This window comes from Rhodoferax ferrireducens (genome assembly GCF_049302455.1).
GTDB lineage: Bacteria > Pseudomonadota > Gammaproteobacteria > Burkholderiales > Burkholderiaceae_C > Rhodoferax > Rhodoferax ferrireducens_B.
The window spans coordinates 1-54,010 of record NZ_JBAQMD010000018.1; the positions used below are offsets into that span (position 1 = coordinate 1).

A 54,010-nucleotide genomic window follows, 5' to 3' on the forward strand; every position below is an offset into this window, starting at 1 on the left:
GGCGTGGTGATCGTGGGCGGCGGTCGCGCCGGCTGGCAAATGGCCGAGACCCTGCGCGCGCAGGGCCCGGCACTGCCCATCACGCTGGTGACGGCCTGCAATGGCGACGTCTACGACAAGCCCATGCTGTCGGTCGCCATGGCCCGGCAACTTGCGCCCGCCACACTGGCGTGCGAAACCGGCGAGCAGGCCGCGCGGCGCCTGAACGTGCATCTGCTGGCCCGCACCCATGCCCTGCGCATCTGCACCGCGACCCGCCAGTTGCGCACCACGCGCGGCACGCTGCGCTACCGCCAACTGGTGCTGGCGCACGGCGCGGCGCCCAGCCTGCCGCCCCAACTGCCACCGTCGATGTGCTGGCACGTCAACCATCTGGACACCTACCTCAAACTGCGCGCGGCGCTGGGCAGCCAGCCACGCCGCGTGCTGGTGGTGGGGGCCGGGCTGGTGGGCAGCGAGCTGGCCAATGATCTGGCACTGGGCGGCCATCAACTCACGCTGCTCGATGTTGCCGCGCGCCCGCTGGCCAGCTGCCTGGATGAGGCCGCTTCCAGCGCGCTGCTCAAGGCCTGGGAGACCTTGCCGCTGCAGTTTGTCGGTGGCGTGAAAGTGGCTGGCATCACGCGCGGCGCCGCGGGTTACCGCGTCAGTACCGAATGCGGCCAAGTGTTCGATGCCGACCAGGTGATCGCCGCCACCGGTTTGATCACGCCTAGCCGCCTGGCGCAAACCGCAGGTCTGGCCTGGCGCAACGGCATTGCCGTCAACGCCGCCACACTGGCGACCAGCCAGCAGGACATCCACGCTTTGGGCGACTGCATCACCATCAACGGGCAAAGCAGCCGCTTTATCGAACCGATTGCGCGCCAGGCCAAAACGATTGCGGCGCAGATCGTGTGCGGTGCGCCCGTGGCCTATGAACACAGGAGCCCGCTGCTGCGCGTCAAGACAACGTCCTTGCCCTTCACCCTGGCCTGACAGTTTTTTCAGGCAGTTTCGCGGGCCGGCAGTGCCCTGGTACAAGTCCAGTGCCATCTGCTCTGTCATGCACCCACCCTTGCCTGCGCTGATCCTGGCCCTGCTGGCGCCCGGACGTTATCCCGATCCGGCGCCGCGCGTCGAACTGGTCGAGACCCATATCTCCTGGGTGCTGCTCGCCGCGCCCTGAGCGTTCAATAGGCTTTGTAGGGCAAAAACTTGCCTGACAGCACCACGTTCACGCGGTCGCCCTTGGGGTCGGGCTGGCGCACGATGTCCATGGAGAAATCGATGGCGCTCATGATGCCGTCGCCGAACTCTTCATGAATCAGTTCCTTGATGGTGCTGCCGTAGACGTTGACGATTTCATACCAGCGGTAGATCAACGGGTCGGTCGGTACCGGTGTCGGCAGTGAACCTTTGTAAGGCGCCACCTGCAACCACTTTTGTTCTTCGGCATCCAGGCCGAAGATCTTGCCGACGATCTTGGCCTGAGCCGCGTCCAGCGTCATCTGGCCCAGGCAGGCGGCCGTGACCCACTCCTTGGAGAGGCCGACTTTCTTGGCCACGTCTTCCCACTTGATGCCCTTGGACACTTTGGTGGCGATGATTTTTTCGGTAACGTCGTTGCGGTTCATATTGACTCCTTGATTTGAGTTGATCGTTGAAAAGAGGGGGATCAGGCAGACTGGGTCGTGCGTGCAGCCAGCTCAATGGCATTGCGGGCCAAGCCATCGACCTCGGTGGAAATGCCGGACAAGACATTGGCCACCACGGCAAACTCGCGCCCGTGCTGGCCGGCCCGGGCAGCGATCACCTGGGCGTTGAAACTCACGATCTTGGCTTCGCGGGCGACGATCTGAATATCGGAGACGATGGCGGTCAGCTCTTTCATCAGCTGCACGGCCTTGCCCTTGCTGATGGTGTCGAAGGCAGTGGTGGCCGTGTTCAACGCGGCCAGCACGGTATCGTTGTCAGCCACCAGCGCATCCAGTTCCCGTGGATCGAGGTCGCCCTCGCCGATCACGCGCAAGACGCTGTGCATGCACCGCATGAATTCCTCGATGCGCGGCCCCACGCCGGCGATGCCGCTGTAGGTGGCGCGAATATGCTGGGCGCTCGCCTCATCAAGCGCATCGGCCGTTGCCACCAGGCAGGCCTGACTCTCGCAAAAAAGCTGTAGCGACACCAATGCAGCTTGCAGTTGGGTCGGGTCCCCACGTGCGGCGAGCAAGGTTTGCAGCAGCATGCGCTGCGAAAGCATGCGCTGCCGCGCTGACATGTTGACCAGCGAGATCGGATCGGCCGCTACCGCCGGCTTGTTGATAGGCAGTGGTCTGGCCGACACCGCAGGCGGATGCGCGGGCGTGGACGGACTCGGCACCGGCGCGGCCATCGGCGGCGGCGATGATCGATGACTGGCAACAGGAGATCTGGTCAGACTCATGTTTTTTCTCTTTCAATGTGCGGTAGCCCGTGTGACAAGGAAATCGACGATATGGTTGCGCAGGTCGTAGTAGCCGCCCAGATGGTGCAGGCCGGCGCGATTGCGGCTGCGCGGCAAGGGGTTGACCACCACCTCGGCCATGCCGCCGGGCTTGTAGCCGGTGTCGGTCTCGGCACCGTTGCTCATCAGCAAGATGCGGTCCGCCAGCAAAATGGCCTCATCCACATCGTGGGTGATCATGAACACGGTTTGCTGCGTCTGGCGCACGATGCTCATCAGCTCGTCCTGGATCGTGCCGCGCGTCAGTGCGTCCAGCGCGCCAAACGGCTCGTCCAGCAACAGCAGTTTCGGGCTGATGCAAAAGGCGCGCGCAATGCCCACCCGTTGCTTCATGCCGCCTGAGAGTTGCGACGGTTTCTTGTCGATGGCCGGGCTCAAACCCACCATGGCGACGAACTTTTCCACATGCGTGTTGACCTCGGCGCGGCCCCAGTCGGGCCAGCGCGATTTGACGGCAAAGGCAATGTTCTGGCGCACCGTGAGCCAGGGCATCAGCGCGTGGCTCTGGAACACCACACCACGCTCCAGGCTGGGGCCGGTGACTTCGCGGCCATCCATGAAGACGTTGCCGGTGCTGGCCGTGTCCAGCCCCGCCAGCACGTTCAGGATGGTGGTCTTGCCACAGCCCGAGTGGCCAATGATGCAGACAAACTCACCCCGTGTAAGTGAGAAGCTGACATCGGCAAACACCGGCTTGGCGGGCACAAAGGCTTTGCTGAGCCCTTCAATCTGGAGCAATGCGTTCACGTTGGGGGTCTTTTCTTGAGCAGGCGTAGCGGGGGTGAGCAACGCGCGGGTTGAGGTGTCACTCCACATAGGTCACCATCTTTTGGATTTGGCCAAACAGCAGGTCCAGCAGCATGCCCACCACACCGATCACACCAATGGCAAAGATCACGTTGGGCAGCGACAGGTTGTTCCACTCGTTCCAGACAAAGTAGCCAATACCGGTGCCGCCCACCAGCATCTCGGCGGCCACAATCACCAGCCAGGCAATGCCCATGCTGATGCGCATGCCGGTCAGGATGGTTGGTGCAGCAGCGGGCAAAATCACCTGGAACGCCGTGCGCACCGGGTTCACTTCCAGCGTGCGGGCCACGTTGAGCCATTCACGCTTGACGGCGGCCACACCAAAGGCGGTGTTCACCAGCATCGGCCAGATCGAGCAGATGAAGATCACAAAAATGCCGCTGGCCGACGAGTCCTTGATGGTGTAGAGCGCCAGCGGCATCCAGGCCAGCGGGCTGATCGGTTTGAGCACCTGGATGAACGGGTCAAAGGCCTTGCGCATCAGGGGTGACATGCCAATCACAAAGCCCAGCGGAATCGCCACCAGCATGGCCAGCAAGAAACCCAGGGCAACCCGGCCCAGCGAATGGGCCAGCTGGATGGCAATGCCTTTTTCATTCGGGCCGCGGTCAAAAAACGGGTCAGACAAGTGCCCCCAAATCGCCGTGCCCATCTGGCCCAGCGTGGGGAAACCCGTGGCCTTGGCGCTGCCGGGGTCTTTGCCCATCATCTTGGCGTACTCGATTTGCTCTGCGGTCATGCCCGCTGTGCTGTTGGCCGCTGCGCTGGAACTGGTGGCCACATACCAGATGCCCAGCACGACCAGCAGCATCAGCACCGATAGCAAAGCCGCCCGAAAGTTGAGGGAACGCTGGGCGTTCATCTCAGGCCGCCTTGCTGATGGCGAAGCTCTTGGCGTAGGCGGCGGCCTTGTCGGCATCGAACTCCTTGCCCATGATCTTGAACTTGGGGTAAGCGCCCTCGGGCACTTTTTGATCCAGCTCCTTCATGCGCTTTTTGGCATCGGTCAACAAGAACACTTTTTCAGCGATTTGTTTGTAGTTGACCTCGCCCTTGACGTAGCCCCAGCGCTGCATCTGCGTGAGCATCCACACCGCCATGCTTTGCCACGGAATCGGGTCAAAGTCGGCCCGGTCCGGCACGTTCTGGATCTTGCCCAGGCCGTCGGCAAACTTGCCGGTCAGCACCTGGGTCAGCACCGCCTCGGGCTGGTTGAGGTATTGCGCCGGGGCGATCACCTTGGCAATCAGCTCGCGGTTGCCAGGCTGGCGCGCCATGGCGGCGGCGGTGAGCACGGCGCGGTACAGCGCGGCAAAGGTGTTGGGGTTCTTCTGGATGAACTCGGTGCTGGTGCCAAAGGCGCAGCAGGGGTGGCCGTTCCACAGGTCTTTGGTCAACATGTGGATGAAACCGGCTTCTTCGTACACCGCGCGCTGGTTGAACGGGTCTGGGCCGAGGAAGCCGTCCAGGTTGCCGGCCTTCAGGTTGGCCACCATCTCGGCGGGCGACACCACACGGATTTGCACGTCGGTGTCGGGGTTGATACCGGCTTCGGCCAGGTAGTAGCGCAGCAAAAAGTTGTGCATGCTGTACTCGAAAGGCACGGCGAACTTGAAACCCTTCCAGTTCTTCGGATCGCGGTTGTTCTTGTGCTTGAGCGCCAGCGTGATGGCCTGGCCATTGACGTTCTGGATCGTGGCCACGTTCATCGGCGTGGGGTTGGAGCCCAGGCCCATCGAAATCGCCAGTGGCATGGGTGACAGGAAGTGCGTCGCGTCGTATTCCTTGTTGATCATCTTGTCGCGGATCAGCGCCCAGCCGGCGGTTTTGGTCACTGCAACATCCAGCCCCTGCTTGCTGTAAAAACCCAGCGGGTGTGCCATGATCAGCGGGGTGGCGCAGGTGATCGGGATGAAGCCGATCTTGAGCTTGGTTTTCTCCAGCACATTCTTGTCCTGTGCCATGGCTTGCAAGCTGGCCATGGGCAACACGCTGCCAATGGCTGCCATGGCCGTGCCCTTGCCCACCGCGCGCAAGAAACGGCGGCGCACCGCGTCTTGCGGGAACAGCGCCTTGACCAGCGTGGCTTCAATGAAGGCGTTGGAATAGGCCTCGAACTCACTACTCAGGCTGCGGCGCTTGAGTTCTGCGGTGGCACCTTCAGCAGACATTTCCTGCTGGTGTTCAGCCACCGTGTGGTCTTTGCCGCAGCTGCACTTGAGCATCAGCGGGCGGTCGGCGTTGTAGGGGTCAAAGTACTGAGTCATGGCATTACCTTTTGAAGTTGGACTCTGCTGGCTACGCAATGCCTGGGCCAACTTGTGCCACTGTTCAGGCTTTCGCTGCAATTCGTGCCCGCTGGCCCGACAGCTTGTAGTGCCAGCCCTACACCGGTGGACTCAAACCGGCATTTTTCAGCGCTCTGGTGTGCTGCGGCTGTGTTGCTGGGCGTACAGCGCCAGCTCCACATCGTTTTTGGTGCCGGTCTTTTCCAGAATCCGTGCCCGATAAGTGCTCACCGTGTTGGAGGCCAATTTGAGTTGTGCACCAATTTCGCTCACGGTATGCCCCATGCTGAGCAGGCGAAACACCTGGTATTCGCGGTGCGACAGGGCGTCCACCCCCGCCACCACCGCCTGTGCGGTTGCGCCGGATCGCCCTGCCGATGCCATGGCCGCAGCCAGCGCCTCCGCCGTGTCGGGGGTGACATACATGCCGCCAGCCGCCACCTTGCGCACGGCGGCCACCATGTCGTCCGGGTCGGCGCTCTTGTTCAGGTAGCCGCCCGCGCCCAGCTTGATGCAGCGCACGGCATATTGTTTTTCCGGGTAAGTGCTGAGCATCAGCACCGGCAGGGTCGGGTGTGTGCGGCGCAGGATTTGCAGTACCTCCAGCCCGTCCTGCTCCGGCATGGCAATGTCCAGCAGCACCAGGTCCAGCCCGGCTGAGCCGCCCAGTGCCTGAACCTGCGCCAGCACCTCCGGCCCGCTGGAGGCCTCGGCCAGCACGCTCACATCGGGCGCATCGGCCAGCACCTGTTTCAGGCCTTCGCGCACGATGCGGTGGTCATCACCAATCAAAACTTTGATCATGCTATATCTTTGATAGCGGCATGCGCAGGGTGAATGCCGACCCCAGGCCAATTTGGCTTGAAATCTCAAGCTGGCCACCAAAATGGCGCGCCCGTTCGCGCATGCCCATCACACCATAGGCCGTGGGGGCATCAAACGCCAGGGCGCTGGCACCACAGCCGTTGTCCCGCACCGCAATCGTCAGCATCGCCTGTGCAACCTGAATACGCAAGGTGAGTGCCGTGGCCTGGGCGTGGCGGGCCACGTTGCTGAGCATTTCCTGAAAAATGCGAAACACCGCCATGGCTTCGGGCTCGGGCAGCTCCACGCCGTCAGTGCCCTGCATGTCCCAGTCCAGTTCCAGTTCAGCCAACTGGGCAAACTCGTATGCCTGCCACTCCAGCGCCGCCCACAGGCCTTGATGGTCCAGGATGCTGGGGCGCAGGTCGGTGATGATGCGCCCCACGTTGTCCACCGCCCGCTCGATCAGGCCGCTCATGTTGCGGCACTTGCTGCGCAGCCGGGTGCGCATGGCATCGGCTTCGTGCGGTGTGCGCTGCTGCTGTTCACTCAGGCGCTTGTCCATCCAGTTCACGTCCATCTTCAGCGCCACCAGCAGGCTGCCCAGCTCGTCATGCACCTCGCGGGCAATGCGGGTGCGCTCATCTTCACGCACCTTCTCGGAATAGGCGGAGAGTTCACGCAGTTGCCCCAGTGCGACTGAGAGCTCTTGCGTGCGCTCGCCGACGCGTTGCTCCAGTTCGTTCTTGGCAAGCTGCAGCGCATCGGCTGCGCGTTTGCGCTCGGTGATGTCCACAAAGGTGATCACCGCGCCCAGCACCGTGTCACCGTCCATCAGCGGGTAGCTGGAGTATTCGACCGGGAAGCAATGATGGTCGCGGTGCCAGAACACCTCGGTGTCAATGCGGCACGGCAGGCCCTGGCGAAAGGCGTTGAAGATGGCGCAGTCGTGCGCCGCGTAGGGCTGACCGTCGGGGTGTGAGTGGTGCGTCAGCTCGTGCATGTTGCAGCCCAGCACCTTCTCGGGTTCACGCCCGATCATGTTGGCGCCGGCCCGGTTGATGAAGGTGCAGCGTCCCTCCATGTCAATGCCGTAAATGCCCTCGCCGGTGGACTCCAGCAACAAGGCCAGCTGTTTTTGCAGCACCGGTTCCACCGCTGCGTTGGGCGATGTCAGAACCTGTTGGGTGTCGATGTGCATGCCTGCACCGCAAGCAATGGCTGTGCCAGTTTGCGGCATTGCAGCCAAACCAGGTCGTCGCCGGCAGCAGCCTTGCCGCGTCGCACCCGCCAGGGCGGCCCTTCGCCACAGTCAACGCAACAAGATCAGCACCGTGCCCGCCACCGTCATGATTGCACCGAGCCAGGCGGCGGGCGCTGGGGCGCGCCCCAGATGCAGCCACAGCAAGGGCAGCACCAGCACCGGGGACACCGAGGACAATATCGCCACCATGCCGACGTCGCCCTTTTGCAACGCCAGCAAAATCAGCGTCATGCCCACACCCATGGCAATAAAACCATTGAGCCCGGTCTGCGCCAGCACCCGCAACGTAGGCGGCCGCTGCGCCCGCGCGGCCCGAAAGCCCGCGCCCAACAGCACAAAATGGGCGCAAGTCGCCACCGTCACACGCACGGCGGAGGCCATGACCGGATCCACATCGGTACTCATCACCGGCTTGGCAATCAGGGAGCCGACCGCCTGGCACAGCGCTGCCAGCAGGGCCAGCAGCACCCCGGCGCCGACATGGCCCTGATCCGCTTCCCAGGCGTGGCTTTCTTCTTTGTGCCGCCCCAACACAATCGCGCTCATCACGCCGACCAGCGTCAACAGCCCGCCCGCGAGCGCTTGCAGACTCATGCGCTCGTGCAACAGCCAGAAACCAAGCAACGCACTGAACACGGCGTGGGTCGCAAACAAGACCCCGGCGCGGCGCGGTCCGAGCCGATTCATGGCCGCGAACAGCGCAGTGTCGCCGACAAAGATGCCGATCAAACCGCTGATCGCCATGATGCCCCAGGCGCCTTGCGAAAACGTGCGCCAGCTGCCGGTGGCGAGCACCACCGCCCACAGCATCAACGCCACCATCAGCATGCGCCAGCGCGTGAACGCAAAGGCCCCCAGATGGCGCGACGGCGTGACCGATGTGACACTGCCCAGCGCCCAGCAGGCGGCGGCACCCAGGGCGAACAGATCGTAAGAAACCAGCATGAATTGAGCGAGGGCGCAGTCGAGGACGACGGGCAAGAACCGAATTCAGCGAGCGCCTGGCGTTGGCCCGGTCACCAGCGTGCTCAGCGGCAGTTGGTCAATTTCGGTCAGCAGCCGGGCCAGACTGAGCCCCGTCGCGGCCACCAGTGCGCGCCCCTTTTCTGCGCTGGCGGCGGCGGCATTGCCAACCGCACCGGCCGGGTTGTAGTCCTGCATTTGCCAACCGAGCTTGGCGCTTTTCCCATTGCCCAGGATGGCAAATTTCTGCGCCCGGTCTTGGGCGGTGGAATGAAAGTTTTGTGCCTGCGCCATGTTCACGCGCGCGGGGTCCAGCGCCAGCATCATGGAGGTCTCCATGTCACCGGCATGAATGCCAAAGCGGTGCTCGTCGGCGCTGAACAAGGCGTTGACATCCTGCCCTTGCGCATCCGTCAAAGGCAGGTTGAACCAGCTCGCGCTGTACACCAGCATACCAAGCCGCGCGCGCAGGTCGCGTGCGACCAGGTCCATGACGCTGACATTGCCGCCATGACTGTTGAAGAGCAGCAGTTTTTGGATGCCCGCTGCCGCCACCGACTCGCCTATGTCGGTCCACAGCCGCAAAATCGTTTCGTTTTTGAGTATCAGCGTGCCGGGAAAGCGGGCGTGTTCCGGGCTCAAACCGACCACCTGCGTCGGCAAGAAGAGTACGTTCAAGTCGGCGGCCAGATGCGGCAAGGCGGCCGTCACGATGCCGTCCACCAGCACCGTATCGACGCTCAGCGGCAGGTGCGGGCCATGCTGTTCGGTCGCCGCCACCGGCAGCACGGCGATGGTTTTCGCGGCTTGTCCACCTGCAATCAATTGGGCAAAGTCCGGCGTGGACAGGTCGGCCCAGTAACGCGAACAAGGGTTCATGGCCGCCATGGTCATCCGGCAGCAGGCTCAGGCCTTCTTCATGAAGGCCGCCTTGAGCATGAAGGCGCCCTGGTCGGTTTTGCAATCCACCTCGTGGTCGCCAGCGCCATCGGGCAGGCGGATGCCTTTGATTTTGGTGCCTTTTTTCAGCACGATGGACGAGCCCTTGACCTTCAGGTCTTTGATCAGAATCACCGTATCCCCGTCGGTCAGCGGGTTGCCGTTGGCGTCTTTGATGACACCACCGACTTCGTCGCCAGCTTCAGCCGCTGCGGTCATCGGCCATTCATGGCCGCAGTCAGGGCAGACGTAGTTGCTGCCATCCGGGTAAGTGTTTTCAAGGGTGCACTGGGGGCAAGCGGGCAGATTGGATGGATTGGACATGGTGAGGTCGTTTGACTGAGGGAGGGTGGCGCCACCACGACGCCCAAGGCCGCCAACGGGTGCGCATCGCAAGACTGCGAGTATATAAAACTCGCGCCACGCCTCCAAAATAGCCGATTTTTGGCGCTATTGCCTGTGGCTCAATGCCTTGCAATGCGATAATTTCACTTGATCAACTCCCGAAATACACGCCTTGAAACCCTGCCCCAGTCGGTAGCTTTCAACCCGCATTGACTGCATCGGGGTTGGAAGCAAAAACCCGCAAGCCCTGCCAGATGCAAACCATTACCCGGGAGTGAGCGATGCTCAACATTTTTACGCTGGCCAATGGCCGACTGTTCCAGGAAGAGATCGATTCGCTGGAAGAACTGTCTAAATTCCAACCGATCTGGGTCGATCTGGAATCGCCCACCCTGGAAGAAAAGCGCTGGATCAAGCAGCACTACGGCTTGTCGATCCCGGAAGACGCGATGGACGAGGACATTGAGGAATCGGCCCGCTTTTACAAGGAAGACAACGGGGACCTGCACATTCGCAGTGACTTTTTGGTGGCGGACGACGAAGAGCCCCACACGGTGCGAGTCGCCTTCATCCTCAACCTGGTCAACGATGAACTCAAAAGCATGGGCGTGCTGTTTTCGATTCACGACGAAGACGTACCGGTGTTTCGGCTGCTGCGCATGCGGGCGCGCCGGGCGCCGGGCCTGATTGAAGACGCCAAGGAAGTGCTGCTCAAGCTGTTCGATGCCGATGCCGAATACTCGGCCGATACGCTGGAGGGCATTTACGACAACCTGGAAATGGTCAGCAACAAAGTGCTTTCGGGCGATGTCACGGACGCCATGGCCGGCGAAGTGCTGGGCGCCATTGCGCGCCATGAAGATATGAGCGGGCGCATCCGCCGCAACGCGATGGACACGCGCCGTGCGGTGAGTTTCATGATGCGCAGCAAGATGCTCAATAGCGAGCAGTTTGAAGAGGCAAGGCAGATTCTGCGCGACATCGATTCGCTCGATTCGCACACCGCCTTCCTGTTCGACAAAATCAACTTTTTGATGGATGCCACGGTCGGTTTCATCAACATCAACCAGAACAAGATCATCAAGATATTCTCGGTCGCCAGTGTGGCGCTGCTGCCGCCGACGCTGATCGCCAGCATCTACGGTATGAACTTCAAATACCTGCCGGAGCTGGACTGGGCGCTGGGCTACCCGTATGCGCTGGTACTGATGGTGGCCAGTGCACTGGTGCCGATGTGGTATTTCAGGAAACGTGGCTGGCTGAAGTAATTCGGCGCAAGTCCTGCGGGCGGTGGTCGTGAGGGCAGAGATTGGGGCACGGGCCCCCGCCTCATACTGTCAAACGCCCAGAAATCGGCGGGGACCCATACCCCAATCTCCGCAGGTGACGTCTCTGGTTGGCTATACAAGTTTTGATGCTCGCGCTGGACGGGTCTGCAACGCAGGAAGTCGGTCACGCTGCATGAATGGTCTACAGGAATCAGCAAGACTGCCAAGGTCGTTGATACCTCGGTCCAGTTGGCCTGAAGCACCGGATCAATCCACTTCGTTTGCAGGTTACATTTGGCAGAGCCGAGGAAAAACCACCAAAACTTACTCGGACCTGCACCTACGTACCACTCAAATTCAAAGGGACGACACCATGGACTTCATTGATCACCTCCGTGTTCTGGCATCGCGTATCGCGAGCAACAAAGCCATTATCCAGACGGAGGAGGCAACGAAGAACGCGATGGTTATGCCATTTATCCAAATTCTGGGCTACAACGTATTTGATCCACTTGAGGTAACGCCCGAATTGATATCTGACGTGGGAACAAAGAAGGGTGAAAAAGTTGACTACGCGATCCTCAAGGACGGAAATCCTATTATTCTTTTTGAATGCAAAAAGGCTGGCGGGGACTTGAACATCAATCATGCTGGCCAGCTTTTTCGTTATTTTCACGTTACCTCGGCACGGTTTGGGGTACTTACCAACGGCCTCGTCTACAGGTTTTTTACAGATCTTGAGCAACCCAACAAGATGGATGAAAAACCATTTTTCGAGTTCAACATTCTCGACTTCAAAGAACGCGACGTTGAGGAATTGAAGAAGTTTGCGAAAGCCGTGTTCGATCTCGACACTATTCTCACCACTGCGAACGATCTTAAGTACACGCGTGCGATCCAGAATCGATTGTCAGAATGGATGGGGAGTCCATCAGAAGAATTTGTTCGGATGGTTTCGTCCGAGTTGCTGGGAAGCAAGCGGTTTACTCCAGCGATCAAAGATCAGTTCACGTTAATCACGAAACGTGCGTTCGAGCAACTTGTCGGCGAGCGCATCAATGAGCGACTAAAGGGCGCAATGACTCCTGAATCGGTGCCTGTGGCGGAATCCGCCAGCCCAGTAACGCCAGCAGAAAGCGTCTCAGAACCGAAAATCTCAACGTCCGCAGACGAAATTGAAGGCTTCCACGCCGTACGGGGCATTCTTCGGGGATTGGTAAGTGCGAAACGGATCGTGATGCGTGACGCCCAAAGTTACTGCGCAATTCTTCTTGATGACAATAATCGAAAGCCCATTTGTCGCCTGCGGTTCAACAACGCTCAGAAGCTCCGTCTAGGTGTGTTTAACGAGAAGAAGGAAGAGGTGCTGATGGCGCTGGAAAGCGTTGATGACATCTTTAACTACGCCGATGAATTGAAGGCAACACTCGCATCGCTCAATTCCGACCAGGGGCTGAATACGATCGCGTGAGCTTACTAGGCGCTCCTGATGGCGGTCATTCAGGTCGAGTTGAAGACGGCTACAGAGCCCCTTTGTGAGTTCGCAAAGGGCTGTCTGTACTGAGTTTGATGCGCAATCTCCGAACGTTGCCTTGCCGCCCAACAACCGTCATTCGCCAAAACCTCAGTCAGCGAAAAGCCCGGCAATACGGGTCTGATTGGGTCGCGTCACCACGCCTTTTTCGGTGATCAGCGCCGTGACCAACTCGGCTGGCGTCACATCAAAAGCGGGGTTGCGCACCTGGACGCCCTTGGCTGCCCATTGGCAATCCCGAAATCCCGTGACCTCCTCGGCCGCCCTTTCTTCAATGGGAATGGCAGCACCATCAGGGACCGCCAGGTCGATGGTGGACAGTGGGCACGCCACATAGAACGGGATGTTGTGGCGCTGCGCCAGCACAGCCACCATGTAGGTCCCAATCTTGTTGGCCACATCGCCATTGGCCGCCACGCGGTCCGTGCCGACCACGACCGCATCGATTTCACCCCGGCTCATCAAATGCCCAGCCATGTTGTCGGTGATCAGCGTCACCGGGATTTTTTCCTGCACCATCTCCCAGGCGGTCAGGCGCGCGCCCTGCAAAAATGGGCGGGTCTCATCGGCGATCACCGAAATGCGCTTGCCTGCCTGCACCGCCGAGCGAATGACACCCAGCGCCGTGCCGTGCCCGGCCGTTGCCAGAGCGCCCGCATTGCAATGCGTCAGCACCCGGGCGCCATCGGCCAACAGCGCAGCGCCGTAAGCGCCCATGGCGCGATTGATGCGAACATCGTCCGCTGATATTTCGTGCGCCTGGGCCAGCAGGCAGTCCACAATGTCGCCCACGGCACGGTGCTGGTTAGCGTCCCACACCGCACGCATTCGGGCCAGCGCCCAGAATAAATTCACAGCGGTCGGTCGACTGGCTGCCAGCACGTCGAAGCCGCGTTGCAGGCCCACAGCAAAAGCCTCACGCGTGGCACCACGCAACCGCACAGACTCCAGTGCAACGCCATAGGCAGCCGCACAGCCAATGGCGGGCGCGCCGCGAACCACCATCGACCGAATACCCTCGGCCACCTCGGCGGCCGAGGTAAAAGGCAAATACTCGAATCGGGCTGGCAGCACCCGTTGATCAATCATCTCCAGGCGACCCTCACGCCACCGCAGGGTCTGGACTGCCGCTGAACTATGGTCTTGACGGTTCATGGCGAATCAATCCTTGTTGCGGCTCGGCCATAGCCTTTGAACTTCTCCAGCACCGCCTGCATCTGGGCGCCAGAAAGCAGCTTCGGTTGACCCAACTGCAAGGCGGCCCAATATTGTTCACACAGCGACTCGACCTCAATCGCGACGGCCAGCGCATCGCCCAGGTCGACGCCGACGGCAATCATGCCGTGGTTGCCAAGCAGACAGGCCTTGCGATTTTCAAGCGCCTGCAATGCGAGATCTGACAGCTCTTGACTGCCGAAGATCGCATAAGGCGCGCAACGAATCGTGTCACCACCGGCCACCGCCATCATGTAATGAAACGCCGGAATTTCCAGTTGCAGGCAAGCCAGAGAAGTGGCATAACAAGCGTGCGTGTGAACCACTGCGCCAACTTCTGGGCGCGCAGCCAGGATGTCGCGATGAAACCGCCACTCGCTGGAGGGTTTCCCAGGGCCCAGGATCGCACCTGAATAGTCCATTTCCACCATAGCGTGTGGCAACAGGTCTTCGGCGGCAACACCCGAAGGTGTCACCAAGAATGAATCACCCTGCCTGACCCCGATATTGCCGGTCGCGCCGCGATTGAGCCCCAGCACCACCAGTCGCCGGGCTGCCTCGACCATATTGGAGCGCAGCTTTTGATCCTGCGCATTGGTCGCTGCACGGTCTGACATCGTCAGGACCTCAGGAGGCGACCAGCCACGGCATCGAGACGCCGCAGCATCTCGGGATCGCGTGCCTCTGGTGCCGTTATCAGGGCGTGCTGCAGTGCGCTGCGGCAACCGCACGCTGCGGCGCTCGCATCCGAACGCAAGCGGGGCGTCACCCTGGAAACCATATTACGCGCATTGTCTGCGTTGGCCAGCAGCACCTTGACAATCGCATCCACCGTGACGTCGTCATGGTCAGGGTGCCAGCAATCAAAGTCGGTCACCATGGCGACCGACGCATAACACAGCTCGGCCTCCCGAGCCAGCTTGGCTTCGGGCATGTTGGTCATGCCGATCACATCAGCGTTCCAGCTTCGGTAAAGTTCAGACTCCGCCAGACTGGAAAACTGGGGCCCTTCCATCACCAGGTAGGTGCCACCGCGGGCTAACTCGATCCCTGCTTCGCGCGTAGCGGCCTCGATATGGTCACCGAGTCGGCTGCACACCGGATGGGCCATGGATACGTGGGCGACGAGCCCGGTGCCAAAAAAGCTTTTTTCGCGGGCGAAAGTTCTGTCGATGAATTGGTCAACGATCACGAACATGCCAGGCCGCAAATTTTCACGCAAGGAACCGACCGCGCTGACCGAAATAAGGTCAGTCACGCCAACACGCTTCATGGCATCGATATTGGCGCGAAAGTTAATCTCGGAGGGCGGTATCCGATGCCCACGGCCATGACGCGGCAGAAACACCATCGACTGCCCATCCAACTCACCCAACAGAAGCTCATCCGAAGGTTTTCCAAATGGGGAGTCAACGCGCTCCCAGCGCTTGTGGCTTAGACCTTCAATGTCGTAAACACCACTGCCGCCAATGATGCCAATCACCGGTGTCTGACTACTATTCGTCATGATTACTACTCTACTTATCTCGCAACTCTCGCCGCAAAATCTTGCCGACCGGAGTTTTTGGCAATTCGGCGCGGAACTCAATCACCTTGGGTTGCTTGTAGCCGGTTAGGTTTTCTTTGCAGTAGGCCCGCACCTGCGCTTCGGTCAGGCTCGGGTCTTTCTTCACAATCACCAGCTTGACCGCCTCGCCGGACTTGGCGTCCGGCACACCGACGCAAGCACACTCCATAACCCCTTTGAGTTGGGACACCACGTCCTCCAACTCGGTGGGAAAGACGTTGAAGCCGCTGACCAGGATCATGTCCTTCTTGCGGTCCACAATCCTGAAGTAACCGCGCTCATCCATCACGCCGATGTCGCCGGACTTGAAATACCCATCGGCCGTCATGACGTTGGCGGTCTCATCCGGGCGCTGCCAGTAGCCGGCCATCACCTGGGGGCCCTTGATGGCAATCTCGCCGGATTGACCGATCGGCACTTCCTTGCCATCGTCATCGAGCAGCTTGAGATAGGTGTTTGGCACCGGCACACCAATCGTGCCCGAGTACTCGGTGACGGTGACCGGGTTGGAGGTGGCAACAGGCGAGGTCTCGCTCAGACCATAGCCCTCGGCAATGGCGCAGCCGGTTTTCTCGAACCAGAGCTTGGCCACCGCACTCTGTACCGCCGTGCCGCCGCCGACGGACGCCACCAGACCACGCCAGTCCACCTTGTTGAAATCGGGATGATTGGCCAGGCCGTTGAACAAGGTGTTGACCGCCGGGAACACATGGATTTTGTGTTTGGCCAACTCAGCCAATGTGGCCACCAGGTCGCGCGGATTCGGAATCAGAATCAGCTTGCCGCCCAGGCGCATCGACAGCATCATGCCCACCGTGAACGCAAAGATGTGATACAGCGGCAAGGCGCAGACCGATGTGATCTGCTCGTTGGCGGGGATCTTCTTCAGCGCCGGTTGATTCCAGACCTCCACCTGCAACAGGTTGGCCACCAGGTTTCGGTGCAAGAGCACGGCGCCTTTGGAGGCGCCGGTGGTGCCCCCGGTGTATTGCAGCACCGCCACATCGTCAGGCTTGATCGTCACTTTATTGAATGTTCCCGCGCTGCCCTTGGCAATGGCGGCATTGAAGCGCACGGCGCCTGGTAGCGAGAACGCGGGCACCAGCTTCTTCTTGTTGCGCACCAAATAGTTGACCAGGGCGCCTTTGAGGAGGCCCAACTGGTCACCCATCGCGCACAACACCACATGCTTGACCGGTGTCGCGGCAACACATTTTTCCAGAACCGAAGCAAAATTCTCCAGGATGACAATGGCCTTGGCGCCCGAATCCTTGAGTTGGTGCTCCAGCTCACGCGCGGTGTACAGCGGATTGACATTCACCAGGATATAGCCGGCGCGAAAAATGGCGGCTACCGCCACCGGATACTGCAGCACATTGGGCATCATCACTGCAACCCGGTCGCCTTTGACCAGCCCCAGACCTTGCAGGTAAACCCCAAACGCAAGACTCAGGCTATCGACCTGTTTGTAGCTCTGCGCCTTGCCCATGAAACTGTAGGCGGTGCGGTCGGCGTACTTCTTGAAGCTCTCCTCCATCATCGTCACAATCGACGAGTACTTGCCCGGATCAATATCGGCGGGAACGCCCTCGGGGTAACTGCTAAGCCAAATACGGTCGGTCATTGTGATGCTTCCTGAAGGTTGACGAAAGAGCTCATTTTCGCGTGAACACCCTTGATAACGTGAGGGTGTTTCCCCTAATCCACAAAGGAAAAAGTGGGCTCAGCTGACAGAGCTGGCCCACCTTGGTTGATCGGGAAAAGAGCGAGGCCTCTTTGCGCACGCTCCCTCCAACAACGTTTCAGGATTTCAATGCAATCAGGACTTCATCCAACATCTTCTTGGCATCGCCAAACAACATGCGGTTGTTCTCTTTGTAGAACAGCGGGTTGTCCACGCCGGCGTAGCCTGAGGCCATGCTGCGCTTCATGACGATGGAGGTCTTGGCCTTCCAGACTTCGAGCACCGGCATGCCGGCAATCGGGCTGGTCGGGTCGTCCTGGGCGCCGGGGTTGACGATGTCATTGGCGCCAATCACCATGACCACATCGGTCTTGGGGAAGTCGTCGTTGAGTTCATCCATTTCGAACACGATGTCATAGGGCACTTTGGCTTCGGCCAGCAGCACGTTCATGTGGCCCGGCATGCGACCGGCGACCGGGTGAATACCAAAGCGCACATTGACACCCTTTTCACGCAGATGCTTGGTAATTTCATACACCGTATGCTGAGCCTGCGCCACCGCCATGCCGTAGCCGGGAACAATGACGACGCTTTTGGCCTCACGCAGCATTTCAGCGGTTTCGATAGCACTGATCGGCGTCACTTCACCGGCCGGCTGGACTCCCCCTGCTGCTGCAGGTTTGGCACTGGTGGTACCAAAGCCACCCGCAATCACGCTGATGAAGCTGCGGTTCATGGCATTGCACATGATGTACGAGAGAATCGCGCCGCTGGAACCCACCAACGCACCCACCACAATCAGCAAGTCATTGGACAGCATGAAACCGGTGGCCGCTGCCGCCCAGCCGGAATAGCTGTTGAGCATGGACACCACCACCGGCATGTCGGCGCCGCCAATGGCCATCACCATGTGCACACCAAAGAGCAGGGCGATCACGGTCATGACCACAATCGGGGTCATGCCATCTTGAACCGTGTGAGCGCCCATGAACACGCCACCGAAATAAATCACCACCAGCAAACCTGCCAGATTCATCCAGTGACGACCCGGCAACAACACCGGGTTGCCGCTGATGCGCCCCGACAATTTGCCAAAAGCAATGACCGAGCCCGACAAGGTAACCGCACCGATGAGGATGCCGATGTAAATTTCAAGCTCGTGAATGGTTTTGGCGGCACCCTCGAAGCCTTTGGTGGCTGTCGGGTCCACAAAAGTGGCAAAACCCACCAGCACCGCCGCCAAGCCCACCATGCTGTGCATGAAGGCCACCAACTCGGGCATTTGCGTCATTTGCACGCTGCGCGCCAAATACAAACCGATGCTGCCGCCAATGACCATCGCGCCAACGATCCAGGCGTAGCCGCCACCGGTTACTTGCGGCCCAAACACCGTGGCCAGCACGGCAATCGCCATACCGATCATGCCGAACAGATTACCTCTGCGAGAGCTTTCCTGGTTGGACAGACCGCCCAGGCTCAGAATGAACAAAATGGTCGCGCCAATGTAGGCGACCGTGGCCAAACTCGAATTCATGCGTGGCTCCCCTTCTTATTTACGGAACATGGCCAGCATGCGCTGGGTGACGGCAAAACCGCCGAACATATTGATGGCGGTCAACGCAATGGCTACTGCCGCGATCCAGGTGATCATGCCGTTGGGCCGCTCAGCCGCATCCATCAACGGTGAGATTTGTACCAGCGCGCCAATCGCAATGATGCTGGAAATGGCGTTGGTCACACTCATCAGCGGCGTGTGCAGAGCGGGTTTCACATTCCACACCACCATGTAGCCGACAAAGCAGGCCAGTACAAACACCGTGAAGTGCGACATGAACTCCTTGGGCGCGCTGTGGCCGATCAGCCAGAACACCACCGCAACCACGGCGAACATCATGGCCAGTTTGCCCACAGGCATGGGGGCACTGGGCTCACCATGGCCCTTGCCTTTTTTGGCCACGGGAGCAGCCGCCGGTTTGGCCGCCGCTGGCGGCGTTGCCGCTGCCTTGGGCGCCGGTGCTGGCCAGGTGATGTTGCCGTCTTTGGTGACGGTCAGACCGCGGATGGCCTCGTCTTCCATGTTGACGTTGATGATGCCGTCCTTGGTCTTGCACAGCTCCTCGGTGAGGCGCAACAGGTTGGTGGCATATAGCGTTGACGACTGCTTGGCCAGGCGCGAAACCAGGTCGGTGTAGCCAACGATAGTCACGCCGTGCTTGACCACCGCCTGGCCGGGCTCGGTCAGTTCGCAGTTGCCGCCTTGCTCGGCGGCCATGTCGACGATCACGCTGCCGGGCTTCATGCTCTTGACCATCTCGGCCGTGATGAGCTTGGGTGCAGGCTTGCCAGGGATCAGCGCGGTGGTGATGATGATGTCGACGTCTTTGGCCTGCTTGGCGTACATCTCACGCTGGGCTTGCTGGAAGCCCTCGCTCATGACCTTGGCGTAGCCGCCACCACCAGAGCCCTCTTCTACATAATCGACCTTGACGAATTCACCACCCAGCGACACGACCTGGTCGGCCACTTCGGCACGGGTGTCATTGGCACGGACGATGGCACCCAGGCTGGCTGCGGTGCCAATTGCCGCCAGTCCGGCAACACCAGCACCCGCAATAAAGACCTTGGCTGGCGGCACCTTGCCCGCTGCCGTGATCTGACCGCTGAAGAAACGGCCAAAAGCGTTGGCCGCCTCGATGACGGCGCGGTAGCCGGCGACACCGGCTTGGGAGGTCAGCGCGTCCATCTTCTGCGCGCGGCTCAAGGTACGCGGCAGCGCGTCGATGGCCAGCACGGTCACCTTCTTGGCGGCGAGCTGCTGCATCAGTTCAGGGTTTTGCGCCGGCCAGATGAAACTGATCAGGGCCTGGCCTTCATGCATCAGGCCGACTTCTTCGGTGGTAGGGCCACGCACCTTGAACACAATATCGGATGCTGCCCAGAGAGCGGCGGCCCCGGTGATGACTTCTGCACCAGCGGCGCGGTAAACCTCGTCGCTGCAGTTGGCCGCATCGCCCGCGCCCGATTCAACGGCGACGACGAACCCGAGTTTGATCAGTTTTTCAACCGCCTCAGGCACGGTGGCCACCCGTTTTTCACCAGGAAAAACTTCGCGTGGCACGCCAATGCGTTGCGGTGATTGGGGGGTAACGGCCGCCGGGGCGATGCCCGATACCGTCTCGTTAGGTACGCCAGTTTGCATAAAGCGACTCCTCAATTGGATTTTTCAACTACGTGTTCGGCGCCGGTCCGGCGGCATGAGCCGCGGCAAGCGCTGCGCCCATGAGCTTAACTTAATTTGCCCCCATTACCGCCCCGGCAAACCATGACTTGCATCAATGACTTGGCAGTTTCTACACCGACCTTTGAGGCGTACGGCAGAATCCTGCCATGACTACTCGCTGGAAACCCAACGTCACCGTCGCCGCCGTCATTGAGCACGACGGGCGCTTTCTGCTGGTCGAAGAACACACCGCCGACGGGCTGCGCCTGAACAACCCGGCCGGGCACCTGGACTGCGGCGAAACCCCGGCGCAAGCCTGCACACGTGAAACGCTGGAAGAAACCAGCTACGCTTTTTCACCCACGGCCCTGGTGGGGGTCTACCTGTCGCGCCAGCCACAAGGCAATGCTGACGCCATCACCTACCTGCGCTTCGCCTTTTGCGGCGAGCTCGGTGCCCCTGACCCAACGCGCCAGCTCGATGTCGGCATTGTGCGCACGCTCTGGATGACGCTGGAAGACATCCGGGCCAGCCACGCGCGTCTTCGCAGCCCGATGGTGCTGTGCTGCATCGAAGACTATCTGGCCGGCAAACGCTACCCGCTGCAACTGGTCGTGGCCGACGCCAGCATCGCCAGCTGAGATTCCCCGCAGGCAGCGCGCCTTGCCGGCGGGCAGGGATAATCTCACCCCTATGAACAAGCGACACAGTGGGCAACGCGTGGTGGTGGGATTGAGCGGAGGCGTGGACTCGGCCGTGACCGCCTGGCTGCTTAAACAGCAGGGCTACGAGGTCATTGGCATCTTCATGAAAAATTGGGAGGATGACGATGACAGTGAATACTGCTCCTCCAACGTCGACTTTGTCGATGCAGCCGCCGTGGCGGACGTGATTGGCATCGAGATTGAACATGTCAACTTTGCCGCCGAATACAAAGACCGGGTGTTTGCCGAATTTCTACGCGAGTACCAGGCCGGACGCACACCGAATCCGGACATCTTGTGCAATGCCGAGATCAAGTTCAAGGCGTTTCTGGACCACGCGCTGCGATTGGGGGCGCAAAAAATCGCCACCGGCCACTACGCCCGGGTTCGTTGCGTGGCTGCTGACGGTCGCGTGCTCGATGCGGCGCAGGCACAGATGAGCGATGGGCGCTTCGAGTTGCTCAAGGGTCTGGACCCGTCCAAAGACCAGAGCTATTTTTTGCATCGGCTGAACCAGGCGCAGTTGTCGAAAACGCTGTTTCCCGTGGGCGAACTGCTCAAGACCGAGGTACGTCGCCTGGCGCTGGAGATTGGCCTGCCGAATGCGAAGAAAAAGGACTCCACTGGCATTTGTTTCATTGGCGAGCGTCCGTTTCGTGATTTTTTGAATCGCTACATTGCGCGCGAGCCGGGCCCCATCAAGGATGACAAAGGCCGCACCATCGGCCAGCATGTGGGCCTGAGCTTTTACACCCTGGGTCAGCGCCAGGGCCTGGGTATTGGCGGCCTCAAGGCCAAAGGCGCGCAACGTGGCGGTGGCGAGCACGCGCCCTGGTTTGTGGCGCGCAAAGACCTGGCAACCAACACGCTGTGGGTGGTGCAAGGCCATGAGCACCCGTGGCTGCAATCGCACAGCCTGAGCGCGCAGGATGCCAGTTGGGTGGCCGGCACGGCCCCGCAAGCGGGCCAGTTCAGCGCCAAAACCCGCTACCGTCAGCTGGATGCGCCGTGCACGCTGGCCGCGGGGGCTGGTGCGGCCTTCCACCTGAGCTTCCCCGAGCCCCAATGGGCCGTGACGCCCGGACAGTCTGCGGTGCTGTATGACGACGAGGTGTGCCTGGGCGGCGGCGTGATTGCCGCCTGATCCAGCACCACGGCGCTATAAAAATAATAGCTTCATACCCAATAAACACGGGGGCTACAGCCTGATTTTGCTTACAAACCCGATCAGCCCATGCGGGCCAGCAAAGTTTCCATGTCTTTCAGCATGGTCTCCATGTTCGCTTTCTGAGACTCATCCGGTTGCAGGCAGTTTTCCAGCTCCTGCTCCATGAAGCACATCGTCATGCGCAAATAAGTGCTGTCGAGCGCCTTGCGCACGGCTGAGAACTGCTGGCCGATTTTGAGACAACTCTCCCCCTCTTCGATCATGCGTTGAACACCGCGAATCTGGCCTTCAGCACGCCGGAGACGGTTGAGAACCTCGGTGCGGGCATCGGCATCTGTCAGAGCAGTCATGGCTGGTCCCTTGAGTTATGGAAAAAGAGGAAGGTCCACCGGGCTTTCCCTGTCTTAGTTGGCGCAGCCAATTTTTGACTCGGGCACGCCCAGTTTCTTGAGAATGATGCCCAGGGGGCAAAAGTTGGTAAAGCCAGACTGGAACAGATTGGCACCCACAAAAGCGGTGAAGGCCAGCGCCCACTTGCTGACAAAGAAGGGGCTGCCCTCGACGCCCAGCGCCAACGAAATCATGATGAACAAACCGGCAAAAATAACGATGTAACGCTGAACCGTCATGGTGAGACTCCTGAAGTTAAGAATAATAAAAAAACTGGCGCGACCCGCTACTTGTTGACACGCACGATGCCTAAAAGTTTGAGGATATATTTTTCATAAATCGGCTCGGAAGTGCCTTTTTTGATCTTGCGCATGAAATATTTCTCGTAGGCGATCTTGGCCAGGTGCACCCATTTGCCCATCTTGAACCAGTTCACATTGCGCGGCGGGATCTGCGGCAGGGCCACAAAGGCGGCCCCGGTGTCGCCCATGTCGGCCAGGCAGATGGCGTTCCAGGTGCCCTTGGCGGTGACCGGCTTGCCCGCCAGTTCGTCGGCAATGTTGTGCACGATGGCCGTCACCATGCTCTCGATCATGTAGCCGGTTTTCGGGGTTCCTGTCGGCACCGGTGTGACCTCCACCGGCGGAATCGCCACGCAGACCCCAGCCGAGAAAATATTGCGGTAGGCCTTGCTGCGCTGGAACTCGTCAATCTGCACAAAGCCGCGCGGGTTGCACAGGTTCGGCACGGCGGCCACCGCATCCACCCCCTTGAAGGCCGGCAGCATCATGGACAGTCTGAACGGAACCTCGTGCTCCTTGTAGACCGCGCCCAGGTCATCGAGCTGCGTGACAAACATCTTGCCTTCTTCCACCCGGCTGGTCTTGGCGTTGGTGATCCACTTCATGTCCCGTCCGCGCAACTCGGATTCCAGCATCGACTTGCTGTCACCCACGCCCCCCAGGCCCAGGTGGCCGATATAGGGCTCACTGGTGACAAAGGTGATGGGCACCTTGTTGCGCAGCTTGCGTTTGCGCAGGTCGGTGTCCAGGATGAAGGCAAATTCATAGGCCGGGCCAAAGCAGCTGGCGCCCGGCATGGCACCAATGACCACCGGGCCCGGGTTCTCCAGGAAGGCTTGGTAGTCGGCAAAGAATTCCTGGGCATGATCAACGCTGCACACCGAGTGGGTGAAGCCACCCCCGCCGGATTTGACGGGGCCGGCTCCCGGCACCTCGCTGAACGACAGCTTGGGGCCGGTCATGATCACCAGGTAGTCATAGTCCAGCGTGTCGCCCCCGAGCAGCGTCAGCCGGTTGCTCAGTGGGTCGATCTGGGTTACCGCTTTACCGATGAAACCAATGCCCTTGCGTTGCAGGTAGGGGGCAATCGGCAGGGTGATGTCCTCGCGCTTGCGCCAGCCCACCGCGAGCCACGGGTTGCTCGGAACAAATTGAAAATAGTCGGTCGCATTCACGACGGTGACGCGATGCTCTTTGGCGAGCATTTCGCGCATTTCGTAAGCGGCCGGCATGCCGCCGATGCCGGCACCCATGATGACGATATGAGCCATGGTTTGTCTCCTGCTGATATAAGTTGAATTAAGTTACACGGGGTTCACGAGAGAAGAATTCGCCTCTAGGTGCGATTCCATACGCCGGCGGTACAAGGCGTAATAGAGAACCGGTATCACCACCAGCGTGAGCAAGGTGGACACCAGAATGCCAAAAATCAGGGACACGGCCAAGCCGTTGAAAATCGGGTCGTCCAGAATAAAAAAGGCACCGATCATGGCCGCCAGGCCGGTCAGCGCAATCGGCTGCGCCCGCACCGCGGCCGAGTTAACCACCGCGGCCTTGAACGCCATGCCGTGCTCGACTTGCAGCTCGATAAAGTCGACCAGCAAAATCGAATTGCGCACGATGATGCCGGCCAGCGCGATCATGCCGATCATGGAAGTCGCGGTGAATTGCGCGCCCAGCAAAGCGTGGCCCGGCATCACACCAATGATGGTGAGCGGAATCGGCGCCATGATGACCAGCGGCGTCAGGTAGCTGCGAAATTGCGCCACGACCAGCAAATAGATTAGGATCAGGCCGACACCATAGGCGGCGCCCATGTCACGGAAGGTCTCGTACGTGATTTGCGATTCACCGTCCCACTTCAACGCGTACTGGCGGTACGGGTCTTGCGGCTGATTGATCCAGTATTCACCCAACTCGCCCATGCCCGGCAAGGCGGCATCGGCCAACTTGCCGCGAATGGCAAACAGACCGTACAAGGGCGAGTCGAGCTTGCCGGCCATGTCGCCGAACACATAACTCACGCCCTTGAGGTCCTTGGTGAACAGGGACTTGTCGATCACGCCGCGTTCGACCTGGACCAGCTCGCTCAAGGGCACCATCTGGCCGTTGGCGGCGCGCAACGGCATCGCCAGCAAGGCGTCGAGCCCGACCTGGGACTCCAGCGGCAATTGCAGACGCACCGGCACCGGGTATTTGCTTTGACCATCGTGCAGATAGGCCGCATCGACCCCCGACAAGGCCATGGCTGCTGTTTGCGCAATGACGGCCACCGGGATGCCCAGTGACTCGGCACGCTGGCGACGCACCCGCAGGTAGGCCCGCGGCGCATTTTCCTTGAGCGAGGTGTCGATCCCCACAATATCGGGCGTGGCCGCAAACGCTTGCGCCAGGCGACCGGCCAGTTGCTGGCGTCCGGCTTCATCGGGCCCATAGACCTCGGCCACCAAAGGCGACATGACCGGCGGACCCGGCGGCACCTCCACCACTTTGATGCGGGCGTTGTGCTTGAGGCCAATTTTTTCCAGATCAACGCGCAGGCGCGGCGCGATCACATGGCTCTGTTCGCTGCGATGTTTCTTGTCCACCAGGTTCACCTGCAGGTCGCCCTGATCGGCATCGGCGCGGAAATAGTATTGGCGCACCAGCCCGTTGAAGGTGATCGGCGAGGCGGTACCGGCATAGGCCTGCAGGTTCAGCACTTCCGGCTGTTGCGCCAGGAAGGCACCCAGATCATGCAGGGTGGCAGCGGTGTCCTCCAGCGGTGTGCCCGCCGGCATTTCCACCACGACCTGAAACTCGCTCTTGTTGTCAAACGGCAGCATTTTCATCACCACCGCCTCCACCAGAGTCAGCCCCACCGAGAGCAATAAGGCCACCAGAATTCCGGCCAGCAGCAGCCAGCGTTTGCGCCCGCTTTCAAGAAACGGGCCCAGCACGCGGCTGAACAGCTTCTGCAGTTTGGGGCCCAGCCCCTTGGCTTGGGCGCCGCCATGCGCAGCGCCAGCGTGGCCATGCGGCTTCATCAATTTGAGCGCCAGCCAGGGCGTGACCGTGAACGCAACGCCCAACGAAATGGCCATGCCCAAGCTGGAATTGATCGGGATCGGGCTCATGTAGGGCCCCATCAAACCCGACACAAAAGCCATCGGCAGCAAGGCCGCAATCACCGTCAGGGTGGCCAGAATGGTGGGGCCGCCGACTTCATCGACCGCGCGCGGAATGATGTCCTTGAGCGAGGCATCGGGCGAGAGCTGTTGGTGCCGGTGAATATTCTCCACCACCACAATGGCATCGTCCACCAAAATACCGATCGAAAAGATCAGGGCGAACAGCGAGACGCGGTTGAGCGTGAAGCCCCAGGCCCAGGAGGCAAACAGCGTGGCTGTCAAAGTCAGGATCACGGCCGCGCCGACAATCACCGCTTCGCGCCGGCCCAAGGCAAAGCCGACCAACAAAATGACCGAACCGGTGGCAAAAGCCAGCTTCTGCATCAGCTTGTTGGCCTTCTCGGCCGCGGATTCACCATAGTCGCGCGTGATGCTGGTTTCGATGTTGGACGGGATCACCGTGTTGCGCAGGGACTCAATGCGATCACGCACCGCGCTCGACACATCGACGGCGTTTTCACCGGGCTTTTTGGTCACACTGATCGTCACCGCCGGGTAGACGCTGCCAGCTTGCAGCGCGGCAGACGCGGGGGCACTGCTTGCCGTGGACGGCTTCGCTGCCGCTGTCGCCGCGGTCCCGGCACCCGGCGTAAACCAGACATAGCGTTGCGGTAGCTGGGCACCTGTCTCAATACGTGCCACCTCGCGCAAATAGACTGGCAAACCTTTGCTCACACCCACCACCAGGTCGCCCACATCCTGCGCAGAGCGCAAGAACTCACCGGTCTCGACCGTGAGCATTTGCACCGATTTGCCAGTGGTATCGAGCACCGCGCCGGAAGTCATCCCAAAATTGGAAGCCCCCAGCGATGCTTTCAGCGCGAGCAGGTCAACGCCGCGCTCGCGCAGGCGCACCGGGTCCAGCCACACCTGCACGGCCCGGCCCGGCCCGCCGATGGTATGCACCTCACGCGTGCCTGGCACACTTTTTATTTCAGCCTCCACGGCATGCGCCACCCGTTCCAGCTCAAACGCAGGCAAGGCCTCGCGACTCCACAAAGTCACACCCAGCACCGGCACATCGTCAATCCCTTTGGGTTTCACAATCGGCGCCAGGGCACCCAGGTCGCGCGGCAGCCAGTCCTGGTTGGCATTGAGTACATCGTACAAACGTACCAGCGCTTCGGTGCGCGGCACCCCCACCTTGAACTGCACGGTGAGTATCGCCAGACCCGGTCGTGCCACCGAATACGTGTGCTCAATACCGGCAATCTGGCTCAGTTGTTGCTCGGCCGGGCGCGCCACCATATTCTGCACATCGGCACTGCTGGCTCCCGGAAAGGGAATCAGCACGTTGGCCATCGTGACATTGATCTGCGGCTCTTCTTCGCGCGGCGTCACCAGCACCGCAAACAAGCCCAACAACAAGGCAACCAGCGCCAGCAAAGGCGTGAGTGCATTGGCCTGAAAAGCCGCCGCCATGCGCCCGGAAACGCCCATCGGGGGCTTGTGATTCATAGCCATCTCACTTGGTCACGGCAGACGGTGCCACGGCTTGCGCGCCTGCCAAACCGGCTTTGACCGGCTCCAGTGCCACGCGGTCACCCGCCGTCAGGCCCGCCACCACCTCAACCCCCTCGGCACCGTGATCAGCACCAAGACGCACCGCCTTGAGCACAAAGCCCGTGCCTGACACCACATAGACAGCAGTCAATTCGCCACGCCGCAGAACGGCAGTGCCGGGCACCAGCATGCGATCGGCCTGACCCCCGGCAAAGCGCACCCGCACCTGCTGACCCGGCAGCAAGGTTTTGGCCGCCTCGGCAGACAATTCAAGACGCCACTCAATCGTTTGTGAAACCGGATCGGCCGTGGGCACGGTGCCGATGGACACCGGACGCTGCCATTGCCCAGCGCCGACACCGTCTTGCAACAACAATTCAACCGCACCGGCCGCACGCGCCGCACCCGAGCGCGACACCGGGACCTGCACCACCACCCGCATCGGCAGCGGCGCGTACAGCGTGAACAGGGGTTTGCCCGGCACGGCCAGGTCGCCCGCTTCAGCATGCGTCTGCAGCACCCAGCCCTCAAACGGCGCGGTCACGCGGGTAAAGCCCTGCGCCAATGCCGATTGGCGGGCGCCAGCGCCTGCCTGATCCCGCCCCGCCAAGGCACCCTTGAGTTGCGCGTCAGCGGCATCCAGTGCGGCGGCACTGACAAACCCCTTGGCGCGCAAATCGCGCGTGCGATCAAAGTTGGCTTGGGCGTTGTGCAGCCCGGCTTGCGCCTGCGCCAACTGCGCCTGGCTGCTCTGCACACCGGTTTGCGCCTCGCGATCGTCAATCGTGGCCAGCACCTGACCGGCACGCACTTTGTCACCGGCCTTGACCAGCAAGGTCGCAATACGACCGCTCGCCTGCGCCGAAATGGTGCTCTGCTTGACCGGCTGAACCACGCCATCGAGCTCAAACCCGGTGCCGACCGACTTCACCTGCGCGGGCGCGACGGGCACCTGAACCCCGCCCTGCGCAGCGGCGACAGACATGGCCAACGCTCCGAGCCACGGCAACAATTGTCGGACGCGGCGGGTCGAGTGACAAAAATCGGGTAAGGCAAATGAACGCATGGGGCACCTTTTTTAATACTGGTGGGAGTATATCAAGATACCCCCCACAGTACAACAGAAGCCATGAATTCTGGGGGAATTCGCTCATGCGGGCCCGGTGGGCATGCGTGCCAAGCTACCTACGCGCTCGGCTATTGAATGCGCTGCGCACACTGACTGCGGTCATTGCCAGTCTTGAGGGCTTGCAAAAGATGGCCGTGTTTGACGATGGAACCCGGTGCAATAGATGGCTGCCACCTCAACAGATGAGGTCAACCTCGTCTTTGCGCACCTCATGCGTGCGAAGCCCGCTAATGTGGGCTTTTTTGGGTTATTTTCAACGTTTTTTAAAAACGTACTCCTCAGAACGGGATGTCGTCGTCCATGTCATCAAAACCGCTGGACGGCTTGGCCTGCGCCGGGGCTGGGGCAGGGCGAGCAGCCGGGGCGGATGCCGCCGGACGCGACGCCGGTGCCGGACGCGAATAGCCGCCGCTGGCGCCTTCATCGCCGTCAGATGGGCCGCCCATGCCTTCGCGACCACCCAGCATTTGCATCTCGTTGGCGATGATGTCGGTGGCGTATTTTTCGATGCCGTCCTTGTCGGTGTACTTGCGCGTCTTGATGCGGCCTTCGACATAGACGGAGCGGCCTTTTTTCAGGTACTGGCCCACAATCTCGGCCAGTTTGCCAAAAAAGGTGACCCGGTGCCACTCGGTCTCCTCGACCATCTCACCGGTTTTACTCTTGTACTTGCTGCTGGTCGCAATGGTGATGTTGGCCACCGGATCGCCACTGGGCAGGTAACGAATTTCAGGGTCGCGCCCTAGGTTGCCCACGAGAATGACTTTGTTAACGGATGCCATGGTTGTTCCTTAATTGACGTGACTGCGGTCTATCCCGCAGGGCTTCAGCCTTCATTATCCAGCCTTTGACGCCAGCCCTGGCGTCTTCACCACCAGCGTTGCCATCGGCCAGGCCACCAGCAGCCACAGCAGCATGAGCCCGGCGCAGACCGCGAACAGGCCCGGCGCGCCGACATGCTTCATCAGCCAGCCGCCCATCACGCCACCGGCAAACAGGCCCAGCGACTGCAAGGTGTTGTAAACCCCGATGGCCGCGCCGCGAACGTGCGCTGGAGCCATCCGCGAAACCATGCTCGGCTGACTCGCCTCCAGCACATTGAATCCGTAGAAAAACACAAACAGCAGTGCCACCATCGCCCCGACGCTCGGCGTGCTTGACGCTAGCAGCAACAAGCCCAGTTGCACCGCAGCCGTCAGCCCGATCGAGATCAGAAATACCGCCCGGAGGTAACCGCGCTTTTCCAATTGAAACAGCGACCCGCCCATGACAACGAATGAGCCCAGCACCGCTGGCAAATACACCCACCAGTGATGATCGCGCGACAGGCCGGCCTGCACCAGCATGGCGGGCACCGCCATCCACATCGCCAACTGCACCGCATGCAGCACAAACACGCCAAAGTTCAGCCGCAGCAAGGCGGGCAGGCGCAGCACTTCCAGCAAACCGCCACGCGGCATGTCTTTATGCTTTTGCGGCTCCGGCGGCACCCACCAGACCACCACCGCCACCCCCAGCAACGCCAGCGTGCCCGTTACGGCAAACAGTCCGTTCAGCCCGACGACCGCCACCAACATCGGCGCCGCCACCAAGGACAGCGCAAACATCAACCCGATGCTGATGCCCACCAGCGCCATCGATTTGGTGCGCACCTCGTCGCGGGTCTGGTCGGCCAGCAAGGCGGTCACCGCAGCGGACACGGCACCGGCGCCCTGCACGGCCCGCCCAATCGCCAGCCAGGTCAGGCTGGGCGCCCAGGCGGCGACAAAACTGCCGACGGCAAACAGCAGCAAGCCGAAAATGATGACCCGTTTGCGCCCGAGCCGATCGGAGGCCATGCCATAGAGGAATTGCAGCATGGCCTGGGTCAAGCCATAAATCCCCATGGTCAGGCCGATCAGGGCCGGATCGTCGCCACCGGGGTATTTGGCGGCCTCAATGGCAAACACCGGCAAAATCAGAAACAGCCCCAGCATGCGCAGGGCAAAGATGCTGGCCAGCGAAAAACTGGCGCGCAACTCGGTCGGCGTCATTGCATGGGTGGCAACAACGCCTTTTCCCTCAAACGAGGCATTCATCTTGGACAAAACTGGGGCTCCCCAACACACAAAGCCAGAAATGGCTAACTGCAAAACGGGGCCATTGTCCCCGATCTGCGCCGACCGCGCCGCGTGACAATCTGCCATAAGCGCCAGTCTTGACTATCATGGCAGGTTTTCCCGACCAGATTTCACCTTGAACTCACCCACCGACGCCGCCCTCGAACCCCCTCCAGATGGCCAGTACCTGGCCCGGGCCTTGCAGTTGCAGAACATCAGCATTCGCGGCGCGCGCACGCACAACCTGAAGAATATTGACCTCGACATTCCGCGCAACCAGTTGGTGGTGATCACCGGCTTGAGCGGCTCCGGCAAGTCCAGCCTGGCCTTTGACACCTTGTACGCCGAAGGCCAACGCCGCTATGTCGAGAGCCTGTCCACCTACGCGCGCCAGTTTTTGCAGCTCATGGACAAGCCCGATGTGGACCTGATCGAGGGCCTCTCGCCGGCGATCTCGATCGAGCAGAAGGCTACCTCGCACAACCCGCGCTCCACTGTCGGCACGGTGACCGAGATTCACGACTACCTGCGCCTGCTGTTTGCCCGCGCCGGCACGCCGTTTTGCCCGGAACACGATTTGCCGCTTCAGTCCCAGACCGTGAGCCAGATGGTGGACGCCGTGCTGGCGCTCCCCCTGGATACCCGGCTGATGATTCTGGCGCCCTTGGCACGCGAAAAAAAAGGCGAGTTCCTGGACGTGTTTGCCGATATGCAGGCGCAGGGCTACGTGCGCTTTCGGGTCAACGGCCAGGCGTTTGAGTTTGACGAGCTGCCGTCCCTCAAAAAGACCGAGAAGCATGACATCGACGTGGTGATTGACCGCATCAAGGTGCGCCACCCTCCCGCCCAACCGGCAAGCGCCGAGGCAGACGCCGACGCAGCACCCGACCCGACGCTGGACGCCAGCCGCGGCGCCGCCCAGGCCGACTTTGAAAACCTGCGCCAGCGTCTGGCCGAGAGCTTTGAGGCCGCCTTGCGGCTTGCCGGCGGGCGCGCGATTGCTGTAGAAATTGATAGCGTGTCACCCAATAGCGACGGGGGCTACAAGCCAATTGAGCATATATTTAATGCCAAATTCGCGTGCCCGGTCTGCAGCTACTCGATTGCTGAACTGGAGCCGCGGCTGTTTTCATTCAACTCCCCCGTCGGCGCCTGCCCGGCTTGTGACGGCCTGGGCGCGAATGATTTTTTTGACCCGGCGCGGGTGGTGGCGTTTCCGTCCCTGAGCCTGGCGGGCGGTGCCATCAAGGGCTGGGACCGGCGCAACGCCTACTACTTTGCCATGCTGGAGAGCCTGGCGGCGCATTACCAGTTTGACATTGAACAAGCCTTTGAATCGCTGCCGCCAACGGTGCAGCACGCCGTGCTGTTTGGCTCGGGCGAGGAAGACATCAAGTTCAGCTACGTGATGGACTCCGGCACGCAAACGGGCAAGAAGGTGAGCAAGAAACATCCGTTCGAAGGCATCATCCCCAACATGCAGCGGCGCTATGCCGAGACCGACTCCGCCGTGGTGCGCGAAGACCTGGCACGCTACCGCAGCACCCAGCCCTGCCCGCAATGCGGCGGCTCCCGGCTCCGGCGCGAGGCGCGCCACGTCAAGATTGGCGAAGGGGAGCAAGCGCGCGCTATTTTTGAGCTCAGCCACCTGACGCTGCGCGAGAGTTTTCAATATTTCAACACGTTGAGCATGCACGGCGCCAAGGGCGAAATCGCCAGCAAAGTCGTGCGTGAAATTGGCCTGCGGCTCAAATTTCTCAATGACGTCGGGCTGAACTACCTCAGCCTGGACCGCAGCGCCGAATCTTTAAGCGGCGGCGAGTCGCAACGCATCCGCCTGGCCAGCCAGATCGGCTCCGGCTTGACCGGTGTCATGTACGTGCTCGACGAGCCCAGCATTGGCTTGCATCAGCGCGACAACGACCGTCTGATTGGCACCCTGAAACACTTGCGCGACATCGGCAACAGCGTGCTGGTGGTCGAGCACGATGAAGACATGATGCGCGCCGCTGACCACATCATCGACATGGGGCCCGGCGCGGGCCTGCACGGCGGGCGCGTGATGGCGCAGGGCACGTTTGAGCAGGTCAGAGCCAACACCGAGTCGCTCACCGGCCAATACCTGGCGCACACGCTGCAGATCGCGGTGCCGCGCCAACGCACGCCCTGGCTGCCCACGGTGCAGGCGCGGGCAGCCGCCGACAAGCCCAAAGCGCACCGCTTCGCGCCGAGTCCGGCGGCGCTGCGCCGCGCCGAGCGCGAAGCCCTGCATCTGGCGACCCAAGGCAAGCTGCAGTCCTTGCGGGTGATCGGCGCCAGCGGTCACAACCTCCAGGGCGTTGATGTTGAATTTCCGGTCGGCCTGTTCACCTGTGTCACCGGCGTCTCGGGCTCGGGCAAATCAACCCTGGTCAACGACACGCTGTACGCCGCCGTGGCGCGCACGCTGTACCGGGCGCACGAGGAACCGGCCGCGCATGAGGCGATCGAAGGCATTGAGCACTTTGACAAGGTGATCAGTGTCGACCAGTCCCCGATCGGGCGCACGCCCCGCTCCAACCCGGCCACCTACACCGGCCTGTTCACACCCATTCGCGAGCTGATGGCCGAGGTGCCGATGGCGCGCGAGCGCGGCTACGGACCGGGGCGTTTCAGCTTCAACGTGAGTCAGTCCAGCGGTGGTGGTCGCTGCGAGGCCTGCCAGGGCGACGGCATGGTGAAAGTTGAAATGCACTTCTTGCCAGACGTTTATGTGCCCTGTGACGTCTGTGTGGGCCACCGCTACAACCGCGAAACGCTGGAGGTGCTTTATAAGGGCAAGAACATCGCGCAAATTCTGGATCTCACGGTCGAAGTGGCGCATGAGTTTTTCAAGGCGGTGCCGACCATTGCGCGCAAGCTGCGCACGCTGCTGGACGTGGGCCTGTCCTACATTCGCCTGGGGCAATCGGCCACCACGCTGTCTGGCGGCGAGGCGCAGCGCGTCAAGCTGGCGCTCGAACTCAGCAAGCGCGACACCGGGCGCACGCTCTACATCCTGGACGAACCCACAACGGGATTGCACTTTGCCGACATCGACCTGCTGCTCAAGGTCTTGCACCAGCTGCGCGATGCGGGCAACACCATCGTGGTGATCGAACACAACCTGGATGTCATCAAGACCGCTGACTGGCTGATTGACATGGGCCCCGAGGGCGGCGCTGGCGGCGGGCAGGTGGTGGGCATCGGCACGCCCGAAGACCTGGCGGCCAACCCGGCCAGCCACACCGGGCACTATTTGAAGCGGTTGTTGTGAGGGCCTGAATGTTGGCGCCCCCTCAGGGCGTCGGCACTGGCAACTCAGGCAGCCCGCGCAACTGCCGCCGCAAAATCTTGCCCAGGTTGGTCTTGGGCAGCGGCTCGGTGCGGAACTCGATGATCTTGGGCACCTTGTAGTCGGTCAGGTGTTGGCGGCAATGGGCCAGCAGGTCTTGCTCGGTCAGGGCCGGGTCGCTCCTGACCACAATGATCTTGACCACCTCGCCGGATCTTTCGTCGGGCGCACCAATGGCCGCCACCTCGGCCACGCCCGGATGCAGCGCCACGGCGTCCTCAATCTGGTTCGGAAACACCTTGAAGCCGGACACGATGATCATGTCCTTCTTTCGGTCGGTGATCTTGAAGTAGCCGCGCTCGTCCATGAAGCCCATGTCGCCGGTGCGCAGCCAGCCCTCCGCAGTGAACACCTTGGCAGTCTCGTCAGGGCGGTTCCAGTAGCCCGTCATCACCTGCGGGCCGCGGATGCCGATTTCGCCCACCGCCCCGACTGCAAGCTCGCGTCCGTCGTCGTCCAGCACGGCGGCCTCGGTCGAGGGAAACGGCATGCCGATGGTGCCCGTCCAGTCGGCAATGTTGAGCGGATTGGCCGTCACGCCGGGCGAGGTTTCGGTCAAGCCGTAGGCTTCAATGATGGGCTTGCCCGTGGCCTTCTTCCAGCGTTCGGCCACCACACGTTGCACCGCCATGCCGCCGGCAATGACAACCTTGAGGCTGTGGGTGTCCACCTCGGCAAATTCAGGCGCATCAAGCAGCGCCCGGTACAGCGTATTCACGCCGACGATAGCCGTGAAGGGGTATTTTTTGAGATCATGGATGAAACCGTGCAAGTCTCGCGGATTGGTGATCAGGATGCTGTGCGCGCCGATCTTCAAGAACACCAGGCTCGAACCCAGCGCAAAGACGTGGTACAGCGGCAACGGACAGACGAACAGCTCCTGACCGTCGAGCAGGTCATGCGCGATCCATGCCCCCAGTTGCTGCAGGTTCGCCGTCATGTTGCCGTGTGTCAGCACAGCGCCCTTGGCGACGCCGGTGGTGCCTCCCGTGTACTGTAGAAAAGCGATGTCGTCATGACGCAAGGGCACATGGCGCAGGGTCAAGTCACGGCCCGCGCGCAAGGCGGCATTGAATTCGATGGCGCCATCAATCTGCCACTCGGGCACCATTTTTTTTACATACTTGACCACCACGTTGGTGAGCACTTCCTTGAGGACCGGGAACATGTCGCCAACTTCGGTGGTCAGGACGCTGAGCTTCAGCGCCGGATTCCGGTCCAGGACTTCCTGCAGGGTATGGGCAAAGTTCTCCAGCACCACGATGGCGAGCGCGCCGGAATCCTTGAGCTGGTGCTCCAGCTCGGGCACGGTGTACTGCGGGTTCACGTTCACCACCACCAGCCCGGCGCGCAGCACGCCAAACAGTGCCACCGGATACTGCAACAGGTTGGGCATCATGATCGCGACCCGCTCCCCCTTGTTGAGACCCAGCGTGTTTTGCAGGTAGGCGGCAAAGTCGCGGCTGTGCTGATCGAGTTCGGCATAGGTCATTGAGGCACCCATGTTGCTGTAGGCCGGCAGCTCGGCAAAGCGCTCGCAACTGCGCCGCAGCACATCCCGCAGCGAGGCGAACTCATGCACGTCCACCTCGGCCGCTATCCCGGGCGGGTAATTCTTTAACCAGATCTTTTCCATGGCGACGTCTCCGTTCAAATGTATTGAGCCGCCAGCTCCGCCGACGTGCCTGGTCGGGGTCGTGCACGCGCAAGCCGCAGAACGAACCAGGCTCAATGGCCCGGTCGGTCAAGTCTAGGAAAGAGTCGCTTTACCCATTTGATATTTCTCAATGCCGCCCCTGCGCCGGGCAGATGGACGCTGAGCAGCGCACAGGCAGCCAGCGGCAAACGCGGACAGCCGCTCGGCACGGCGCTTCCAGACTAGGCCGGTTGCCTGGCCGCCTGCAGCAGGTCACGCGTTGCCAGCGCCTCCCGGCGCGCGGCCTGCGCAAAATCGGCGCCTGAGGAGGCGTAAAGAATGGCGCGCGACGAGTTGACGATGATGGGGGCCAGCGTGTCGAGCGGCTCGCCAGGCGTGCCGGGGGCAGCCCGCCAGGCGGCCCTGACCGTGGCTGTGGCGTCACCGCCCTGCGCACCAACGCCGGGGATGAGCAGCGGCAGCGTTGGTGCCAGCGCACGAACGCGCTCAAGTTCTGCCGGATAGGTGGCACCGACTACCAAGCCGAGTTGGCCATTGAGGTTCCAGGGCCCTTGTGCCAGCCGCGCAATGTGCTCGTACAGCAAAGGTGTGCCTTCGACGCTGGCGAGCCGCTGCGACTGCAGGTCGTCACCGCCGGGGTTGGACGTGCGACACAACAAAAATGCGCCTTTGCCGTGGTACCGGAGGTAGGGCTGCAGCGAGTCAAAACCCATGAAGGGCGAGAGCGTGACCGCGTCTGCGCCATAGCGCTCAAACGCTTCTTTGGCATATTGCTCGGCGGTGCTGCCGATGTCGCCGCGCTTAGCATCCAGAATGACCGGCACATGCGGCGCGACGCGGCGCATGTGGGCGATCAAGCGCTCCAATTGGGGTTCGGCCCGGTGCGCCGCAAAATAGGCAATTTGCGGCTTGAAAGCCATCACCAAGTCGGCCGTGGCGTCCACAATGGCGGCGCAAAAGTCGTAGATTTTGCTGGCGTCGCTACCGTAATGGGCCGGAAAACGGGTCGGTTCGGGGTCCAGCCCGACGCACAGCATCGAACCGTTTTGGCGCTCTGCGGCGCGCAGCATGTCAAGAAAGGTCATGCGCCTATTGTATGAAGCGCCGTCCCTGGTTAACACCCTTGCCAGACGACGCGTGGGGGGACAACTCGATCTGGCGACCCGCAAGGCGCTGGCGGGCCGCCCGGGACGCACGCAGGATGTCAATACTTGAGACGCGCGTAATAGGTTTTTTGCGCTGCCTCGCGCGCTTGGCGCAGGGTATGGATGCCCATGGCATTGAGCAGGGGGATCAAGCGCAACCACACCTCGGCGGTCACCATGGCATCGCCTAAAGCAGTGTGCCGACCCAGTACCGTGATGTTGAAACGCTCGGCGATGGCCTCCAGGCGGTGCGACTCCTGATTCGGGTGCACCACCGCCGACAGCAACAGGGTGTCGAGCACCGGCTGGTGAAAAGCCAGCCCAGTCGCGGCTTCCTTGAGCTGCAAAAACTTCATGTCGAAGGCTGCATTGTGAGCCACCAGCACCGTATCCTGGGCAAAGGCGTGAAAGGCCGGCAGCACCTCGCCGATGCGTGGCTGGCCCAGCACCCGGTCCTGCGTAATGCCATGAATCTGGATGGAAGCGGCGGGGATCAGCCGGTCCGGGTTCACCAACTGCTCAAAACTCTCCTGGCGCAGTAATTTTCTGTTGACAATGCGGGCCGCACCAATCTGGATGATTTCGTCGCCCTCGGCCGGATTGAGGCCGGTGGTTTCGGTGTCGAACACTGTATAAGACAACTCAGACAGCGCCCGTTCTTCGAGCGCACGGCCCTCCTCGGTCACCTGAAACAGGTCGAAGTCGAAGTACTCGGGTCGACTCTCGATTTGCATCACCTGCATCGCCTCCAACTGCTCCTGTGCACTGGCCAGGGGCAGCAGGAAACGGAAGAAAGCTTCGTGGCGAATACGCTCGCGCTCAAACCACATCTCGCCGCCATGGCGCTCCACCACATCGCGCACCGTCAACGGCGTGCTCTCGGTGCCAAAACGCATGGCATCCATCTCCCAGGTCATCACCGTCTCGGTACTCATGGCATGGCCAGTCCAGATCAAGTCCAACTGGGCGCGCTCGCCCACAGCTTGCAGCCGCAGTCGCAGGAACTTGACCTCGAATTCTTCAACCAATCGACTCGCCAGGTAGGTCAGCGCCTGCAGCAGCGTGAAGCTCTCCACCTTGAGCCACAGGCTCTCGTCCAGAGTGTCCAAAGTTACCGGGCGTTGGCAATAGTTTTCAATCTGCCGCTGCGCCGCGGTCATCAGGTCAGTGCCCAGCATTTCTTCCAACGGCCAGCGGGTCTTGAGACCCAGCGTGGAATGCTGCACCAGGTCGGTAATGCGCGCGCTCATGGCCACCAGCTCTTCACGCAGCACGCCCATAAAACGTTCGTGCATAGCGGGCTCCAGATCGGAGTAACCCAGCATATCCAGCGCCGCCTGCATGTTGGCCAGGGAGGAGCGGCTGCCCTCGGTGAGACCGTGCAGCAGTTGATCACGCAACGACTCTTGCTCAAAGTTGCGCGTGACGTTGTCAAGCATCAGCACAAAGCCAGTGAAGGCATCCACGTTGCTGGCATCGGTCTCGCCCGGGCGTACCGGGGCCATTTGTACACGCAACAACTGGCCTGAAGGGGTGGTGGTGACAAACTGGGTGGACGGGCTGGCCGCGCCGCGCACCAGGCGTCGGTGAATATTCTCCAAGGCATGGGCTACCAGCTGGCGATCAAAAACGGCGTAAATGGAGCGGCCAATACCGATCAACCCGGCGCCATCCGCCAGACCACGGGCCTGGGAAAATTGTGGCAACTGGAGTCGCGCCCGGTTGTTGTAGAGCAGGATGCGCCCATCCAGGTTGCACACCACCACGCTTTGGGTCAACTCGGCCATCAGGGCGGCAAGGCGATTTTTTTCCTGTTTCACACTCAAACTGGCCTGCGCCACCTGCTGCGTCATGTCCGCGCGCAAGTGATCGCGCTGGGCCGCCAACTCATTGATGGCCAGCGCCAGCGCCCGGGTTTCGGTAGTCCCATTTGGGCGCAAGGACTGCGGCTCAGTGGCCGTCAACAGCACACGGGTCGCTTCCAGCAGCCGCGCCGGCGCACGGACGTAGCGACGATAGAGCAGGCGTAGCAGTGATGCCACCAGCAATAAAGCCACCCCCCAGCTCATACCCAGCAGCGCCAGGCGGGGGGTCAGCAGCGCGCCCATGGTTTCCCGCTGTGACGGCTCCAGCGTGGACCAAACCAGCGCCAGCGTCAGAGCCAACCAAAGAGCCAGACCCAAACCCACGGCGGCAGTCGCCAGCAGCAGACGGCGATCGATCTTCATGGCGACTGACGCAGCAGCTCGGCGACTTTCAGCACCAGTTCCCGGGTTGAAAAAGGCTTGGTGATATAGGCGTCAGCACCCAGCGCCAGCCCCTTGGCAACATCGGTATCGCGCCCCTTGGCGGTAAGCATCAGTATCTTTATCGCTTGCAGGTCGTCGCTGGCGCGCAGCGCCTGGCAAACCTCGAAACCGGTCTTTTTAGGCATCATCACATCCAGCAGCACCAGGTCGGGCTTTTCGCGTGCAATAGCCTCCAGCGCTTCCTGGCCGTCGCGTGCGACCAGCACCGTGTAGCCCTCGCGTTTAAGCAGGTACTCCAGTGAGATCACGATGTTGGGTTCATCATCGGCTACCAATATTTTTTGACTCATGCTGTGTCTCCTGTTGCACTTGCGTCTGGTGCGCAACTTGTATTGTTTCTCGGCAGGTGAAACAGAAAGCGGGCGCCCTGCTGCGAGCCAGACTCAAGCCACAACCGTCCACCGAAGTGTTCCACAATCTGGCGGCTGATCGGCAAGCCCAGTCCGGTGCCCTGCGGCCGGTTGGCGGCATCGCCCCCCTGGCGGAACCGGTCAAAAATCAGCGCTTGCTGCTCGGGTGCTACCCCAGGGCCGTTATCGCTCACTGCCACTGTCACCCCGCTATCGTCGCTGGTCAGGCTTACACCAACCCGACCGCCCGATAGCGGCACAAACTTGGCGGCATTCGACAGCAGATTGAGCATGACCTGCATCAGGCGATCCGGGTCCGCCATCAGCGCCGGCACCTGCTCCGGTAGCGCCACCTCGACGGCAATCTGGCGTTCGCGAAACAGTTCGGCCGTGGTGCTCACGGCCTGGCTCACCAGCGCACGCATGTCGACCTCGGCGGTGTGCCACTCGGCATGACCGGATTCGATCTTGGCCATGTCGAGCACCTGATTGACCAGACGCGACAGGCGCTCGGTCTCGCTGACAATGATCTCGATAAACTGGCGTCGCTGCGCCAGGGCAATCCTGGGGTCGTCGCGCAGCAATTCGGCCAGCGCCCGGATCGATGTCAGCGGCGTGCGCAGCTCATGCGTGACCGAGGACATGAAATCGTCCTTGAGCCGGTCCAGGCTCTTGAGCTGTTCATTGGCCTGGCGCAGCTCCGTGGTGGCGCGCTCCAGGGATTCTGATTTCTCTTCGAGCTCACGTGAATGCGCCCGCAGCTGCGAGGTCTCGTCCAGAATGCGCAGCACATCCTCAGGCGTGAGCGCCTCTTCTTCCACCACCGATGCCACCAGCACCCGCGCCGACGCGCTCCCGACGGCGCCGGCCAACTGGGTTTCAACAAACTGCACCAGCCGGGCATCGGCCCGGATCGCGTCCATCTGGCGCGCCTGCACCGGGCCAGCGTAGGACCTGAACAGGGCGCGGGCCTTCTGGACCCCCATGAAGCGCTCACACAGACGCAACAGATCGGGCACCCTGGCTTGACCGCGCCAGAACACGGGACTGGACGCGGCGGTGCGCCGGAACACATCGACAAAGAGCAACGCCTGGCTGGCCTCGGCGCCGGACGGCGCACGCCAGAGCGACAGGCCCACATAGGCCGCGACGTTGACCAACAAGCTCCAGAACAGCGAATGGGTCAGATTGTCCAGACCCTGCATGCCCATGAATTGCTCCGGCAGCAGCAAGCCCAGCCCGCCCAGTCCCTTGTACAAAAATTCATCCCCCAGCCACCCCGACTTGGCGATGGACGGCAACATCAGCGTGTAGGCCCACATCAAGAAGCCGGCCAGCAAACCCGCAACGGCGCCCCGCCGGGTACCGCCCTTCCAGTACAAGCCACCCAGCACCGACGGCGCAAACTGCGCCACGGCTGCAAAACTGATCAGCCCGATGCTGACCAGCGCGTAGGCTTCTCCCGCCAGATGAAAGTACACATAGCCCAGCACCAGCACGGCCAGAATCGCAGCCCGGCGAATGCCCAGCAGCACCCGGGTCAGGTCGCGCCCGGCGTCGCGCCGGAAGTGGCGCGTGCGCAGCAACAGTGGCATGACCAGTTCGTTGCAGACCATGGTGGACACCGCAATCGTCTCCACAATCACCATGCCGGTCGCGGCCGACAGCCCGCCAATAAAGGCAAACAGCGCCAACGCGTTTTGCCCCGCCGCCAGCGGCAACGAGAGCACAAAAGTCTCGGCATTCATCTGCCCAGGACCGAAGTACAACAGCCCACCCAGCGCAATCGGCAGCACAAACAGGTTGATGGCCAGCATGTACAGTGGAAAGACCCAAACTGCGCGCCGCAAGTGGCTCTCGCGCACATTCTCCACCACCATCACCTGAAACTGGCGCGGCAAAAACATCAGGGACAGCATCGACAACAGCGTCAGCGCAAACCATTGCGTCCAGGCGAAACTGCCGCCCTGTTCCAGCCGCAACAAGACCGCCAGCGCCGGCACTGCCTGGACCCGGGCGAACAAGTCCGTCAGCCCGTCAAACAGGCCGTACACCACAAACAGGCCCACGGTCAGGAACGCCAGCAACTTGACCACGGACTCAAAGGCAATCGCCGCCACCATGCCCTCGTGCCGCTCCGTCGAGTCCAGATGGCGCGCGCCAAACACCATGGTGAAACCCGCAAGCGCCAGCGCCGTGTAAAAAGTGCTGTCCTGGCTCCAGTGCGGCTGCGGCGCAAAATCGGCCCCGAGCGGCGTCGTCAGCAAGGCGTAGCCGGCCGACACCGCCTTGAGCTGCAAGGCAATATAGGGAACGATGCCGACCACGGCGATCAGCGTCACCAAGCCGGCCAGCACGGGACTCTTGCCGTAGCGGCTGCCAATGAAGTCGGCAATCGAGGTGATGCGGTACGCGTGCGCGATGCGGATCATCTTGCGCAGCACCATCCAGCCCAGCACCATGCCCAGGGTGGGCCCGAGGTAAATGGGCAAAAACCACACGCCGCCGGAAGCGGCCCGCCCGATGCTGCCAAAATAGGTCCACGCCGTGCAATACACGGCCATCGACAAGGCATAGGTCCAGGGATTGGCAATGATGGAGCGGCCCTGCGCGGCGCGCCAATCACCCCAATAGGCCACGGCAAAGAGCAGCAGCAGATAGGCAAACGAAGCGCCAATGACCAACGCAGGCGAGAGCATGGCTAGTCGTCCTGCGGCGCCTGCTGCGACCGCTCCATGAGCCAGGCCACGGCGGCAATCAACAGCCCCCAGAGAATGAACAGAGCCGCGGGAAACAGCGGGACACCCAGCACGGTCGCATCAACATCCCACAGGCCTAGCAAGGGAAAATTAAACAGCAACCAGCCGCCAACAAACAAGGCGACCAGACGCTGCACGCCAATCTCTTTGAACACGGCTGCCTCCTGAACACGGGTTCTGCGTCGATTGTGCCAACCCTGTGGTTGGCATTTTCCCCCACGCACTTACCTTGGTCTTACGCGCAGGCAGCAATGCGATCGCAATTGCGGGTTTTCCCTTGGTAAATAGCAGCACTTATGTGACGAAATGACAGTCCGATGTAAGTTTCAAAAACAAGACTGGGCGTGTACCTCAAACGGTGTTGCACCTTGAGTTTCAACTTGCAGAGGATAAAGACAATCCCCTTCTTGAATTTGCAAGTTTTTTACATTACCAACGAAGGAGACATTCATGCAAGAAGACTGGATACAACGGGTTGTAAGCAACCCAAAATACCAGGAGCTTAAATCCAAGAGATCCAGTTTCGGCTGGGGGCTCACCTGGTCCATGATGATCGTGTACTACGGCTTCATCTTGTTGGTGGCCTATAACAAGCCCCTGCTCGCCACCAAGATCGGCGCCGGCATCATCACCATCGGCATGCCGCTGGGTATTGGCGTGTTGGTGTACACCATCATCATTACCATCATTTATGTGCGTCGCGCCAACAGTTTGTATGACGATCTAACCCAACAAGTGGTGAAGGGAGCCATGAAATGATGAGTCTTTTCAAATCCAAAAGCGCCGTCGCGCTGTACTCGCTGTTGGCACTGCCGGCCGGGGCCTATGCCGCCGGCGCCGATCTGGGGCAAGCCGTCAAGCAGCCGACCAATTGGACCGCGATCATCATGTTTGGCGTCTTTGTGGCCCTGACATTGTGGATCACCAAATGGGCGGCCTCGAAGACCAAGAGTGCGTCCGACTTCTATACTGCAGGCGGTGGCATTACCGGATTCCAGAATGGTCTGGCAATTGCAGGTGACTATATGTCGGCGGCCTCGTTTCTGGGTATTTCTGGCCTGGTGTTTGCCAATGGCTATGACGGGCTGATTTACTCGATCGGCTGGCTGGTTGGCTGGCCGCTCATCACTTTCCTGATGGCAGAGCGGCTGCGCAACCTGGGTAAATTCACCTTTGCCGATGTGGCCGGTTATCGTTTTTCGCAGACGCCTGTCCGCGTCTTCGCCGCGTGCGGCTCGCTAACGGTGGTGGCGTTTTACATGACGGCTCAGATGGTTGGTGCCGGTCAGCTCATCAAGCTGCTGTTTGGCATGGACTATCTGTACGCCGAAATCCTGGTCGGCACCATCATGATGATTTACGTGTTGTTTGGCGGCATGACGGCTACCACGTGGGTACAGATCATCAAGGCCTGCATGCTGCTCGGTGGCGCCACCTTCATGGCGTTCTCGGTGATGCTGCAGTTTGGTTTTTCACCCGAATTGATGTTCGAAAAAGCCATTGAAGTGCACTCCAAGAAGGACGCCATCATGGGCCCGGGGGCGCTGATCAAAGACCCGATCTCGGCGATCTCGGTCGGCATGGCGCTGATGTTTGGTACCGCCGGGTTGCCGCACATCCTGATGCGCTTCTTTACCGTGCCAAGCGCCAAGGAAGCACGCAAATCGGTCGGCTGGGCTACCACCTGGATCGGCTACTTCTACATCCTGACCTTCATCATCGGCTTTGGCGCTATCACCAACCTGATCCCCAACCCCGCAGACTACTTCGTGGATGGTGACATCCTCAAGGGACTTAATGGTGGTGGCAACATGGCGGCTGTGCACTTGTCCAAGGCTGTCGGCGGCAACGTGTTCATGGGCTTTATCTCGGCGGTGGCATTTGCCACGATTCTGGCTGTGGTGGCTGGTTTGACGCTGTCGGGCGCTACTGCGGTGTCGCATGACCTGTACGCATCGGTGTGGAGAAAAGGCCGGGTAGACCAGGCTGATGAGCTGCGCGTTTCCAAGATCACCACGGTGGTCCTGGGCATCGTCGCCGTGACCTTTGGTATTGCGTTCGAGAAAGAAAATGTCGCTTTCATGGTGATGCTGGCTTTTGTGGTTGCCGCCTCGGCCAACTTCCCGGTGCTGTTCATGTCGGTGCTGTGGAAAGACTGCACCACCAAGGGGGCTGTCACGGGTGGTTTTGTCGGCCTGATCATGGCTGTGGTGCTGACGGTTGGCTCCAATAGTGTGTGGGTGCTTGCTTTGCATCACGCTGCGGGTTCAGCCTGGTTTCCGTATGACTCAGCCGCCATCTTTTCCATTCCTGCGGCGTTTATCGTGATCTGGCTGGTGTCGCTGATGGACCGAAGTGCCCGTGCCACGGAAGACCGGGCGGGTTACCCAGCGCAGGAGATTCGCTCTGAAACCGGTATAGGATCGGCGTCAGCGTCAGGCCATTGATACTGGCGTTCATCGGATGATTTTCAATTCATCCGATAACTTTTGAGGACTGCCGGCGTCAAGCTGGCAGTCCTTTTTTTCATTGAGTGTCAGGTGATGGGCGCTTCCCAGACAAACCTGGTTCGCTATTCAATTGATAGCTTATAGTGACCTATTGACGGGGGCTGAAGGCATAAATGACACTAATTCATGAAGACGACGGGGTGGTCCGCGATGCCCATCCGCAGCCACACGCCGATCAGGTGCTGGACATGCCTTGAGAAAAGGCGACGATCACTACTCAGTCGCGTTCATCGGGCGACCTGAAAATCGTCTGATGGCAGATTTCAATGACTGCCTGCGTTAAGCTAACAGACCTTCCTTGTTTTTACGGACCCCAAGTGTCAGACGATTTTCGCTTTACTGTGGCGCCCTTTGACGAACTCAACGCCACCGAACAGGCACTGGTGCGGGAGACCGCCACGCGCGTTTGTCTGGCCGCGGGCGACACCTTGCTGTCGCCGACCGCCGTGCCGCAGCACCTGTGGCTGTTGAGCGTCGGCCACGTGCAACAAGACGAAGACGCCAGCAGCCTGGTGCTGGGTGCTGGCGAAACGCTAGGCTGGCGAGCGCTGCTGACCGGGCGCTGTCATGCCACGGCCACGGCGCTCGATGCCGTACAAGCGTGGCAACTGCCCAAGGCGACGATCCTTAGCTTGCTTGCCAGCAACGCGCGCTTTAGCGCCCGGGTCTTTGCCGGCATGTCGCGCCAACTGGTCGAGGAGGAGGATGTCAACCACAACCGCGAATTGCTTGCCCTGATGCTGGTAAGGGTGCGGGACATCCCCCTGCACCCTCCCTTTTACGTCGATGGCACGTCCGATATGGTGTCGGTCTGCCACCTGATGTCCGAGCATCAACGCACCAGCGCACTGGTGCGCGATGTCCTGGATGGCGTGCCACGACTGGGCTTCTTCACAACCACGGACCTGCGCGACGCCATGCTGCGGCCGCAACCGTTGGCGGTGCGCGAGGTAGCGCACTTTGCGCTGATTACACTGCCGCCGGACGCCGAGTTGTTTGATGCCCTTTTGACCATGTTGCGCCATCGGGTGCACCGAATCCTGGTCAAGGACGGCGACGAGATTCTCGGCGTGCTCAGCCAACTCGACCTGATGGGCTTTGTCTCCAACCATTCGCACCTGATTGCCCTGCAGGTCGATCAGGCCAATAGCGCCGAAGAACTCAAAGTGGCGGCGCAGCAGGTGGACGAGTCCGTTGGGCTGTTGGTGCGTGGAGGCGTGCGCATCGACATCGTTTCGCGCCTCGTCAGCGGTCTGAACGCCCAAATATTTGCCCGCCTTTGGTCGCTGGTCGCACCGGCCGAACTGATTCAAAACAGTGCGCTGCTGGCGATGGGCAGTGAAGGGCGGGGCGAGCAGATCCTGAAAACCGACCAGGACAACGCCTTGCTGCTGCGTGACGGCTACCACTGCGAGGGTCTGGCCGACATCGTGAACCGCTTCAGCACCGCGCTGCTGACCTTTGGCTACCCCCCCTGCCCAGGCAACATCATGGTGACCAACCCGCTGTGGTGTCAGCCGCTGGCCGGCTTCAAGGAAGTGATTGGCCATTGGTTGCTGGGTGGCACCCCGGAAGGTGCCATGAACCTGGCCATCTTCATTGACGCCCACACTGTATCGGGCGACGCCACGCTGTTGGGTGACGCACGCGCCTTTGCCTTGGATTTGGCCCAAGGTAGCGAAGTCTTCATTGCTCGAATGGCGGACGCCATCAATCAGTTCAGGGAGCCTGCCACGGGTTTCTTTGGCGTTTTGAGCCGGTTGCGTGGTGCGACAGCGCAGACCTTCGATCTCAAAAAACTCGGCACTTTCCCCATCGTCCACGGTGTGCGCGCGCTCGCCCTGGAGCACCGACTGGAGGCCCTGGGTACGGTTGACCGGCTGCATGATTTGGCCAGTCAACATGCCCTGACACCCGAAATGGCCCGTGATCTTAAGGAAACATTGCACTTGCTCATGACACTCAAGTTGCGTAACAACCTGCGTCAAATCGCACTCGGGCAACCCGTCACCAACCTGGTCGTGCTCGCAGACTTGAGCACACTTGAGCGCCATCAGCTCGACGCTTCATTGGCCATCATCCGCCAATTTCGACTGCACCTGCAGCTACACTTTCGGCTCAATGCATGAACTGGTGGGGTGCGCTGAGGCGCCGCGACAACTTGTCGCCGCCATGATGCACAATCTTCAGCTGTGAAAATTCCATCGACCCAATTCATCGTGCCCAACACGTTGGAAGAACTCAACCAACTGCGTAGCGTTTTGCGTGAATACGCAGATGCGTTGCAGATTGACTTGTGTTTTCAGGGTTTCGAGGCTGAACTGGCTGAACTTCCGGGCGACTACGCCGCGCCACGTGGCGCATTGCTCATGGCCATGGTAGATGGACAACTGGCTGGCTGCTGCGCGCTGCGGCCGCTCGATACCGTGGACTACCCCAACGCTTGCGAGATGAAGAGGCTCTATGTACGACCCGCTTTCCGCCGTCATGGTGTCGGGCGCCAACTAGCTGAAGCTATTTTGGATTGTGCGAGGGTGGCGGGCTACGCCTGCGTCTTGCTTGATACGCTTAATGACATGGAAAGCGCGCGCGCTTTGTACCAAGACCTTGGGTTCGAAGAAATCGAACCCTATTACCACAACCCGATTAAAGGGGCACACTACCTGAAGGTGAATCTATAAAGCCCGCCACCGATACGGTAGGCGGGCTTTGCGATTCAATCAGTGACTCAGCCTTTGGCCTGCGCGAGCAGAGTGGCCGCGTCACTGACTTCAAATTTTCCGGGGGCTTCGATGTTGAGCGTGACAACTTTGCCATCTTTTACCAGCATGGAGTAACGGTTGCTGCGCAGTCCCATGCCTTTGCCGGTCAGGTCCAGCGTCAAGCCGGTCGCCTTGGCAAAAGCCGCATCGCCATCGGCCAGCATACGCACCTTGCCGTTGGTTTTCTGGTCGCGCGCCCAGGCACCCATGACAAAAGCATCATTGACGCTGACGCACCAGATTTCATCAACCCCGGCGGCTTTCAGCGCATCAAAGTGCTGGATATAGCCAGGCAGATGCTTAGCCGAACAAGTTGGCGTGAAGGCCCCCGGCAAAGCAAACAGGGCAATGGTCTTGCCCGCGCTGGCTTTCGCGACGTCCACGGGGTTAGGGCCGAGACTGCAGCCGCCGCCCTCCACTTCTGAAAATTCCATCAAGGTGGTTGCGGGAAGTTGATCGCCTACTTTAATCATTGAATGGTCCTTAATGATGGATTGAAATTTGTGAGACAGCGCATGAAGTCCGCCCCATAGAGAAATACAAATAGAAACGGCTCACATTGTGAGCCGTTTCTACGAACCGTGCAGTCTCAGGACTGCAAAGGCTTAAACCACAGCCGCCTTTTGAACCAGGCGGGTTGCCACCCAGTTCTTGGTTTTAGAAATGGGACGGCTTTCCGTGATCTCAATGATGTCACCCAGTTTGTACTCGCCCGTTTCGTCATGGGCGTGGTACTTGCTGGACTTACCAACGATCTTGCCATAGAGCTCGTGTTTGACACGACGCTCAATCAGCACAGTCACAGTCTTGGCACGCTTGTCGCTGACCACCTTGCCAACCAAGGTGCGCTTGAGGGATTTTTTAGCTTCCGTCATTTATCGCTCCTTATTTGGCGGATGTTTCAGCGCTTTGCTTCTCGACAAGAATGGTCTTGGCGCGAGCAATATCACGGCGCGTGGAGCGCAGCGTAGCGGTGTTGTTGAGTTGTTGCGTGGCTTTTTGCATGCGCAGGCCAAAGTGAGCTTTTTGCAACTCTTTGACTTCTGCTTGCAGACCGGCAACGTCTTTTTGGCGTAGTTCAGTAGTTTTCATATCATGTTCTCCTGATTACTGGCCAATCATGCGAGCCACAAAAGTGGTCCGCAAAGGCAGCTTGGCAGCTGCCAAACGAAACGCCTCACGAGCTAACTCTTCTGGTACACCGACAATTTCAAAAACGATCTTACCCGGCTGGATTTCAGCCACGTAGTACTCGGGATTGCCTTTGCCGTTACCCATACGCACTTCAGCAGGCTTTTGGGAAATTGGCTTGTCAGGGAAGACCCGGATCCAGATGCGGCCACCACGTTTGACGTGACGAGAAATCGCACGACGTGCGGCTTCAATCTGGCGAGCTGTCAAACGACCGCGGTCAATACACTTCAGACCGAAATCACCAAACGCAACCGAGCTACCTCGAGTTGCGATACCGGTGTTACGGCCCTTTTGCTCTTTGCGATATTTGCGACGAGCGGGTTGCAACATAATTATTCTCCTTTGCCGTCAGCTGCTGCAGCTGGCGCGGCTACCTTGCGGACGCGCTGAACGGCGGGTTTCGGTGCGACGGCCCCAGTGGCCTCCGCGGGTTTGTCGCTGCCATCGGACGGCGCTGTGTTGGCACCCATTGGGGGGCGCCGTGCAACACGGGGGGCCGGACGGTCTGCACCTGGACGAGCACCGCGATCATCGCGACGGGGACCGCGTGGACGGCGCTCTTCATCGGTACGGGCCTCAACAGCAGCAGGCAGATCATTACGCCCCAAGGTGTCACCCTTGTACACCCAGACCTTGACACCAATAATGCCGTAGGTTGTTTGCGCCTCAGAGGTGCCGTAATCAATATCGGCGCGCAGTGTATGAAGCGGCACGCGACCTTCGCGGTACCACTCGCAACGAGCGATTTCAATGCCATTGAGCCGGCCCGACGACATGATCTTGATGCCCAGGGCACCCAGACGCATCGCATTTTGCATGGCGCGCTTCATGGCACGGCGGAACATGATTCGCTTTTCAAGCTGCTGCGTAATGCTGTCGGCAATCAATTTGGCATCAATTTCGGGCTTGCGCACCTCTTCGATGTTGACTGCAACCGGCACGCCGAGTTGACGCGACAACTCACGCTTCAAGTTCTCGATGTCTTCGCCTTTTTTACCGATCACAACGCCCGGACGAGCCGAGAAAATCGTGATACGGGCATTCTTGGCAGGACGCTCGATCAATACACGCGACACAGACGCGTTTTTCAGCTTGGCCTTCAGGTACTCGCGTACCTTGATGTCTTCAGCCAGCATGCCCGCGAAATCACGGTCGTTGGCGTACCAGCGTGATGCCCAGTTGCGGCTGATCGACAAGCGAAAGCCGGTTGGGTGGATTTTTTGTCCCATATCTTCCTGGCCTCTTTCAGTTACCAACCGTCACGTACACATGGCACGTGGGTTTTCTGATTTGGTTGCCACGACCTTTTGCGCGGGCCGTGAAGCGCCTGAGCGATGCACCTTGCTCAACGAAAATGGTTTTCACCTTTAGTTCGTCGATATCGGCACCGTCATTGTGCTCAGCGTTGGCAATGGCGGACTCGAGAACCTTCTTGATGATCACGGCAGCTTTTTTCTGCGTGAACTGCAAAATGTTCAAGGCTTGATCCACCTTCTTGCCGCGGATCAAATCCGCGACCAAACGGCCTTTGTCGACCGATAAACGAACGCCACGAAGGGTTGCACGTGTTTCCATGGTCACCTCCTTATTTCTTTTGGACTTTTTTGTCCGCCGGATGACCCTTGAAAGTCCGAGTGAGAGCAAACTCACCCAACTTGTGGCCAACCATTTGATCGGTGATATAGACCGGCACGTGCTGTTTGCCGTTGTGCACCGCAATGGTCAAGCCGATGAAATCGGGCAAAACCATTGAGCGACGCGACCAGGTCTTGATCGGCTTTTTGTCTTTGGTGGCAACCGCCTTATCGGCTTTTGCGACCAAGTGATGGTCAACAAACGGACCTTTTTTGAGAGAACGAGTCATTTACCTGCCCCTTACTTCTTGCGACGCGACACGATCATGACCTGCGTGCGCTTGTTGTTACGGGTACGGTAACCCTTGGTCAGATTACCCCAAGGATCGACTGGATGACGGCCTTCACCGGTCTTGCCCTCGCCACCGCCATGAGGGTGATCCACCGGGTTCATAACCACACCACGGACGGTCGGACGGATGCCCTTCCAACGCTTGGCACCCGCTTTGCCGAGACGGCGCAGGCTGTGCTCTTCATTGGCTACTTGGCCCAAGGTCGCGCGACATTCGATGTGAATCTTGCGAACTTCACCCGAACGCATACGCACCTGAGCGTAGATGCCCTCACGCGCCAGCAAGGTTGCAGAGGTACCGGCAGAGCGCACGATTTGCGCGCCTTTGCCGATTTGCAACTCAATGCAATGCACGATGGAACCCACCGGAATATTGCGGATAGGCAAAGTGTTGCCCACACGAATCGGAGCTTCTGCGCCGCTCATGATGGATGCACCGACCTCAAGGCCACGCGGGGCAATGATGTAACGACGTTCGCCATCGGCATAGCAGACCAGCGCAATGTGCGCCGAACGATTCGGGTCATACTCGATGCGCTCGACCTTGGCCGGAATACCATCCTTGGTACGAAGGAAGTCAACCACACGGTAGTGGTGTTTGTGACCACCGCCCTTGTGACGGGTAGTGATATGACCATTGTTGTTGCGACCGGCATGCTGGAACTGAGGCTCCAACAAAGGTGCAAAGGGTTCACCCTTGTACAAATGATCACGCGAAATCTTCACCACGCCACGACGGCCTGGGGAAGTTGGTTTCATTTTGATAACAGCCATGATTACGCAGCCTCCCCACCGAGGTTCAGCTCTTGCCCAGGCTTCAGCGTCACATAAGCCTTGCGAATATTATCGCGACGGCCAACAGACTTGCCAAAACGCTTGGTTTTGCCTTTAGTGTTCACCACAGAGACGCCTTTAACCTCAACCTTGAACATCAATTGCACAGCGGCCTTGATTTCATACTTGGTGGCGTCTTGCAGCACCTTGAAGGTCACTGCATTGCTCTTTTCCGCGATCATCGTTGCCTTTTCGGACACGATAGGCGCGACGAGCACTTGCATCAGACGACCTTCGTCAAATGTAGTCAGATTTGGACCATGACTCATGCGAACATCTCCTGCAGTTTTTCCATCGCCGCCTTGGTGACAATCACCTTGCGGTAGTGAACCAGGGACACTGGATCAGCATAGCGTGGCTCCACAACCAAAACATTCACCAGATTCCGGGATGCCAGGTACAGGTTTTCATCAACCTCATCGGCAATCACCAAGACGGATTCCAGATTCATGGCCTTGAACTTGGCAGCCAAGGACTTTGTCTTGGGTGAGTCCACTTTCATGGAATCAACCACAGCCAGGCGACCTTCGCGAGCCAACTGCGACAAGATGGACGCCATGCCAGCGCGATACATCTTTTTATTGATTTTCTGTGTGAAATTTTCGTCCGGCATGTTCGGAAATATCCGACCGCCTCCACGCCACAACGGCGAAGAGGTCATACCAGCACGAGCGCGACCCGTACCCTTTTGCTTAAAAGGCTTCTTGGTTGAGTGCTTGACCTGCTCACGGTCTTTCTGAGCGCGCGTGCCTTGGCGGGCGTTGGCCTGGAAAGCAACAACGATCTGGTGTACCAGATCTTCGTTGTAAGCGCGACCGAACACGGTTTCCGGCGCTTCATATTTTGAAGTAGCCAGACCTTGGTCATTCAGGAGTTCGAGCTGCATCAGTTCGCTCCTTTCACGTCAGTATTGATGGCTTTGACCTTGACAGCAGGACGAACGGTTACAAAACCGCCGGCTGAGCCAGGAACAGCACCCTTAATCATCAGCAGTTGACGAGCTTCGTCAATGCGAATCACATCCAGGTTTTGGGTGGTGACCGTGTCATCTCCCAAGTGACCCGTCATGCGTTTACCAGGAAACACGCGACCTGGGTCCTGAGCCATACCGATGGAACCTGGCACATTGTGCGAACGGCTGTTACCGTGCGACGCGCGCTGCGACTTCATGTGGTGGCGCTTGATCGTGCCGGCAAAGCCTTTACCAATGGTAGTACCCTGCACATCGACCTTTTGACCGACAGCAAACACAGCCGTCACAGGCACCGTTGCGCCTGCTTTGTACTGCGCAGCCACATCGGCGGTCAGGCGGAATTCGCGGATGATTTCACCTGCTTCAACACCTGCTTTTGCAAGGTGCCCAGCCGCAGGCTTGGTGACGCGCGAAGCTTTGCGCGCACCAAACGTCACCTGCAAGGCGACGTAGCCGTCATTCTCTTGGGTTTTGACCTGAGTCACACGGTTGTTAGAGACATCTACCACCGTGACAGGGATTGAATCCCCCTCATCGGTGAATAGGCGCATCATGCCCACCTTGCGGCCCAGCAACCCTAGGGAGTTGCTCAGACTCATTTTTTTCTCCGTAACTCTCACCGCTGCAACTTCAATTGGCTACAACGTTTTGCGTGAGAGACTGTTAATAAAACTGCGCTGTCATGCCTGGCATTTTCAACGCAGCCTAATAGTATATTCCGAACCCCGTCAGGTTGCAAGTTCAGTCAATACATGGTCCAGAACTTTTCAGTTACCGAAAAGCCCTTTCAAACCTACTGCAGCTTGATCTCTACATCCACACCTGCAGGAAGATCCAGCTTCATCAACGCGTCAACGGTTTTATCCGTCGGGTCAACGATATCCATCAGGCGCTGGTGCGTGCGGATTTCAAACTGGTCGCGACTGGTTTTATTGACGTGCGGTGAACGCAGGATGTCAAAACGTTTAAAGCGCGTTGGCAAAGGCACCGGGCCTTTAACAATGGCGCCAGTGCGTTTGGCGGTATCTACAATCTCGGCGGCCGACTGGTCGATGAGTTTGTAATCAAAAGCCTTCAGACGAATACGGATTTTTTGTTTGGTAGCCATGGTAGTCCTTACGCGATAACTTTGGCAACCACACCGGCACCGACCGTCTTGCCACCTTCGCGGATGGCGAAACGCAGGCCTTCTTCCATGGCGATCGGGTTGATCAGCTTGACGATGATCGACACGTTGTCACCCGGCATCACCATTTCTTTGCCTTCTGGCAACTCGATCGCACCGGTCACGTCCGTGGTACGGAAGTAGAACTGGGGACGGTAGTTGTTGAAGAACGGGGTGTGGCGGCCACCTTCGTCTTTGGACA

General features: G+C 60.0%; 52 protein-coding genes and 1 pseudogene. 11 read left to right on the top strand and 42 right to left on the bottom strand.

Translation table 11 applies throughout. The annotated features are described in order from the left end of the window. Positions 1-978: NAD(P)/FAD-dependent oxidoreductase (locus WA157_RS02715; RefSeq protein ID WP_422619497.1), on the top strand; the 978-nt coding region annotated here is incomplete at its 5' end. Positions 979-1,172: 194 nt separating this feature from the next. On the opposite strand, the gene cynS is transcribed toward WA157_RS02715, so the two are convergent. The 10 genes from cynS to WA157_RS02765 all read right to left on the bottom strand — a co-directional run bounded on the left by cynS (position 1,173) and on the right by WA157_RS02765 (position 9,877). Continuing rightward, positions 1,173-1,616, bottom strand: a complete 444-nt coding sequence (cynS, locus tag WA157_RS02720; RefSeq protein WP_422619498.1) for a cyanase — start codon at positions 1,614-1,616, stop codon at positions 1,173-1,175. Between the two features lie 41 nt (positions 1,617-1,657). Further along, positions 1,658-2,425, bottom strand: a complete 768-nt coding sequence (locus WA157_RS02725) for a methyl-accepting chemotaxis protein (RefSeq protein ID WP_422619499.1) — start codon at positions 2,423-2,425, stop codon at positions 1,658-1,660. Between the two features lie 12 nt (positions 2,426-2,437). Beyond that, entirely contained in the window at positions 2,438-3,301 is an 864-nt protein-coding gene (locus tag WA157_RS02730) for an ABC transporter ATP-binding protein (protein ID WP_422619500.1), read from the bottom strand. Continuing rightward, positions 3,291-4,157, bottom strand: coding sequence for a nitrate ABC transporter permease (gene ntrB / locus WA157_RS02735; RefSeq protein WP_422619501.1), 867 nt, complete (start codon positions 4,155-4,157; stop codon positions 3,291-3,293). Before ntrB ends, WA157_RS02730 begins: the two co-directional genes overlap by 11 nt. Position 4,158: 1 nt before the next feature. Continuing rightward, positions 4,159-5,562 (bottom strand): CmpA/NrtA family ABC transporter substrate-binding protein, encoded by a 1,404-nt coding sequence (locus WA157_RS02740; RefSeq protein ID WP_422619502.1) that lies wholly within the window; start codon positions 5,560-5,562, stop codon positions 4,159-4,161. A gap of 147 nt (positions 5,563-5,709) precedes the next feature. Next, the gene (locus tag WA157_RS02745) at positions 5,710-6,387 is read right to left on the bottom strand and encodes a response regulator (RefSeq protein WP_422619503.1); all 678 of its coding nucleotides are present in this window, start codon (positions 6,385-6,387) and stop codon (positions 5,710-5,712) included. 1 nt (position 6,388) lies between these two features. Next, entirely contained in the window at positions 6,389-7,588 is a 1,200-nt protein-coding gene (locus WA157_RS02750; RefSeq protein WP_422619504.1) for a PAS domain S-box protein, read from the bottom strand. Between the two features lie 111 nt (positions 7,589-7,699). After that, a complete protein-coding gene (locus tag WA157_RS02755; RefSeq protein WP_422619505.1) occupies positions 7,700-8,596 on the bottom strand; it encodes a DMT family transporter in 897 nt (298 codons plus the stop codon). A 45-nt stretch (positions 8,597-8,641) separates the two neighbouring features. Continuing rightward, positions 8,642-9,502: a creatininase family protein gene (locus WA157_RS02760; protein ID WP_422619506.1), complete on the bottom strand. Its 861-nt coding sequence runs from the start codon at positions 9,500-9,502 to the stop codon at positions 8,642-8,644. An 18-nt stretch (positions 9,503-9,520) separates the two neighbouring features. Next, on the bottom strand, positions 9,521-9,877 hold the full coding sequence (locus WA157_RS02765; RefSeq protein WP_422619507.1) for a zinc ribbon domain-containing protein YjdM: 357 nt from the start codon (positions 9,875-9,877) through the stop codon (positions 9,521-9,523). Positions 9,878-10,179: 302 nt separating this feature from the next. Here WA157_RS02765 and corA point away from each other — a divergent pair, with 302 nt between their 5' ends. Next, positions 10,180-11,166 (top strand): magnesium/cobalt transporter CorA, encoded by a 987-nt coding sequence (gene corA / locus WA157_RS02770; RefSeq protein ID WP_422619508.1) that lies wholly within the window; start codon positions 10,180-10,182, stop codon positions 11,164-11,166. Positions 11,167-11,539: 373 nt separating this feature from the next. Then, positions 11,540-12,637 (top strand): type I restriction endonuclease, encoded by a 1,098-nt coding sequence (locus tag WA157_RS02775; protein ID WP_422619509.1) that lies wholly within the window; start codon positions 11,540-11,542, stop codon positions 12,635-12,637. A gap of 153 nt (positions 12,638-12,790) precedes the next feature. Here the strand turns inward: WA157_RS02775 and mtnA are convergent, their stop codons facing one another. The 6 genes from mtnA to WA157_RS02805 form a co-directional block, all read right to left on the bottom strand. After that, positions 12,791-13,855 (bottom strand): S-methyl-5-thioribose-1-phosphate isomerase, encoded by a 1,065-nt coding sequence (mtnA, locus tag WA157_RS02780; protein WP_422619510.1) that lies wholly within the window; start codon positions 13,853-13,855, stop codon positions 12,791-12,793. Beyond that, positions 13,852-14,532 carry a class II aldolase/adducin family protein gene (locus tag WA157_RS02785; protein WP_422619511.1) on the bottom strand — a complete coding sequence of 227 codons (681 nt, stop codon included), beginning with the start codon at positions 14,530-14,532 and terminating at the stop codon, positions 13,852-13,854. The genes mtnA and WA157_RS02785 overlap by 4 nt, the downstream gene beginning before the upstream one ends. A 2-nt stretch (positions 14,533-14,534) precedes the next feature. Further along, a complete protein-coding gene (locus tag WA157_RS02790) occupies positions 14,535-15,422 on the bottom strand; it encodes an S-methyl-5'-thioadenosine phosphorylase (protein WP_422619512.1) in 888 nt (295 codons plus the stop codon). A gap of 10 nt (positions 15,423-15,432) precedes the next feature. Then, complete coding sequence (locus WA157_RS02795) at positions 15,433-17,106, bottom strand: long-chain-fatty-acid--CoA ligase (RefSeq protein WP_422619513.1); 1,674 nt, start codon at positions 17,104-17,106, stop codon at positions 15,433-15,435. 178 nt (positions 17,107-17,284) lie between these two features. After that, positions 17,285-18,700 carry a Re/Si-specific NAD(P)(+) transhydrogenase subunit beta gene (gene pntB, locus WA157_RS02800; protein ID WP_422619514.1) on the bottom strand — a complete coding sequence of 472 codons (1,416 nt, stop codon included), beginning with the start codon at positions 18,698-18,700 and terminating at the stop codon, positions 17,285-17,287. A gap of 15 nt (positions 18,701-18,715) precedes the next feature. Then, on the bottom strand, positions 18,716-20,365 hold the full coding sequence (locus WA157_RS02805) for a Re/Si-specific NAD(P)(+) transhydrogenase subunit alpha (protein WP_422619515.1): 1,650 nt from the start codon (positions 20,363-20,365) through the stop codon (positions 18,716-18,718). 188 nt (positions 20,366-20,553) lie between these two features. Between WA157_RS02805 and WA157_RS02810 the strand changes: the two genes are divergently transcribed. Both WA157_RS02810 and mnmA read left to right on the top strand, forming a co-directional pair. Continuing rightward, positions 20,554-21,027, top strand: coding sequence for an NUDIX hydrolase (locus WA157_RS02810; protein WP_422619516.1), 474 nt, complete (start codon positions 20,554-20,556; stop codon positions 21,025-21,027). A gap of 52 nt (positions 21,028-21,079) precedes the next feature. Next, positions 21,080-22,234 carry a tRNA 2-thiouridine(34) synthase MnmA gene (gene mnmA, locus WA157_RS02815; RefSeq protein ID WP_422619517.1) on the top strand — a complete coding sequence of 385 codons (1,155 nt, stop codon included), beginning with the start codon at positions 21,080-21,082 and terminating at the stop codon, positions 22,232-22,234. Between the two features lie 83 nt (positions 22,235-22,317). Here mnmA and WA157_RS02820 read toward each other — a convergent pair whose 3' ends face one another. The 7 genes from WA157_RS02820 to WA157_RS02850 form a co-directional block, all read right to left on the bottom strand. Next, complete coding sequence (locus tag WA157_RS02820) at positions 22,318-22,608, bottom strand: metal-sensing transcriptional repressor (RefSeq protein WP_422619518.1); 291 nt, start codon at positions 22,606-22,608, stop codon at positions 22,318-22,320. Positions 22,609-22,662: 54 nt separating this feature from the next. After that, positions 22,663-22,887: a YgaP family membrane protein gene (locus tag WA157_RS02825; protein ID WP_011466021.1), complete on the bottom strand. Its 225-nt coding sequence runs from the start codon at positions 22,885-22,887 to the stop codon at positions 22,663-22,665. Between the two features lie 47 nt (positions 22,888-22,934). Next, positions 22,935-24,221: an NAD(P)/FAD-dependent oxidoreductase gene (locus WA157_RS02830; protein ID WP_422619519.1), complete on the bottom strand. Its 1,287-nt coding sequence runs from the start codon at positions 24,219-24,221 to the stop codon at positions 22,935-22,937. A 33-nt stretch (positions 24,222-24,254) separates the two neighbouring features. Next, entirely contained in the window at positions 24,255-27,584 is a 3,330-nt protein-coding gene (locus WA157_RS02835) for an efflux RND transporter permease subunit (RefSeq protein ID WP_422619520.1), read from the bottom strand. 1 nt (position 27,585) lies between these two features. Next, positions 27,586-28,608, bottom strand: a complete 1,023-nt coding sequence (locus WA157_RS02840; protein ID WP_422619521.1) for an efflux RND transporter periplasmic adaptor subunit — start codon at positions 28,606-28,608, stop codon at positions 27,586-27,588. A 422-nt stretch (positions 28,609-29,030) separates the two neighbouring features. Beyond that, positions 29,031-29,534 carry a single-stranded DNA-binding protein gene (gene ssb / locus WA157_RS02845; protein WP_422619522.1) on the bottom strand — a complete coding sequence of 168 codons (504 nt, stop codon included), beginning with the start codon at positions 29,532-29,534 and terminating at the stop codon, positions 29,031-29,033. A 54-nt stretch (positions 29,535-29,588) separates the two neighbouring features. Further along, positions 29,589-30,785, bottom strand: a complete 1,197-nt coding sequence (locus WA157_RS02850) for an MFS transporter (protein WP_422619535.1) — start codon at positions 30,783-30,785, stop codon at positions 29,589-29,591. A gap of 202 nt (positions 30,786-30,987) precedes the next feature. Here WA157_RS02850 and WA157_RS02855 point away from each other — a divergent pair, with 202 nt between their 5' ends. Further along, positions 30,988-34,146 carry an excinuclease ABC subunit UvrA gene (locus WA157_RS02855; RefSeq protein WP_422619523.1) on the top strand — a complete coding sequence of 1,053 codons (3,159 nt, stop codon included), beginning with the start codon at positions 30,988-30,990 and terminating at the stop codon, positions 34,144-34,146. A 22-nt stretch (positions 34,147-34,168) separates the two neighbouring features. Here the strand turns inward: WA157_RS02855 and WA157_RS02860 are convergent, their stop codons facing one another. Continuing rightward, positions 34,169-35,860 carry an AMP-binding protein gene (locus WA157_RS02860; RefSeq protein ID WP_422619524.1) on the bottom strand — a complete coding sequence of 564 codons (1,692 nt, stop codon included), beginning with the start codon at positions 35,858-35,860 and terminating at the stop codon, positions 34,169-34,171. A gap of 242 nt (positions 35,861-36,102) precedes the next feature. Then, on the bottom strand, positions 36,103-36,966 hold the full coding sequence (pyrF, locus tag WA157_RS02865; RefSeq protein WP_422619525.1) for an orotidine-5'-phosphate decarboxylase: 864 nt from the start codon (positions 36,964-36,966) through the stop codon (positions 36,103-36,105). Between pyrF and WA157_RS02870 the strand changes: the two genes are divergently transcribed. Then, a complete protein-coding gene (locus WA157_RS02870; RefSeq protein ID WP_422619526.1) occupies positions 36,965-37,096 on the top strand; it encodes a hypothetical protein in 132 nt (43 codons plus the stop codon). The two genes, pyrF and WA157_RS02870, sit on opposite strands and share 2 nt — an antisense overlap. On the opposite strand, the gene WA157_RS02875 is transcribed toward WA157_RS02870, so the two are convergent. The 4 genes from WA157_RS02875 to WA157_RS02890 are packed head-to-tail and all read right to left on the bottom strand — an operon-like array spanning position 37,086 to position 42,599. Continuing rightward, the gene (locus WA157_RS02875) at positions 37,086-39,254 is read right to left on the bottom strand and encodes an exonuclease domain-containing protein (protein WP_422619527.1); all 2,169 of its coding nucleotides are present in this window, start codon (positions 39,252-39,254) and stop codon (positions 37,086-37,088) included. The two genes, WA157_RS02870 and WA157_RS02875, sit on opposite strands and share 11 nt — an antisense overlap. Then, positions 39,251-39,625, bottom strand: coding sequence for a response regulator transcription factor (locus tag WA157_RS02880; RefSeq protein ID WP_422619528.1), 375 nt, complete (start codon positions 39,623-39,625; stop codon positions 39,251-39,253). Before WA157_RS02880 ends, WA157_RS02875 begins: the two co-directional genes overlap by 4 nt. Then, positions 39,622-42,384, bottom strand: coding sequence for an ATP-binding protein (locus WA157_RS02885; RefSeq protein WP_422619529.1), 2,763 nt, complete (start codon positions 42,382-42,384; stop codon positions 39,622-39,624). The genes WA157_RS02880 and WA157_RS02885 overlap by 4 nt, the downstream gene beginning before the upstream one ends. A 2-nt stretch (positions 42,385-42,386) precedes the next feature. After that, positions 42,387-42,599, bottom strand: a complete 213-nt coding sequence (locus WA157_RS02890; RefSeq protein WP_011466043.1) for a hypothetical protein — start codon at positions 42,597-42,599, stop codon at positions 42,387-42,389. 295 nt (positions 42,600-42,894) lie between these two features. Here WA157_RS02890 and WA157_RS02895 point away from each other — a divergent pair, with 295 nt between their 5' ends. The 4 genes from WA157_RS02895 to WA157_RS02910 all read left to right on the top strand — a co-directional run bounded on the left by WA157_RS02895 (position 42,895) and on the right by WA157_RS02910 (position 47,635). Then, positions 42,895-43,203 (top strand): DUF485 domain-containing protein, encoded by a 309-nt coding sequence (locus WA157_RS02895; protein ID WP_422619530.1) that lies wholly within the window; start codon positions 42,895-42,897, stop codon positions 43,201-43,203. Then, a complete protein-coding gene (locus WA157_RS02900; protein WP_422619536.1) occupies positions 43,203-44,891 on the top strand; it encodes a cation acetate symporter in 1,689 nt (562 codons plus the stop codon). The genes WA157_RS02895 and WA157_RS02900 overlap by 1 nt, the downstream gene beginning before the upstream one ends. Before the next feature lie 380 nt (positions 44,892-45,271). Then, positions 45,272-47,083 carry a putative nucleotidyltransferase substrate binding domain-containing protein gene (locus WA157_RS02905; protein WP_422619531.1) on the top strand — a complete coding sequence of 604 codons (1,812 nt, stop codon included), beginning with the start codon at positions 45,272-45,274 and terminating at the stop codon, positions 47,081-47,083. Positions 47,084-47,152: 69 nt separating this feature from the next. Then, positions 47,153-47,635, top strand: a complete 483-nt coding sequence (locus WA157_RS02910) for a GNAT family N-acetyltransferase (RefSeq protein ID WP_422619537.1) — start codon at positions 47,153-47,155, stop codon at positions 47,633-47,635. 47 nt (positions 47,636-47,682) lie between these two features. Here the strand turns inward: WA157_RS02910 and WA157_RS02915 are convergent, their stop codons facing one another. The 13 genes and pseudogenes from WA157_RS02915 to tuf all read right to left on the bottom strand — a co-directional run. Next, positions 47,683-48,189 carry a peroxiredoxin gene (locus WA157_RS02915; protein WP_422619532.1) on the bottom strand — a complete coding sequence of 169 codons (507 nt, stop codon included), beginning with the start codon at positions 48,187-48,189 and terminating at the stop codon, positions 47,683-47,685. Positions 48,190-48,321: 132 nt separating this feature from the next. Further along, on the bottom strand, positions 48,322-48,591 hold the full coding sequence (gene rpsQ / locus WA157_RS02920; RefSeq protein WP_011466049.1) for a 30S ribosomal protein S17: 270 nt from the start codon (positions 48,589-48,591) through the stop codon (positions 48,322-48,324). A gap of 10 nt (positions 48,592-48,601) precedes the next feature. Beyond that, positions 48,602-48,808 carry a 50S ribosomal protein L29 gene (rpmC, locus tag WA157_RS02925; protein WP_011466050.1) on the bottom strand — a complete coding sequence of 69 codons (207 nt, stop codon included), beginning with the start codon at positions 48,806-48,808 and terminating at the stop codon, positions 48,602-48,604. A 15-nt stretch (positions 48,809-48,823) separates the two neighbouring features. Beyond that, positions 48,824-49,240 carry a 50S ribosomal protein L16 gene (gene rplP, locus WA157_RS02930; protein WP_011466051.1) on the bottom strand — a complete coding sequence of 139 codons (417 nt, stop codon included), beginning with the start codon at positions 49,238-49,240 and terminating at the stop codon, positions 48,824-48,826. Positions 49,241-49,242: 2 nt separating this feature from the next. Further along, a complete protein-coding gene (rpsC, locus tag WA157_RS02935) occupies positions 49,243-50,139 on the bottom strand; it encodes a 30S ribosomal protein S3 (protein ID WP_318666136.1) in 897 nt (298 codons plus the stop codon). Positions 50,140-50,155: 16 nt separating this feature from the next. After that, entirely contained in the window at positions 50,156-50,485 is a 330-nt protein-coding gene (gene rplV / locus WA157_RS02940) for a 50S ribosomal protein L22 (protein WP_293662334.1), read from the bottom strand. Between the two features lie 10 nt (positions 50,486-50,495). Beyond that, entirely contained in the window at positions 50,496-50,774 is a 279-nt protein-coding gene (gene rpsS / locus WA157_RS02945; RefSeq protein ID WP_011466054.1) for a 30S ribosomal protein S19, read from the bottom strand. A gap of 11 nt (positions 50,775-50,785) precedes the next feature. Beyond that, on the bottom strand, positions 50,786-51,610 hold the full coding sequence (rplB, locus tag WA157_RS02950) for a 50S ribosomal protein L2 (protein ID WP_011466055.1): 825 nt from the start codon (positions 51,608-51,610) through the stop codon (positions 50,786-50,788). 2 nt (positions 51,611-51,612) lie between these two features. Then, positions 51,613-51,939 carry a 50S ribosomal protein L23 gene (rplW, locus tag WA157_RS02955; protein WP_011466056.1) on the bottom strand — a complete coding sequence of 109 codons (327 nt, stop codon included), beginning with the start codon at positions 51,937-51,939 and terminating at the stop codon, positions 51,613-51,615. Further along, entirely contained in the window at positions 51,936-52,556 is a 621-nt protein-coding gene (rplD, locus tag WA157_RS02960; RefSeq protein ID WP_422619533.1) for a 50S ribosomal protein L4, read from the bottom strand. Before rplD ends, rplW begins: the two co-directional genes overlap by 4 nt. Then, the gene (rplC, locus tag WA157_RS02965; protein ID WP_422619534.1) at positions 52,556-53,242 is read right to left on the bottom strand and encodes a 50S ribosomal protein L3; all 687 of its coding nucleotides are present in this window, start codon (positions 53,240-53,242) and stop codon (positions 52,556-52,558) included. Before rplC ends, rplD begins: the two co-directional genes overlap by 1 nt. A 194-nt stretch (positions 53,243-53,436) precedes the next feature. Beyond that, on the bottom strand, positions 53,437-53,751 hold the full coding sequence (rpsJ, locus tag WA157_RS02970; protein ID WP_011466059.1) for a 30S ribosomal protein S10: 315 nt from the start codon (positions 53,749-53,751) through the stop codon (positions 53,437-53,439). Positions 53,752-53,759: 8 nt separating this feature from the next. Then, positions 53,760-54,010 (bottom strand): annotated as a pseudogene (tuf, locus tag WA157_RS02975) (elongation factor Tu); the annotation flags it as partial.

Bases quoted from the DNA above. Each gene is read 5' to 3' on its own strand.
- cynS (WP_422619498.1), bottom strand. From the start codon at position 1,616: ATGAACCGCAACGACGTTACCGAAAAAATCATCGCCACCAAAGTGTCC.
- WA157_RS02725 (WP_422619499.1), bottom strand. From the start codon at position 2,425: ATGAGTCTGACCAGATCTCCTGTTGCCAGTCATCGATCATCGCCGCCG.
- WA157_RS02730 (WP_422619500.1), bottom strand. From the start codon at position 3,301: ATGTGGAGTGACACCTCAACCCGCGCGTTGCTCACCCCCGCTACGCCT.
- ntrB (WP_422619501.1), bottom strand. From the start codon at position 4,157: ATGAACGCCCAGCGTTCCCTCAACTTTCGGGCGGCTTTGCTATCGGTG.
- WA157_RS02740 (WP_422619502.1), bottom strand. From the start codon at position 5,562: ATGACTCAGTACTTTGACCCCTACAACGCCGACCGCCCGCTGATGCTC.
- WA157_RS02745 (WP_422619503.1), bottom strand. From the start codon at position 6,387: ATGATCAAAGTTTTGATTGGTGATGACCACCGCATCGTGCGCGAAGGC.
- WA157_RS02750 (WP_422619504.1), bottom strand. From the start codon at position 7,588: ATGCACATCGACACCCAACAGGTTCTGACATCGCCCAACGCAGCGGTG.
- WA157_RS02755 (WP_422619505.1), bottom strand. From the start codon at position 8,596: ATGCTGGTTTCTTACGATCTGTTCGCCCTGGGTGCCGCCGCCTGCTGG.
- WA157_RS02760 (WP_422619506.1), bottom strand. From the start codon at position 9,502: ATGGCGGCCATGAACCCTTGTTCGCGTTACTGGGCCGACCTGTCCACG.
- WA157_RS02765 (WP_422619507.1), bottom strand. From the start codon at position 9,877: ATGTCCAATCCATCCAATCTGCCCGCTTGCCCCCAGTGCACCCTTGAA.
- corA (WP_422619508.1), top strand. From the start codon at position 10,180: ATGCTCAACATTTTTACGCTGGCCAATGGCCGACTGTTCCAGGAAGAG.
- WA157_RS02775 (WP_422619509.1), top strand. From the start codon at position 11,540: ATGGACTTCATTGATCACCTCCGTGTTCTGGCATCGCGTATCGCGAGC.
- mtnA (WP_422619510.1), bottom strand. From the start codon at position 13,855: ATGAACCGTCAAGACCATAGTTCAGCGGCAGTCCAGACCCTGCGGTGG.
- WA157_RS02785 (WP_422619511.1), bottom strand. From the start codon at position 14,532: ATGTCAGACCGTGCAGCGACCAATGCGCAGGATCAAAAGCTGCGCTCC.
- WA157_RS02790 (WP_422619512.1), bottom strand. From the start codon at position 15,422: ATGACGAATAGTAGTCAGACACCGGTGATTGGCATCATTGGCGGCAGT.
- WA157_RS02795 (WP_422619513.1), bottom strand. From the start codon at position 17,106: ATGACCGACCGTATTTGGCTTAGCAGTTACCCCGAGGGCGTTCCCGCC.
- pntB (WP_422619514.1), bottom strand. From the start codon at position 18,700: ATGAATTCGAGTTTGGCCACGGTCGCCTACATTGGCGCGACCATTTTG.
- WA157_RS02805 (WP_422619515.1), bottom strand. From the start codon at position 20,365: ATGCAAACTGGCGTACCTAACGAGACGGTATCGGGCATCGCCCCGGCG.
- WA157_RS02810 (WP_422619516.1), top strand. From the start codon at position 20,554: ATGACTACTCGCTGGAAACCCAACGTCACCGTCGCCGCCGTCATTGAG.
- mnmA (WP_422619517.1), top strand. From the start codon at position 21,080: ATGAACAAGCGACACAGTGGGCAACGCGTGGTGGTGGGATTGAGCGGA.
- WA157_RS02820 (WP_422619518.1), bottom strand. From the start codon at position 22,608: ATGACTGCTCTGACAGATGCCGATGCCCGCACCGAGGTTCTCAACCGT.
- WA157_RS02825 (WP_011466021.1), bottom strand. From the start codon at position 22,887: ATGACGGTTCAGCGTTACATCGTTATTTTTGCCGGTTTGTTCATCATG.
- WA157_RS02830 (WP_422619519.1), bottom strand. From the start codon at position 24,221: ATGGCTCATATCGTCATCATGGGTGCCGGCATCGGCGGCATGCCGGCC.
- WA157_RS02835 (WP_422619520.1), bottom strand. From the start codon at position 27,584: ATGGCTATGAATCACAAGCCCCCGATGGGCGTTTCCGGGCGCATGGCG.
- WA157_RS02840 (WP_422619521.1), bottom strand. From the start codon at position 28,608: ATGTCTGTCGCCGCTGCGCAGGGCGGGGTTCAGGTGCCCGTCGCGCCC.
- ssb (WP_422619522.1), bottom strand. From the start codon at position 29,534: ATGGCATCCGTTAACAAAGTCATTCTCGTGGGCAACCTAGGGCGCGAC.
- WA157_RS02850 (WP_422619535.1), bottom strand. From the start codon at position 30,785: ATGACGCCGACCGAGTTGCGCGCCAGTTTTTCGCTGGCCAGCATCTTT.
- WA157_RS02860 (WP_422619524.1), bottom strand. From the start codon at position 35,860: ATGGAAAAGATCTGGTTAAAGAATTACCCGCCCGGGATAGCGGCCGAG.
- WA157_RS02870 (WP_422619526.1), top strand. From the start codon at position 36,965: ATGCGCCTATTGTATGAAGCGCCGTCCCTGGTTAACACCCTTGCCAGA.
- pyrF (WP_422619525.1), bottom strand. From the start codon at position 36,966: ATGACCTTTCTTGACATGCTGCGCGCCGCAGAGCGCCAAAACGGTTCG.
- WA157_RS02875 (WP_422619527.1), bottom strand. From the start codon at position 39,254: ATGAAGATCGATCGCCGTCTGCTGCTGGCGACTGCCGCCGTGGGTTTG.
- WA157_RS02880 (WP_422619528.1), bottom strand. From the start codon at position 39,625: ATGAGTCAAAAAATATTGGTAGCCGATGATGAACCCAACATCGTGATC.
- WA157_RS02885 (WP_422619529.1), bottom strand. From the start codon at position 42,384: ATGCTCTCGCCTGCGTTGGTCATTGGCGCTTCGTTTGCCTATCTGCTG.
- WA157_RS02895 (WP_422619530.1), top strand. From the start codon at position 42,895: ATGCAAGAAGACTGGATACAACGGGTTGTAAGCAACCCAAAATACCAG.
- WA157_RS02900 (WP_422619536.1), top strand. From the start codon at position 43,203: ATGAGTCTTTTCAAATCCAAAAGCGCCGTCGCGCTGTACTCGCTGTTG.
- WA157_RS02915 (WP_422619532.1), bottom strand. From the start codon at position 48,189: ATGATTAAAGTAGGCGATCAACTTCCCGCAACCACCTTGATGGAATTT.
- rpsQ (WP_011466049.1), bottom strand. From the start codon at position 48,591: ATGACGGAAGCTAAAAAATCCCTCAAGCGCACCTTGGTTGGCAAGGTG.
- rpmC (WP_011466050.1), bottom strand. From the start codon at position 48,808: ATGAAAACTACTGAACTACGCCAAAAAGACGTTGCCGGTCTGCAAGCA.
- rplP (WP_011466051.1), bottom strand. From the start codon at position 49,240: ATGTTGCAACCCGCTCGTCGCAAATATCGCAAAGAGCAAAAGGGCCGT.
- rpsC (WP_318666136.1), bottom strand. From the start codon at position 50,139: ATGGGACAAAAAATCCACCCAACCGGCTTTCGCTTGTCGATCAGCCGC.
- rplV (WP_293662334.1), bottom strand. From the start codon at position 50,485: ATGGAAACACGTGCAACCCTTCGTGGCGTTCGTTTATCGGTCGACAAA.
- rpsS (WP_011466054.1), bottom strand. From the start codon at position 50,774: ATGACTCGTTCTCTCAAAAAAGGTCCGTTTGTTGACCATCACTTGGTC.
- rplB (WP_011466055.1), bottom strand. From the start codon at position 51,610: ATGGCTGTTATCAAAATGAAACCAACTTCCCCAGGCCGTCGTGGCGTG.
- rplW (WP_011466056.1), bottom strand. From the start codon at position 51,939: ATGAGTCATGGTCCAAATCTGACTACATTTGACGAAGGTCGTCTGATG.
- rplD (WP_422619533.1), bottom strand. From the start codon at position 52,556: ATGCAGCTCGAACTCCTGAATGACCAAGGTCTGGCTACTTCAAAATAT.
- rplC (WP_422619534.1), bottom strand. From the start codon at position 53,242: ATGAGTCTGAGCAACTCCCTAGGGTTGCTGGGCCGCAAGGTGGGCATG.
- rpsJ (WP_011466059.1), bottom strand. From the start codon at position 53,751: ATGGCTACCAAACAAAAAATCCGTATTCGTCTGAAGGCTTTTGATTAC.